This window comes from Planctomycetota bacterium (genome assembly GCA_018242585.1).
Taxonomy (GTDB): Bacteria; Planctomycetota; Planctomycetia; order Pirellulales; family PNKZ01; genus JAFEBQ01.
This window is the reverse complement of record JAFEBQ010000024.1, coordinates 1-57,671: the sequence shown is the minus strand read 5'-3', so window position 1 is coordinate 57,671 and position 57,671 is coordinate 1. Positions and strand designations below refer to the sequence as shown.

Below are 57,671 nucleotides of genomic sequence, written 5' to 3'. Positions count from 1 at the left end.
CGGTGAACTTGGAACGCCAAAGCTTGGCCCTCGGCCAGTTGAGAGTGCCATCACTCGATAGCACGCGCCGCGATTTTTGGTAGCACCGACAACTTGTTGTCGGTGTCGCGCAGCGACAAGAGGGCAATGGAATACCGGTCCTGAACCCTCTTGCGGCTGCGCCGCCCAGACAAGCAAGTTGTCTGGGCCACCCCACTAACAAGCGAAGGCTAGAGCGTTTTCCATTCGATGAAGTTTGCCTCGCCAGGCCGTCATTCCCGCGCAGGCGGGAATCTAGAGTGAAATCTTACCACTAGATTCCCGCCTGCGCGGGAATGACGGAACATGGGCTGGCGTTGTATTACTGGTTCAGAGAGCGCCCCGCGAAATTCGCTCCCTAAAAACAGTTAGCCCTCGGCAAGAATTACTTGCCGAGGGCTAACGTCTCGATACGCGGCGTGCGACGCATAGGGGCCTGGCCAGCCGCCTGTGCTTAGATGGCCGATTCCGAAGTCTCGCCCGTGCGGATGCGAATCACGTCCGCCAGGTCCGAGATGAAGATCTTGCCGTCGCCCACCTGGCCGGTGCGGGCGGTGTTGACGATGGTGTCGACCACGCTGCGGACGTCGTTGTTGCCGACGACCACTTCGACCTTGACCTTGGGAATGAAATCCACGGCGTATTCAGCGCCGCGATACGTTTCGGTGTGACCCTTCTGGCGGCCAAAGCCGCGCACTTCGGTCACGGTCATCCCCTTGACGCCCTTTTCGCTCAGCGCGTTCTTGACGGCCTCGAGCTTGAAATGGCGAATGACTGCTTCGATCTTTTTCATGGTTGCGTTCCTGGTGTGAAGAAGGCTGGTTTGGCTCGGCCGCCCAATCACATGCCGCCTGGGCTGGTTTTTTGTTGTCGAGCGTTTCGTCTTGCTCTTAAAGCAACGGGCGTGCCAGGACGAAAAAGATTTTTGAAATCGCGGCAAGCGATGTGGCGATAACGAGTTAGGTAGCTGCCAGACACTAGGCCCGCCAGCGCGTTTCGTCCGTCACACGGGGCGCGAAACGCGCTTCAATGCGCGAAGTAGATGACGCTAAGTCCTTGGCCCAAAGACCATTAGCAAGGCGCTCACAACCGCGCGACGCAATTCACAATAAAGTGACAACCTCGGGGTGGCCCAGCCGCTTGTCGGCTGGGTTGCGGCAGCGACAAGAAAAATGACTTGGCGTGCAAACGAGGCTATAGCATCGCTCGCTCTTCTCGTTGCTGCGCAACCGCGGCCGGCAAGCGGCCGGGCCACCCCGGGGCGCACGGCACACTCACTTTCGTGGCTTACCCCAGCAGCAACCGGAACGCTCGATACGTAATGTCCAGTGGCGCATTCCCCGCCGCCGCCGCCGGCAGGACGTAGCCCGAGTTCGACCAAAAGTCCTCGTCCTGAGTGAAGTGCTCGATGAGCTGCGCCGGGCTGAGGCAGTTGTCCAAGCAGAACTGCAGCAACCTGAGCGACGATTCGCGCGAGTCGGCGCGCACCGGTTCGTCGTCGCACAACTCGACCAGCAAGCGGCGCAGCAGCTCGGCGGGCCAGTCAACTTGTTCGATGTCGGGCGAATACGCTTCGACCGAATCGACCAGATTGCCAAACTGGTGCAATAGCAGTTGGCTCTCGACCCCCAGCGAACTGATCTGAATATAGAGCCGCGACGGCTCTTCGCTGGCCAGATAGTTCAGCAGCGCGGGCCGCCACTGGCCCCGATCTCCCGCCTCGGCCAGCAAGAGCAGATCGAGCAGCTCGGCGCGGACCAGCATCGTGCCGCGGGCCCCGTGCCAGGCCTGGCTGAAGGCGCGGCGTTCGTCGAGCCAGGCCAACAGATCGTAATACTGCGGGTCGGCGCCAAAGTCGGTTTCCAACTCGGTCAGGATTTCGCGCCACATCTTGCCAGCCGGCCGGTTGCGCAGCTCGGACGACGCCCCGTCGCGCGGATCGTGGGCCAGCCACAACTCGCGCACGGCCATCGACGACAACTGCCAGTGCAGCCCCCGCTCGCCGAACGTGCCGAGTCGACTACGACAGGCTGTGTAGGTGTCGATGATCCGCTCGACCTGCCCGGCCAGGCGTGCCTTGCACCAGACCACGGCCGCCAGCGTCGGCAGCCAACTCGGCACCGGTTGCACTTGGAACAGCCGTTCGGCCCGCGGCCTGAGCGCTTCGTCCGCGCTTTGTTCGAGTGCGCGGCGGTACAACTCAACCAGTTGGTTTGCCGCCGGCCCCACGCGGCACAGTCCTGTGACTAGCCAGTCGTTCGCCTCGCGCGCGGTGTCGACCTCGGGCGCGAGCAGCTTCAGCCAGTAGAGCCGGGCGTATAGCTCGGCATCGTCCGAACGCTGGTCAACGAACTTCGTGAGCCGCAGGTAGAGCTTGGTCAGGTCGCCATCGACGCCAGTTCGCCAGACGCTGGCCGGATCCTCGATTGCCGGGGCCGACGGCCAAGTGGGCGCGTCGCCATTGGTGGTTGCTGCGCTAGCCGCCTCTTCGTGGCTGGCTGTCGAGGCGTTGTCGTCAGCGTCATCGCCCCCTCGGATCGAGATGCCGTACTGCTCGCGGAACTCGACGTGGCGGAGGATCTGGTCGTACGCCTCGCGCACCAAGCGGAACTGTTCGGGGGCCTGCTCCGGCTTGAATCGCTTTAACAGCGCGTGATAGGCGCGGCGCAACTGTTTGCGGTCGACCGCCTCGGGCACACCCAGCAGCTCGTAAGAACCACGCGGCCAATCGCGCGGATCGTCAGGCAAGTGCGAACCGTCGCTCATGGAACCGATTGCCCCGCTGGCTGCTGCTGGCGACGACGCTGCATCTCCTGGAAAATCGCCATGCCCGCCGCCACATTTTCCTCATCGAGATGCTCGGGCAAGAACTGCGGACGCTGCCAGCGCGCCGCGGTCGTTTCCTCGTCTACGGGCGGCACTTGCGACGTGTCAGAAACCTTCGGTTGCCGGTCCCGTTTGCGATCGCGAGGCTTCTGTTCGATTGGCCTTGGTTGCTCGGCCTGGCGTTCGTAAGGATTAGGCTTGTCAGGGTCCAGCGCGTCGGGCGGCACGCCCATCAGCCTCAGAATCGCTTCGCCGGTGTACGGGCCTTCGACCGGCTTGTTCTTCAGTGGATGCCCGTCGGGCAGCAGCGCGCGGCGTTTACGCTCGCGCACGTTAGCCACGGCGCGCTCTAGTTCTTCCTGGCTCATTCTCAACTGCCCGCCTCCTGGGCCATTGATCGGTACTGGGGTCGGTTTTGGCGGCAAATTTGACAAACGCGGTCCTCTGCCGACGCCGACCTCGGGAGCTTTCGACTCGTATGGGTTCGGCTTGTCGGGATCGAGCACATCGCGTGGGACGCCTCGCGCCAGCAATTGTTCTTCGTTGAGCCGCGGCGCCTCCATCGGTTCGTTCTTGAGCGGATTCCCGTCGGGCAACCGCTCGCGGCGCTTCTGCTCGCGAATCAAGAACACCGAACGCTTCACAGCGTCCCGCGAATTGCTGAGATTCTGAATCTGCCGCCTTTGCGTATCGGTCAGTACATAGTTCGACGTCGGCTTCGACTTGGAATAATCGTTCAGCAAGAATCGCGCTCCCCCCAACGCCACGCCGATCACCACCCAGACCCAAGGTCCGGCATGCAGGAACGCGACCTTGGGACTCCCTTTCACCTTGGCGTCATGGTGCAGCTTCTTGGCCTGACGCTTCAGCTTGTTCAGCGGCTTGCCCGCCTCGTGGGCCTCGGCCAGCCGGCGGACAAAGACCCCGTCGAACCGCGCCACCTGCGGATAGTCCTGCGATAGCTCCGGCGCGGCCTGTTGCCACTGGCGCGGGTTGGTCGACGATTCGGTGGCCGGCAGATGACGCTGCTGGCCGCGCTCGGCGGGCGACAAGGTGAACAGTCGGGCCAGGTGCCGCGCCATGTCATGCACGGCGGGACTCTCGCTTTGCATCTGCTGGGGCGTCCAATCGAGCGCCGGCTCGAACGCGGCCAGTTGCTTGCGCAGCGCCGGGAACGGCGCACTCTCGTCCCACTGCATTCGCCAGCGCTCGCGTCGAACGTCGGGATTCAGCTCGAAGAACCCCTTGCGCAGCTCGGCAATTTGCTCGCGGAGTTTGGCCTCGACCGGACCCAGAAACGGCGCCGCCACGTGCAGCGCCGCAACCGCCTCATCCGCCCGTTCGGCCTCGACAGCCCGGACAGCTTCGTAGGCGCGAACAACCTCGACGGCCGATTGCCAGGCCTCGTTCGGCAGAAAGCCTTCAATCTCGACCTGCTTTAACAGCGCCACGCGATGGTCGACGAGCGAAGTGGCCCCGTCCAGGCGCAGCTCCTCGCGCGCCCAGGCCAGCACCTCGGTCGGTACCGCCGGCACGTCAGTAGGCACTGTCGGCACCAGTTCAGCCTTGATCGTCGTTCCAGGCTGAATCATCAGCGGCTCCGGGGTCGAAGCGATCGAGGAACATTTGCAACTCCAGCCGATACCGTTCTACCGCGTCGGCCGGACCTTCTTCCAGCACTTGTTCAAAGCCGCCGATCAATTCGTTGAGCAGGTGCCGCTCGTCGAGGGCCAATTCGCGGTAAATCCGTTCGGCCCGGCGGATCAGAAACCGGTTGACGGCTTCTTCGCGCGGGTGGCGTTTCAGATCCTCCATCTTGGCCACGGCCTCGGCAATCTGACCCGCCGACAGTCCGCGAGCGTAGCGCGTGACCACGTGGGTCACCTTGCGCTGGGTCTCGACGATCGTGGCTTCGATTTCGAGCACGCCGTTCAGATCGTAGGTAAAGCGGATGTCGAGTTCCTGGCCCGGCGGCCCTGGCGGAATGCCCTGCACCTCGAACTGGCCCAGGAACAAGTTGTCGGCCACGCGGCGGCCTTCGCCTTGGTAGATCTTGACGCTCACTTCGCGCTGGTTGGCGCGCAGCGTCGCCACGCGCTCGCAGCGACTGACCGGGATGGTGGTATTGCGATTGATGATCGGCAGGAAGTAGCCATCGCGGTGCTCGTGGCCGACTTTGCGAGTCGTTTCGATGCCCAGGGTAAACGGCGCCACGTCAGTCACCACCAGGTCTTCGACGTTCACATCTCGGGCCACCAGGCCGGCCTGGACCGCGGCCCCCAGGGCCACGACCTCGTCGGGGTTCAAGCGGCAGCGCGGCGGCTTGCTGAACATCTGCGTCACGCGCTCGATGAACATCGGCATCCGCGTAGCCCCGCCGACCAGGATCACTTCGTCGATGTCGGCCGGCTTCAGGTTCGTGTCCCCCAACGCTCGCCGGATGGGCAACTCCATCCGGGCCAGCAAAGACGCGGTGCCGGACTCGAACTGTTCGCGCGTGACCGTGATCACCTGCGAATCGTCGTGGAAGTGGCCTTCCCGATCGGGGACGCGCAGCGTGGCGTCGGCCTGGCGCGATAGTTGGCACTTGGCCAGCTCGGCTTGCTGGATCATCCGCGACACCAGATGGGGCGCTTCGACCTCGGTTCGCTCAAAGGCCAGTCCCACGCCCGTCATCACCCGGGCCGCCAGCGATCGGGTGAAGTCTTCGCCACCCAGGAAGTTTTCGCCGCTGCTGGCGCGGACTTCCAGGACGCCGCTGCACAACTCGACCACCGAGACATCGAACGTACCGCCGCCGAGATCGAGGACGACGAGAACTTTTTCTTCTTCCTGTTCGTGCAGACCATACGCCATAGCCGCCGCCGTCGGCTCGTTCAGAATACGTTCGACTTGCAGGCCGGCGATCCGCCCGGCGTTCATCGTGGCCTTGCGCTGGTTGTCGTTGAAGTAGGCGGGTACGGTGATGACCGCGCGCTCGATCGGCGTGCCCAGGTGGGCCTCGGCGTCTTCTTTCAGCGCGCGCAACACCAGCCCGGACAGTTGCTCGGGCGTGTACGTGCGACCGGCAAGCTGGACGGTCCAGTCGGAGCCCATGTACCGCTTGAACAGCGACGTGCAGCGGTCGGGATGCAACACCAGCAGCTCTTTGGCCTCGCGACCGACCAGCAGCTTCCCCTCGGGATCGATCCCCACGACCGACGGTGTCAGCCGTTCGCCGAGCGCGTTCGAGATGATTTGCGGGCCGTCCGCGGTCAAATGGGCCACGGCCGAGTTGGTGGTCCCTAGATCAATACCGACAATCGTTCCCATGACGGTTCCTGCCCTCGGGCGTTTCCTGCTGGCTTGCGGCGCACCGAATATTGTGATGCACGGCCCGGCGCGGCTCAATCGTTGACGTCGATTTTTGTCTTTTGCCCGCCGGTGCGTTATGAAGGAAGGACGATCGAAGCCGGCCCCAGGTTCCGGCCCGCGTAGTTTTTTACCCCCAGCGGAACAAAGTACCAGCAGCGTTTGGCGGGAAACCAGCCATCGTATGGCCGAATAATCAGCTCACGTTTGCGTTCCGCGAAGCGTCATTCCCGCGCAGGCGGGAATCTAGAGTGAAGTCTTACCACTAGATTCCCGCCTGCGCGGGAATGACGGATGGCCAGCAATGGTCTTGCGTACGCTACGAATCAATCGAGACTCAAACATGAAGACCAATCCAGGCGTCATATGTAGCTTGTTGTTCGTGATTCTGTTAGGCGCCGTGTCGACGGCTGCCGCCGTCGAGCGGCCAAACTTTGTCGTCGTGCTGGCTGACGACCTGGGTTATGGCGACCTGGGTTGCTTTGGCCACCCGACGGTTCGCTCGCCAAATCTCGACCGGCTGGCCGCCGAGGGGTGTCGGCTGACGCAATGCTACTCGGCCGGCGCGGTTTGTTCGCCGTCGCGCGCCGGCTTGATGACCGGGCGCACGCCCTGTCGGCTGGGAATCAACAACCACATCCCCCAGTTGTCTCCTCTGCACTTGCAGGCCAAGGAATTGACCGTGGCCAAATTGCTGCAGGGCGCAGGCTACGCGACGTGCCACGTCGGCAAGTGGCACCTGTGTGGCAAGTTCAACGAGCCTTCACAGCCGCAGCCCAAGGACCACGGCTTTGACTACTGGTTCAGCACCCAGAACAACGCCATGCCCAGCCACAAGGATCCGAGTAACTTTGTCCGCAACGGCGAGCCGTGCGGGACGATCTCGGGCTATGCGTCGCAGATCGTGGCCGACGAGGCGATCGACTGGCTGTCGAACCAGCGAGATCAGGCCAAGCCCTTCTTCCTATACGTTTGTTTTCACGAGCCGCACGAGCCGATCCGTACCGCGTCCGAGTTCGCGTTGCAATACGACGCGATCGAGGATCCGAGCACGAAGAACTATTTCGGCAACATCACCCAGATGGACCATAATCTCGGGCGGCTGCTGGCGACGCTCGACCGGTTGAACCTGCGCGACAACACGCTGGTCTGGTTCACTAGTGACAACGGCCCGGCCCGGACCAAGTATCACAATGCCGGCTCGGCCGGGGGCTTGCGCGAGTTCAAGGGGCACGTTTACGAAGGGGGCATCCGCGTGCCGGGCATCGTCCAGTGGCGCGACAAGATCAAGCCAGGCTCGACCAGCGATGAACCGGTGTGCGGTATCGACTTGCTGCCGACGGTTTGTGCCATAGCAGGTGTGGCCGCGCCGGCCGATCGGGTGATCGACGGCCAGAACGTGTGGCCCTTGCTGACCGGCGAAAAGTTCGCGCGCGAGAAACCGTTGTATTGGCAATATCCGCTGTCGCAGACGCCGCCAACGGTGGCCTTGCGCGCGGGCGATTGGAAGATCGTTGGCCAAGTAAGCGAGCGCCCGACCACGTTGCAGCCCGTCGTGACCGAGCAGAGCATGCACGCCCTGAAGACGGCCGAGTTGGCGCAGTGCGAGTTGTACAACCTACGTGACGATCGGGCCGAGACGAACGACCTGGGGACTATGCAGCCCGAGCAGTTCGCTGCCATGCGGGCGTTGCTCGAGGCGAAATACAAAGAGGTCCGCGCCGAGATGCCGGTCTGGCCGTTGTTCAACGCGCCGAATCTGGACGGCAAGCAGATCGAATGGCCGAACTACACGGCGCCTCCGCTGAAGAAGAAGTGAGGGCCGAGTAGTCAGTTCGCGGTCACAGTATAGTAGGCGTCATTCCCGCGCAGGCGGGAATCTAGTGGTAAGACTTCACTCTAGATTCCCGCCTGCGCGGGAATGACGGAACAGTTCCGCATGAACCAGTTCCCGTGGGGTACCCGGTACTTGGCCTACGGGAAGCGGCCGGCGGGAAACTACTTCCCCGCCGGTTTCTCGCTTTTCGGCGGTTCGAGTTCCAGCACGATCTTATCCCACGGGATCAACTGCCCCAGGTGGATCGGCTCGCCGGCATAGGCGTGCCATTTGGTCTGTTGTTCCGGCGTTAGGATTTGTTGCGATTCGAGGTCGGCTACCTTGCGCATCAGGAACATCCGTCCCACGGCCAGCGGCGACAGGTGCTCATGGCCCTCCTTCAAGCGATCGACCTTGTCGCGCAGCAACTTGGCCACGCCGTCCAGTTGCTTGAACTGCTCATCGGTCAGGGCGAGTTGCTTGCGCCCGTCGTCGGTGACCATCGCTTGCACGCCTTGCAGTTGCCGTTCGAGCTGTTCGAGCCGATGGCGTTGCTCGGGTCGCAGAATCGCCATGACGTGCTGGCGATACTTCGGCGCCAGGCGCTGAAACTCGCCCAGCATCAAGCGGGTCCGCTCCGACTCGGGCTTGCTGGCCAGCTCGAGCGAGAAGTTGGCCAGGTCGTGCTTCAACTCCTCGCGGTGCGCCTTGATCTTGGCCACTTGCTGGCTGTCGAGGTGCAGCACGCGGGCGACGCCGTCGAGAAACGCGTCGACCAACAGCAGGGGGATGAACAGGACGGTCGAGATCATCCCTTCGATGATGTCGCTAAAGACTTGCGCCATGGCGTTGCCGGCGATGGCGCCGAAGTCGAGGCCGAACTGCCAGGCTTTTGATCCCGCGGGCCAAAGCCAGCCAGCCGCTCCGGCAAAGGCCAGCGTTTGCAGGAACCTGCGACGAGCGGCACGCATGAGGAGCCCCCTTTTTGAAAAGCGGTGTCAGGGACGCCGTCAGCTTAACGCGCCGCCGCGTGTTTCGCGCCTTGATTGTGTCACGCAGCGGTTTCCCAACCCTCGCCCCTTGCGGGAGAGGGTGGTTCGCGTCAGCGAACCGGGTGAGGGGTAGCCCTCAGGCTGGCGCGATTCGAGGTGGAGAGTGGACCCTCATCCGGCCTTCGGCCACCTTCTCCCGGTGGGAGAAGGGTTAGTGCGCGCCCGGTGATGATGGATGCCGATTGCCGGCACCCTTTCAATTCCGAAACCGTTCGGCGTCTAGGTCGGCGTTTTTCATCAAGCGATAGAGCGTGCCGCGCGGCAGTCTCGCCTCTTCGGCCGCCAGTTTCACGTCGCCGCGGTAGCGGGCCAGCAGGTCGGTCAGGTATTGCCGCTCGAACCGTGACATGTACTCGTCACGCATGGCAAAGTAGCCGCGCCCGCTGGCCGTCGTCGGTTCGTCGGCCCGGACGATCAAACTCTCGGGCAGATCGTCGAGCCCGATCATTCGATCGCTCGACAGGGCGATGGCTCGGCGGATCACGTTCTGCAGCTCGCGCACGTTCCCCGGCCAGCGGTAATGGGACAGCACCTGGTACGCCTCGGGCGTGATCCCCATCAGGTCGCGCTGCATCTCGCGCGAATAGCGGGTGGCGAAATACTCGGCCAGCAAGCCCAGGTCGTCGCCGCGTTCGCGCAAGGGGGGCAGCTCGATTCGCACCACGTTGATCCGGTAATATAAATCCTGGCGGAACTGGCTCGACGCGATCATGGCCTCGATGTCGCGCCCCGTGGCGGCCACCACGCGAACGTCGATGTCGATTTCGGCCCGGCCGCCGACGCGGCGAATCTTGCGCTCTTGCAGCGTGCGCAGCAGCTTGGCCTGGAGCAGCAGCGGCAGCTCGCCCAATTCGTCGAGGAAGAATGTGCCGCCGTTAGAGAATTCCAACAGGCCGATGCTTCGATTGTCGGCACCGGTGAACGCCCCCCGCTCGTGACCAAAGAACTCCGACTCGAGCAGGTTCTCGGGAATAGCGCCGCAATCGACCGCCACGAACGGCCGCTGGGCCCGCCGGCTGCGGCGGTGCAACGACCGCGCGACCAACTCCTTGCCCGTGCCCGTCTCGCCGATGACCAGCACCGGCACGTCCGAGTCGGCCACACGTTCGATCGTGTCGAAGACGCGCTTCATGGCCGGGCTGGTGCCGATGATGTCGTCAAAGATGTAAGGCCGCTCGACCTGCCGGCGCAGCAATTCGTGCTCGGCCGCCAGGTGCCGCGTGGCCAGCACGCGATCGAGGCAGGCGAACACATCGTCACGCGCCGGCGGCAATCGCAGCACGTCGACCGCGCCGCGGCGCATGCAATCGATCACCTGCTCGACCGACGGCTGCTCGGCCAGGAACACCACCGGCACATCGTCCCCCGCCGCGCGCAGGCGCTCGATCAGCGCAAAGCTGTCATCCGCCAGGGCCGGCAAGCTGGCGATCACGGCGTCGAAGTCGTCGCGCTCCAGGTGCTTGAGCGCGATTTCCAGGTCCTCGGCCTGCACCGTTTCGGTGCCGGGCCGGTCGGCCAGCAGCGTTGCCAGCGCCGCGGCCGAGGCCACATGGTCGACGATCAATAGTCGGGCCGCGTTCATCCGGTCCCTTCATCCTGATTAGGTTCGTCGTCGAACTGGGGCAACTGACCCATGAATCGGTTCAGGTCGATGCCGCCGCGCTGCTCTTCTTCCAGCAGTTTGAGTCGGGCTTCGAGCCGTTCGACCCGGCGAATCAGCAAGGGGACCGCCTGCTTCGACTCGTCGACCGGTCGCGTGCGCGGCACGGTCGGATAGTTCAGGTGCCGTTCCAAGGCGGCGAACAGCCATAGAGGGTCTTTCTGCCGATGGGCCAGCGCGATCATCCCTTCCTTCTCGCCGAACAGGACCGGCGCGGCGTCCTCGGTGGTCAGTCCGCGCCGCGCCCGGGTGGTGGCATAGGCTTCGCTGCGCACATAGATCAGGTCGGCAAAGTCGGCAAAGCCAACCTGGCGGCGGACGATCAAGACCCAATCGCGCCAGGCTTCGTCGTAGAACGGATCGCGCGAGACCGCTTCGAGCCCGCGGTCGTAGCCGAGCCGATTGCGGCACAGGCTTTCAAACTGATAGATGAACAGCCCCTGCGCGGTCGGCGTGCCCGACATGTAGCGGGCCAGCTTTTCCAGGATTTCGGCAGCGACCAGAAAGTCGAACTTGCCCCGATCTTTCTCGGCCTCGGCCATGACGAAGGTCTGGAACGGCGTGAAGTAGTGTCCCAAGCTGGCCATCGCCGGCGAGAGGCGGCCCGACAGTTTCAACTCGGCCGAGAGGAATTCGAGGGCCATCGGCAGCTTGGTGACGGCCAGCACTTCCTCGCGCAGCCCGGTGATCAGGTCTTGCGTGGCGATGTTGCGCTGCATTCGCTCGGCCAAAGCGCGAAAGAAATAAGCCTGTTCGACATATTCTTCGCGATCGAGCTGCATGGTGTTAGTCGACCCGACTCAGGAACGGTTGACCAAAAAATGACGAATGACGACCAACCACGACGACACAAAGACGATTCGATTTGAACCGCTAAGGCGCAAAGGACGCAAAGATGATGAGTACGAGATTATGGCGGGGACGCAAGCAATGTCCCCACCCCCTTCTTTGCGTCCTTTGCGTCTTTGCGGTGAAAAATCTCCGTTCTGCCGTTGTGGTGCATGTCTTTGCCTTCCGGGGCTGGCAACTTATCTCGCCTCGCCTGGTCGCCTATAATGGGGCGGTCTCTAACATGATGATGGAAGACCGGTCGATCGACCAGTCCCCGTAACCTGTCGCCGGTGTTGAGCTCCAACGCGTGTCGACAGCCAGCCCCCCAGGTGCCATGAAATTTTCGACCGTCGAAGCGGCCGTGGCCGCCATTCGCGCCGGCCAAATCGTGATTGTGGTTGACGACGAAGACCGCGAAAACGAAGGCGATTTCATCTGCGCGGCCGAGAAAGTCACGCCCGAGCTGATCAACTTCATGATCACCCACGGCCGGGGCCAGGTCTGCACGCCGCTGCTGCCCGATGTCTGCGAACGGCTCAAGCTGTCGCCGATGGTCGACCGGAACACCGCTCCGCTGGGGACGGCCTTCACCGTCTCGGTCGATCACCGCAGCGCCCACACCGGCATCACGGCCCGCGAGCGCGCGGCCGGTGTCTTGGCGCTGATCGACCCGCACAGCCAGCCGGGTGACTTTATGCGCCCCGGGCACCTATTCCCGCTGGTGGCCAAGGAAGGGGGCGTGCTGCGCCGCGCGGGGCACACCGAAGCGACGATCGACCTGGCGCGCCTGGCCGAGCTGACTCCGGCCGGCGTGTTGTGCGAGATTCTGAACAGCGAAGGTGACCGGGCCAATCGCGAGCAACTGGCCGCGCTGGCCAAGGCCCACCACCTGGAAATGATCTCGATCGAGCAACTGATCAAGTACCGCCGCCAGCAAGAGAAGCTGGTCTACCGCCAGGTCGAAGTGCCGTTGCCGACCCGGCACGGCTTGTTCACCTGCATCGCCTATGGCGTGAAGTACGAGTCGCAAGAGCCGATCGTGCTGGTCATGGGGGACGTCGCGGCGGCCGAAGCGCCGTTGGTCCGCGTTCACTCGTCGTGCTTCACGGGCGATTTGCTCGACTCGTTGCGTTGCGACTGTGGCGATCAGTTGCACATGGCGCTCGAGCGAATCGCCGCCGAGGGGGCGGGAGTGCTGGTCTATCTGCCGCAAGAAGGGCGCGGCATCGGGCTGATCGACAAGCTCAAGGCCTACAAGCTGCAGGACGAAGGGCTCGACACGGTCGAGGCGAACTTGGCCCTGGGCTACAAAGCCGATATGCGCGACTACGGCATCGGCTTGCAGTTGCTCAAGGATGTCGGGCTGCGAAAGGTGCGATTGCTGACGAACAATCCCAAGAAGATCGACGCGGTGATCTCCGGCGGTTTCGACCTGGAAGTGGTCGACCAGGTGCCAATCACGTCACCGGCCAACGAGCACAACGCCCGCTACCTGGCCACCAAGCGCGAGAAGTTGGGGCACAAGTTGCCGGCCCCGGCGGCCGAGCCGAAGAAGCCGCACGCGAAATCGTCACACTCCGACGGGCCGTCGTCCGGCCCGCGCGACAAGTAACCATTCACCCTGGCACGCTTTCGCAGCGGCGGAGTATTTCAGCCATCGCCATCTTGCGACGAACCAAGGTCGACGCCGCCGCGCCGCTGCTGGCCTATTTGCTGGCCACGCTGGGCCAGAACCGCACGGCCGTCAAGAAGCTGCTCAAGCATGGCGCGATCGCCGTCAACGGCCGCACGACGCGGCAGTTCGACCAGCAGCTAGCGCCAGGTGACGAGGTGCTGGTCACCGACCTGCGCGCCGCCGCGGCGACGGCCGAGCTGGCGGCCGCCGACATCGAGATCGTTTACGAAGACGACGACCTCGTGGTCCTCGACAAGCCGGCCGGCCTGCTGACCGTGGCGACCGAAATTGACAAGATCGACACCCTGTTCTTCCGGCTCAGCGAGTATTGGAAGGGGCGCGACGGCGCCGCGGCCGCCCATCCCCAGGTGGTCCACCGGCTCGATCATGGCACCTCGGGGCTGGTGCTGTTCGCCAAGAGCGCCGAAGTCAAAGCCTTGCTTCAAGAGCGTTGGCCCACGGTCGAGAAAACGTATTTCGCCGTGGTCGAGGGGACGCCTCGGGCCGAGCAAGGGACCGTGACCAGTTATCTGGTCGAGAGCAAGTCGCTGAAGGTGTACAGCAACCACCGGCCCAGCGACGGCGCGCGGCGAGCGACTACGCACTATCGGCTGCTCGAATCGCGCGGGGGGCTGTCACTGTTGCAGGTGCGACTAGCCACCGGGCGCAAGCACCAGATTCGCGTCCACCTGGCCGAGTTGGGAACGCCCGTCACCGGCGATCACCGCTACGGGGCCAAGCAAGACCCCTGCGAGCGGTTGGCGCTGCACGCGGGCCGGCTGACGCTCGCGCATCCGAAGACGGGCGAACCGCTGTTACTGGTGTCGCCGTTGCCGCGGGCGATGGCGAAGCTCTTTCCCGAGTTCCGCTCGGTCGCCACGCCTGACGCTTAGCGCGTCCTTCAATTTGTTGTTGCGCGCCTAGACCGGCCGTCATTCCCGCCTGCGCGGGAATGACGGAGGAAGTGCGGCGCTTGACGTCTGGCTCATCAGCGCCGGCGTTGAATCGCTGACTATTGCGGCGCGTTCTGCGACGCGTTGGCGTTGGCGTCGATGTGAATCAAAGCCGGGGCCGGAGCGCCATCGGCCGCCGGTTGGTCGATGCGGGTGCGGCGACGACGGGCCGACTTGGCCGTGCTCCACTCCTTGGTCAGTGTCTCGAACACCTCCGGCGACTCGTAGCGAACGATGTTCTTCCCCTCGGGGATCGGGCCGATCAAGCCCGCGAACACCGGCAGGCCACGCAGCCCCAGGTCGGTGCTGCAATCGTCGATGCCGACTTGCGTGTGCATCTTGAGGAGCGCGTCGGGCTTGTTGTAATCGCGAATGCGGATCTTGCCGTCAGCGCCGCGGGTGACCACTCGAAAAGTGTCCTTCGCCATCGTCGGTTCCTCGAATACCGGTGCCTTGATCCATCGGCCGTGTCGGCCCGTAAGCACTAGTATCGGCGGGCGCGGCGGCGCGAGCGCCGAAACTTTTGCCGCGCCGGCAAAGGGGGAACCAGCGGCATTTTCGCCCATGACGCAGGGTCGCGATGTAGCGGTCGTGCGGCGCGTGAGGACGAGCAATGCGGCCCCTTAGCCGGCCTGTTGGCCACTTCCAGCCCGGCGGCAGAAGGGTCGCCGCGCGTCGCGTGATGAGAGGAATTGGCGTTGGCTTGCGACGCCCCACCCCTATTCCCCCACCTTCCCTTCATCCTTTCGTCTTGTACCCCAGCTTCGCCAGCAGCTCGCGCACGCGATCAAGTTGCCGGCCTTGAATCTCGATGGTGTCGTCCTTGGCGGTGCCGCCGGCGCCGCAGCCGGCTTTCAACTGGGACAACAGTTCCGCGAAGTCGTTGTCCGCGGCGCGCAAGCCGCGCACCACGGTGACCATCTTGCCCCCGCCGCGCTTTTCGACGGCCAACTTGGCCGTTTGCTGCTCGGGCGGAACGCGCGGCGGCGGCGGCGCGGGCTCGGCCGGCGGGCACGCGCACTCGGCCGTCAGCTTGCCACACCGCTCGCACCGCGGCGGCACGTCCCACGCGGTCCCCTCAAACAATCGCACTGGTCTTCACTCCGTCGCTGATCCGGTCCCACTCAATGGCCCTGCCCGGTTGTCGTTTTGACGGGGCCGGGTACATTGTAAGTCCGGCCCTCGGCGGCGGCGAACATGGATTGCCGCTGGCCAGTGGGGGCCAGGAACGCGCGGGCGGTTAGCTCAGTTGGTTAGAGCACCTCGCTTACACCGAGGGGGTCGGGGGTTCGAGTCCCTCACCGCCCACTTTTCTTTGCTGTAGTAAGCCGTCCCTTTAACACGGACTGGGAACGGCCCTATGTTAAAGCCTGCCTTGAACACAACGGCGGGTGGCCCAGGTGCTTGCACCTGGGCGGCCGAAGGCCGCAAGAAACCTCGAGCGCCGTCCCGCGCAGGTGGCGAGTTTCCATTTGGGTTGCGCCTGGCCATCGAGTTTCTTGTTGCTGCGCAACACCGATGGCCGAGCCATCGGTGCCACCCGACTTCCTGACATTGCACCGGGCAAGTGACGACCGGAGCCGAAGGCGTTATCATCGCGTCTTCACTCGTCGCCCCGCGCCCCCCCGGTCGGCCCCATGCAACGCAAGCTCTTCGAGGAACAAGAACGACTGCTCGAACGCCGCATCCGGCGGCAGCGCGCGCTGTTCATTCCTCACCTGCTGCGCAACGCTTCGAGCAGCGCCCTGCTGCGCGGCGAGCGGCAAGACGCCGCCTACAAGACCATCGAACATTGGGCCGAGCTTGAAACCCGTGGCGATCTGAAGCAGTATCGCGAAACGGCGGTCGACACCCAGTTTCTCGATCAGATTTTTGGCGTGGGACTCGGCTATCGGGTCAAGACCGCCAGCCCCGACGCCTGGGAACTGGAACACAAGTTCTCGGTCAAGGAAGTCGGCATCGCCGACGCGGCGCTGGGCGCGTTCACGCCCCAGGCGACCGAGCCGACCGTGATGGTCGAGCTCAAGGACCCGCAAACCGACCTGGACCGCGATCGCTCGAACGGGCGCACCGCCGTTCAACAATGTTGGGACTATCTGAACGCGTCGCCCAACGCGACCTGGGGCATCGTCTCGAACTTGCGGACCATTCGGCTCTATCACCGCGACAAGGGGACGCTGGCCTACGAGGAGTTCACGCTTCAGGAACTGACCGACCGGGACCGCTTCAACGATTTCTACTATCTGTTCCAGCGCGACGGGCTGCTGCCGTCGGCCATCGGCCAACAAGCCCGCGCGGTGCGGCTGCTCGAACAAACGGCGGCCCGGCAGCGTGAAGTGGGGGACGACCTGTACAAATCGTACCAGGTCCAGCGGCTCGAACTGATCGAGCATCTGAAGCTGCGCGAAGACAAATCGCTGGACGAAGCGATCCGCATCGCGCAAAAGATTCTCGACCGCATCATCTTCATCGCCTTTTGCGAGGACCGGGGGCTGTTGCCCGAGAACTCGCTCGAAAGCGCTCGGCGGGAAATCCGCACCTACAGCCGCGCCAAGAACCCGGCCTGGGAAAACTTTCTCGACTTGTTCGCCGCCGTCGACAAGGGAGCCCAAGGGCGGCGCTCGATTACGGCTTTTAACGGCGGGCTGTTCGCCGACGACCCGGCCATCAACGCGCTGGAACTCGTCGCCGAAAAATGGACCACCGGGTTCGCCGGTTTCGGCAAGTACGACTTCTCCGAGGAAGTCAACGTCGAAGTGCTGGGACACTTGTTCGAGCGCTCGGTCACCGAGCTGGAAAAGCTGCGCGTCGGCGGGCTGTTGGCCCTGAAGTCGGGTGTCGACGAGCCGGCCGAGCCAGCGCCGGCCAAGCGCGGCAAGAAGCGCGCCGCGCCGGCGACGGAGCTGCCCGAGTCGAAAATGCCCAAAAGCGCCCAGCGCAAACGCTTTGGCATTTACTACACGCCGCCGGCGTTCACTGGTCTGATTGTCGAGCGAACCATCGACGCCATCGTGGCCGAGCGCTATGCCACGCTGCAAAAACAGCACAAGGTCGATCCCGACGCGCGGAAAGACCAGAATCCCAAGAAGCTGCTCGCTTATTGGCAAGCCGCGTTCGACGCGCTGCGGTCGATCACCGTCTGTGACCCGGCCTGCGGGTCGGGGGCGTTTCTCATTCGAGCCTACGACGCGCTCGAAGCCCACTACACGGTGGCCATTCACGGGCTGGCCGGGGCGGGGCTATCCGAAGCCGACATCACCCGTCACGAAGACGAAGTTCCCGACTGGATTCTGAATCACAATCTGTTCGGCGTCGATCTGTCGGAACAGGCGGTCGAGATCACGCAACTGGCCCTCTGGATTCGCTCGGCCCGCAAGGGGCGCAAGCTGTCCGATCTGTCGCAGCACATCAAGTGCGGCAACAGCCTGGTCTCGGACCGATCGGTCGACCCGCGGGCGCTCGATTGGCGGTCAGCGTTCCCGACGATCTTCGGGCGGCAAGGGGCCGGCGGGTTCACCTGCGTGATCGGCAATCCACCTTGGGAGCGAGTGAAGCTTGAAGAGCGCGAATTCTTCTTGGCAAGCGCCCCGCAGATAGCAATGACTGCCAACGCGGCGGATCGCAAACGCCTCATCGAAGAGTTGGAAGGGTCCGATCCTGAACTCTGGGAGCTCTATCGCAAGGCCCAGGATTCGGCCTCACGAATGCTCGACTATGTGCGGTCCGAGGAGGCGGCGTTTCCCCTCACGGGAAAAGGGGATGTGAATCTTTATATGCTGTTTGCCGAGTTGGCTCAGCGGATCGTGGCGCCGGCGGGGCGAGTCGGCTTGCTCTTACCGAGTGGAATCGCGACGGATCATACCACGCAGGAGTATTTTGGCTCGCTGGTCAAGAGCAAGCGGCTGTCCGCGATCTATGACTTTGTGAATCGCCTGGGGCTGTTTCCGGATGTCGAAGGACGTCTGAAGTTTTGCGTCTTGTTGTTCGGCGGTGAAGAGGTTCAGTCCGAATCTATGGACTTCGTTTTTTGGGCAGAGCGAATGGAAGATGTCGCGATCAAGTCACGCCACATAGCGTTGACCGCTCGCGATATCGAATTGATGAACCCGAACACTCGCACATGCCCAATCTTTCGCTCCGAGCGAGACGCTGACGTAACAAAGCACGTGTATCGTAATGTCCCGATTCTAATTGACCTAAAGCGTAAAAAAGGGGGAAACCCTTGGGAAATAAGATTCCTTCGCATGTTCGACCAGACAAATGACGCGTCGCTCTTTGGTGAAGCCGCTTCGTTCGAGAAAGAGGGCTACGCACTTGAAGGCAATATTTACACGAAGGGGAAAAAGCGAGCACTGCCGCTCATCGAAGCCAAAATGACGCGCGAGTATGACCATCGCGCTAGTTGGGTGACGATGAACCGAAACAATGCTTACATGAATTATTCCGCTGAATCCGTATCACTGGTCGATCACCAAAACCCTGAGTTTCTACCTAAGGGGCGATATTGGGTTCAGGACGAACATGTTCACGAGCGCGCACCGGTATCACTGCACACGGCAGCGATCGGTTTTCACGATGTCGCACGAGCCAACGACACTCGAACGATGGTTCCGTGTCTCGTTCCTTATGCCGCATATTCAAATACAATTCCGCTGATTCTCAATGATGGAGCGCAGGACTGGCGTCGCTTCTGCTGTCTTGCGGGCAATCTAAATGCATACGTGTGTGATTATGTTGTCCGGCAAAAGATTGGCGGCGCTCACCTCAACTTCTTTATCGTCGAGCAGATTCCCGTCCTGAGCCCAAACGTTTACGACGGGAAGTGTCCGTGGAATAAGCGAGAAAGCCTGGAACACTGGATCAGTGAACGAGTGCTGAAACTCACTTGTACGGCCGAAGACATGATCCCGCTCGCCCAGGCGTGTGACTTTGCGGGTTCTCGCGGTGATGGAGTTCACATCTGGAAAGAGGATGAGCGACGCCAATTGTGCGCCGAATTGGACGCGGCTTTTTTCCACCTCTATGGCGTCGAGCAAGACGACGTCGAGTACATCCTCTCGACGTTTAACAACACTGGCCTCGTTGACGAATCGGAAAAACACCAGGAATTCCTCTGGCAGCGTGGTAGCACCGGTGAGCTTATCCTCGAAGCCTTTGACCGAATGAACGGGTAGCACCGACAACTTGCTTGTCGGTGTCGCGCAGCGACAAGAGGGACATGGTTCACGGCCCCGAGCCCTTTTGCGGCTGCGCCGCACGGACAAGCAAGTTGTCTGGGCTTCCCTGGCGGTGGTGCGTCGCGCGAGATTGAGGCGCGACCCTCATCCGGCGGCTAGCGCCGCCACCTTCTCCCGGAGGGAGAAGGGGTGTGTTCGGCTCGCACAAGATTGACGCGTTGGCACTCATAGCACGGCGAGCAGTAACCCTTCTCCCTCCGGGAGAAGGTGGCCGAAGGCCGGATGAGGGTCCCGTCTGCGCTGGAAATCGCGCGAGCCTGGGAGCTACCCCTCAGCGGGTAGCACCGACAACTTGCTTGTCGGTGTCGCGCAGCGACAAGAGGGACATGGTTCACGGCCCCGAGCCCTTTTGCGGCTGCGCCGCCCGGACAAGCAAGTTGTCTGGGCTACCCAGGTGTTGGGGCGTCGCGCGCGATTGAGGCGCGACCCTCATCCGTCGGCTAGCGCCGCCACCTTCTCCCCGGGGGAGAAGGGTTGTATTCGGCTCGCGCGAGATTGGGCGCCAACCGGCGAGCGCTAACCGTGGCCTGACGGCCACGGCTCTTGTCCGCTCGCCCCTAGCCCCTAATCCCTAACCCCTCTTCTTCCGCCTCTACCGCCACACACCCACCGTCGGCGCTACGGCTGCTTCGGCGCGGTTGATGGGGGCGTTCAGGCTGGGGTCGGTCAGGTCGACCAGGTTGGCGTTTGGATACGCCGGCAGGTCGAACAACTGGTTCGCCACCGGCACGTTGACCTGCACCGTGCGCAAGTCGAGTCGCATCGAGAACTGATGCGAGGGGACGGAAATCTCGACGCGCCGCGGCAAGACCGCGCCGCTCGACGGATCGCGCTCGTGCTGGCTGGTGGTCGAACTGGCGATCAAGCGCCCGCCGCCGTCATAAAGATTCTGCTGCAAGACCCAACCGGTCGACGCGTCGACGACCGTGACCTTGGTCTGGACGCCTTGCGGACCTTGGCGAGCCGTGCGGATTTCCAGCTTGCCATCGGCCGTGGGGAACGGCCCAGTGTGCTGGGCGTCGGGCTCGAAGACGACCAGCCCCAGCGCCTCGGGAATCCAATCGGGTTGCACCGGCAGCATCCGCGGCGCGGCGCTTTGGAAGTATTGCTCGTGGCGACAGAACAGCACGGCCGGCGGGTCCATGCGACGAACCCAGAACCAGAAAATCTGATCGTTGCTGCCGACGTCGAGTTCCGGCCCGGAGAGCGAAGTCTCGGCCCGCAATCGCAAGTTGCGGGCTCGTTGCCAGTTCAAGTTAGCGCGCAGGGCCGGCGTCATGGGCACCCGGATCGACGCGTCGTTCGCGGCCAGCGACTGGACCCGGCCGGTGTTCTCGTTGACCACGCGCGTCACATCGTCGAGCGTCGGACTGACGGGCAACACGCGGGGCGGGGGAGCGACGGCTTGCTTGTTCAACCAGCGCGGGCAGCCAGCGCCGCAGCAACTCGTCAACAGCGCGACCAGCAACCACGCATGCGCGCAAGTGCGCAGTCGGCGGTGGGGCGTGGTCGATGGTCGATGATCGCCGGAGAGCGTCATGCTCGGCTCAGCTAGTGCGGAAAGGTAACGTGTGACGAGTGGCGGGCGGGCAGGAGGGACGAGGTCGTGGCGGGCTGCGTGCGTCGTGATCAATCTATTTGTCAATCGGCCGGCCGATCAGTTCGGACCAGCGCTGTTGCAGGGCGGCTACTTGGGCGGCGTCGGGGACGGCGACGTCGACCTGGTAGGTCGCTTCGCGCCGTCCGCAGTACACGGTGAGCTGTTCGCGCTCGGGCGGGTCGCCCTGACTCTTGCCTAGCTCCACGGATTCTTCCAGGCGAAACACGCGGCGACGCAACAGCAACAAGGTCAGGACATAGCGCAGCGGGCGTTGATCGGGTTGACTTTCCAAGTCGTCGAACAGTTGCAGCAGCAGATCGCTCGGCGCCATCCGCTGGGCGCGCGCCTCGCGGCTGGGGACGTGCGAGCGCCACCAGCTAACCATCTCGGGCGTCGGGCCGGGCCAGGCGCTGGCGGCGTAGTCCACGCGCTTCAGGTCGCCCGCTTCGCGCACCAGGGCCGAGACAATCGCCTCGCCGTCGGCCAACGCGCGGCCCGTGACCGCGCAGACGCGCGAACAGCGCTGGATTTCAAAGTCCATGCCTAACACCGCAAGCCTCTGCCAATGGCACTTGTGCCGCTCACGCCCCGTGCCGCTAACGTCCCAGGGGTCCGTCGACAAGCGGCGGGATAGTAAGCCTTTGCGCCGGCGGCGCGAAGAGCAGCAAGCGGGGCCAGAAGAGCGACGACTTAGCCGGCGGACGTGCTACCGCAAATCGGCGACCAAGTCGCCGGCTTGGAAATGCAGCTAGCGGTGCTGGCGTGGGGCGCGTGAAGTGTTACCTGCGGCGTTCGATTTCGTCGTGGGCCAGCTTGTGAATCTTGGCACAGGAGATTTTCTCGACGTGCTCGAACTGGTCGTCCTGGGCGGCCGCGGTGTATTGCGACCAGTCCTGTTCGGCGTCGGGCAGGGTCGCCAGCCTTTGCAACATTTCGTCCGAAGCCTTGGCCGCCACGCGCGGCAGCAAGCGTTCCAACGAACGAATGACGGTGCCGGCGCAGTACCGGTCGCCGGCCAGCGCCGCCAGCGGTTCGAGCGCCGCGGCTGTCCCGACGCGCCCCAGGGCGTCGATCGCCGCCAGCCGCACCATGCGATCGGTGTCGTCAAGCGCCGCGAGTAAGGCCGGTTCGATCCGCGGGTCGCGCTGACGTGCCAGCGCGTCAATCGCTTCGCGCCGCATTCGCCAGTCGCTGTCCTTCAGCGCTTTCAGGACCGGCTCGACCGATTCCTCGCTTTGCAGTTTTTCCAAGGTCTCGAGCGCGGCCAGCCGGACGTCCAACTCGCCGGTCTCAAGCGCCTCGACCACGTCGGTAACCGAGATTTGGGCGAGGGCCGACTGGCTCCAATTGGGGTCAATTCGATCGAGCGCTTCCGAAGCGCCGCGCTGCACCACGCGGTCGGCGTCGGTTAGCGCCTCGACCAACAGTGGCACCGCCGATTGGCCCACCTCGACCAGGGCCTGCATGGCCATTCGACGAACTTCCGGCGCTGGATCGGCCAGCGCGTTGATCAACGGCGCGACGGCCAGCGCGTCCTTGAGTTGGCCCAGCGAGTCAGCCGCCGCCCCCCTCACGTTGGCGTCCTGATCGGCCAAGGCGTGGCTCAACGGTTCGACCGCCGCCGCGTCGGCCAGCGCGCCCAGGGCCACGGCCGCCGCCTCGCGCACGTGGCGTTCCGGATCGCTAAGTAACTTCGTCAACGGTGTAACAGCCCGGGCGTCGTGGATGCCCCCCAAGCTGGTCGCCACCGAGGCCCGTTGTAGCCAGCCTTCGTCGGTGGTGGCATCGATCAGCGATGGAAGCGCGGCGGGGTCGCCGATTTTGCCCAGCGCCTCGGCCGCCGCGGCGCGGACCAGGCCGCGCTGATGCTCGACCGCTTGGACCAGCGCTGGCACGCCGCGGCGGCTGCCGATGGCGCCGAGCGCCTGGACCGCGGCCAGCACGACCAGCGAGTTGTCATCGGCAAGCAGCGCGACGAGCGGCTCGACGGCGGCTTCGTCTTTCAGCGCGCCGAGCGCTTCGATACAAGCCGAGCGGACGGTGTAGTCATCGTCATTCAGGCGCGCGATCAGCGCCGGCACGGCGCGGCGATCGTTCAATTGCGCCAGCGTGTTGGCGGCCGACCAGCGAACGTCGCCGTCGAGGTTGTCCAGCGTTTCGATCAGCGCCGGCACGGCCGGCGGGCCGATCTTCAACAGGGCGCGCGAGGCGGCCGAACGGAGCGTGGTCGAACCGCCGCGCACCGCGGCAATCAAGGGCTCGACGGCCGGAGCGCCGATTCGGGCCAAGAGGTTGACCGCGATGTCGCGCTGTTCTTGCCCCCGGTCGGCCAGCACTTCCTTGAGGGGTTCGACGGCGGGACGGCCCAGCTTGACGAGCAGATCGCCGACGCGTTGCCGCATGGCCCAGCGCTCGTCGCGCAGCGCGCCGACCAGCGACGTGGCGGCCCCCTGGCCCATCCGCTCGAGCGCGTCGGCGGCGGTGTTCCAAGTTAATGGATCGTCAGACGCCAATTGGCGTAATTGCCACCAGGCTCGAATGGACATGGCGTCAAAATCAGGGTGAGAGCGAACCGCCGGCAGATTGCCGTTCTAATGTACGCCGCCGAGCGGGCGATTGCATCTGTCAGCCCGGTCAGCCCAACCGTCCGGCACAACTTGGGCCGATTTTGCCGCTTCTAACGCGCCGAAAACTTGCCGGACAAAGCCGAAATCACCGCGAACCTTGTCCCTGGCAAGACATTCCTGAGGGGGCCCGCAAGGCATAGAATACGATTGGATGGATGGTCCCGGGTCCGCGGCCCGGACATCGAAGCGCCCCGAGTTGAGGAAGGCTGCAAGCTATGGCCGAGCCACGCAACATCAAGATTTTCGATACCACGCTGCGCGACGGCGAGCAATCGCCGGGTTGCAGCATGAACACCAACGAAAAGCTCGAACTGGCTCACGCCTTGGTCGAGTTGGGGGTTGATATCATCGAGGCCGGCTTCCCGATCGCCTCGCCGGGCGACTTTGAAGCGGTCAAGACCATTGCCGGCGAAGTTCGCGGCGCGACGGTCTGTGGCTTGGCTCGTTGCAATTCGCAGGACATCGACCGCGCCTGGGCCGCCCTGCAAGGGGCCGAGAAGCCGCGCATCCACGTTTTTCTGGCGACCAGCGCCATCCATCGCGAATTCAAGCTCAAGATGGACAAGGCCGAGATCATTCGCCGCGCGGTGGCCGGCGTCGAGTTGGCCCGCGGCTATTGCCCCGACGTCGAGTTCTCGCCCGAGGACGCCGCGCGAACCGAGATTGATTTTCTCTGTGAAGTGGTCGAAGCCGCCATTGCCGCTGGGGCCACCACCGTCAACATTCCCGACACGGTCGGCTACGCCACGCCGACCCACATGGGGAACGTCATCCGCACGCTGCGCGAGCGTGTGCCGAACATCAATCAGGCGGTGATCAGCATTCACTGTCACAACGACCTGGGGCTGGCCACGGCCAACAGTCTGGCCGCCGTCGAAAACGGCGCCGGCCAGATCGAATGCACGATCAACGGCATTGGCGAACGGGCCGGCAACACCGCCCTGGAAGAAGTCGTGATGGCGCTCCGCACGCGCTCGGACTACTATCGGGCCACGACCCGCATCAATACCCAGCGCCTGGTACCGACCAGCAGGCTGTTGTCATCGATCACCGGGATGCTGGTGCAGCGCAACAAGGCGATCGTCGGCCGCAACGCATTTGCTCACGAAGCCGGCATTCACCAGGACGGTATGCTGAAGGAGCGCTCGACCTATGAGATCATGCGTCCGGAAGATGTGGGCCTGGCCAAGACCGACCTGGTGCTGGGCAAGCACAGCGGCCGGGCCGCGATTGCCGATCGGGCCAAGGCGCTGGGCTATGAGCTGACGTCCGAGCAGTTGCAAACCGTTTGCGACCAGTTCAAACAACTGGCCGACAAGAAAAAGGAACTCTACGACGCCGACCTGGTGGCGCTGATCGAGCAGGACACTCGCGACAGTGGAGACGTCTGGACCTTGACCGATTACCGGCTGCTGATCCACAGCCACGAGGTGCCCAGCGTCCGACTGACCCTCGAACGGGGTCAGCAACGCGCGGTGCGCGACGTGAACGCCGGCGACGGGCCGTTCGACGCGCTGTTCTGGGCCATCGAGGAGATCACCGGCATCTCGGTCGACTGCAAGGACTTCAACGTCCACAGCGTCTCGGTCGGCAAGGACGCCCAGGGCGAGGTGACCGTCGAGGTGCAATACCAGGGCCAGCTTTACCGGGGCCGCGGCGTTTCAACCGACAGCGTCGAAGCGGCGGTGAAAGCGTTCTTGAACGCGATCAATCGCATTCTCGCCGCCGGCGGCCGTCCGACCGAGCGGCTGAGCCCGTTCACCACCGAAACGCCCAAGCCGCGCATTGCGGCGACGTAGGGCAAGTCAGCAACGGCTCTACTCGAACAAGTTTCCATACTTGCGAGCGCCATGCAGGACGCGAATCACGAGCGCGCCATCGGCCAGAGGGCGATAGAAGATGACGTAGTTCTGCACGACAAAGGACCGCATTTCCATCGCGTGTCGTGCCTGTGAGACGCCCATCTCTGGCTGTTCAGACAACAGCTTCAGCACGTCGTTGATTCTTGCCAACAGCCGATCCGCTGCGCTCTGACTGTGGTTTTCAACGGCAATGTACGTCCAGATCTCGTGCAGATCGTGAACGGCCGCTGGCGATAGCTCAACCCTGGGCATGATCGCCTTGGCGTGCTTCGAAACGACGGTGAGCTTCCGCCAAGAACTCTTCCAAATTCCATTCGACGCACGGGCCGCTATCTAAGCTATCGAGCCCGACTTGTAACCATTCCTGGAATTTGCGTTCCAGCAGCAGTTGATAGTCCTGCTTGCTGACAATCACGTACGAGGTTTGGCCTAGCTCGTCCTGAACTTCGAGCGGCCCCCCTTGCTGCTGCTTGAGGGTCGCCGAAAGCTCGCTGTTAAGTCGCGGTGTCATGCCACCCATTATAGCCATCGCCAGGCGCCTTTGTAGATTCCTTTCGCCGACTCACTTGGGCGGCCGACTTTTGGCTTCTTCCCGCTCGCGCATTTGCTGGCCGCGCAGGCGCACCAACTCGGCCCCCAGAAACAGCGCGGCACTCGAATAATAGAGCCAGACCAGAATGCCCATGAACGCGCCGACCACGCCGTAGGCGCTGTAGTGATCGCCGACCAGCACCCATTGCAGCCCCAGTTGTCCCAACCACCAAGCCACGGCCGCCAGAATCGCCCCTTGCCAGGCGTGCCACCACAGCACTTTGGCCTTGGGCATGAAGCGGTAGATCAGCAAAAAGACCAGCATGTAAATCAGCGGCGTCAGCGCGCGCTGCAGCGCCTGCCACAGGAACAACGCCGCCGAAGAGTCGCCCAAGTATTGCTCGAAGCTGCTCAGCGAGAGATTCGCGATCAGCACGACCGCCAACACCACCCCGAGTCCCAGCATCAACAGGAACGCGACCAGCCGATTGACCAGCAGGTTGCGCACCGAGCGCCAGAAGCCACCCGACGGCTGAGCCGGCCCGTGCCAGATGCGATCGAGCGTGGCGTCGATCTGCAGGAAGATGCCGATGGCGGCGATCAGCAGCGCGCCAATCCCGACGGGGCCGCCGATGCCGGCGTCGCTGCGGATTTGCGACAACACTTGGCCGACTTGCTGGGCCATCCAGGGGCTGCTGCTCTCTTCGATCAGTTCGATCAACTGGGCCTGTCCCGATTGGACGGCGTCGGAATGCCGGGCCACGATCCCCAGCCCCGCCAGCGTCATCAGGCAAACCGGAAACAGCGAGAACGCCCCATAGAACGCCACCGCGGCGCTCCGCCAGGAACATTCGTCCTCGTTCCAGTGACCGATCAGCGTGGTGATGTTCCACCACAAACGCGACATCGCCCAACGAAGCATCGATCAACTCTCCACGTGCCGAGGAGCGCCAGGCGCGCTCGCTGGCCCACGTGGTCAACGTGGGGCGATCAGCGCGCCGCGGCGGCGGCCGCGCCGGGCGGCCCCGCGCTTTGAATATAGCTGATCAGGTCGCGGACTTGCTGGGCTGAGAGCGGATCGAGCAGTTTTTCCGGCATCATCGACAACGGCGCCGGCTCCAACTGGTCGATATCGGCCTGGTCAACCGTGGTCCGCTGGTTCTTCGCGTCGAGCAAGGTCACCGTGGCCGGCGTGTTTTCGACCAGCAACCCGCTCAGCGAGCGGCCATCGTTCAACAGCGCCTGGTACAACAGATAATCCTTGCGGATGACCGCGCTGGGGTCGACCAGGCTGGTCAGCAGGAAGTCCAGGTTCTTGCGATCGGCGCCGGTCAACTCGGGCCCAATCTTGTTCCCTTCGCCAAACAGATTGTGGCACGTGGCGCAAACCTTGGTGAACACCTCCTTGCCCGCCACGGGATTTCCCGGCGCGAGCTTGAGCGAAGTCTTCACCCCGTGAATAAAGGCCCGCTTTTCATCGGGCGTGGCTTGTCCCATCTTGCCCCAATGCTTCTCGACCAGCCTGGTCAGGTCGGCGACGTTCAAGCCGACAATCTGGCGCAACTCTTCGGTGCCGATCTCCTTGGGGTCCATCCGCCCGCCGTCGACTTCGGCCAACAGCAATTGCGCGCCTGCCGCCCGCGCGCACAACAGGCTGCGCGTCACGCTGCGCAAGTCGGCCGGCAGCGCCGGGTACAACTTGACGAGCGCCGTGGCGATCTTGGGATCGTTGAATCGTTGCAGAGCCAACAGCGCCTCTTTCCGCACCTTGCCCGACGCCTTAGGCTGCTCGACCACACCCAACAGCACCGGCACGCATTCCGTCCCGGCCACCTGTCCGACCAGATTGATCAGCACCAGTCGTTCCTTCTCGGGCGTCCCGGCGTCGGCGACCCGGGCCAAGGCCAGATCGTGCGCCGGTTGATAATTGACGCGCAGCGCCAACTTCAACAGCGGCAACGTGTGATGCCCCTTGGACCAGACTTCGGCAATCGGCGCGGCCAACTGCTTTGGCGGCGATTCGAAGCGGCGACCTTGCAACCCTTCGGTCATGCCGGCAAAGACCAGCTCGGCGTCTTGCGCGCTGGGGGCCAGCGACAACAGCCGGGCCGCCGAATCGAAATCGGCCGGCGTGCCAGCGGCGCAATAGCGCCGCGCCAGGCGTTCGATCATCGCTTGCCGCGCCAGGGGCAACTGCCACGCGGCCGGGTCAGTGAACAGGCTGAGCACCGCTTCCCGATCGCTGGTCGCTTTGTCCTCGATCGCCCACCACAAGAGTAGTGGAATGAACGGATCCTTCACGTCGTCGGCGTGGCGCAGCATGGCCGCCACGATCGGCAGCCCGTCGCTGGCATTCAGCCGCTTGGCGGTGCAAGCCAACTGCGAGCGCACTGTGGGATGCTGCTCGCTGGCGGCGAGCGCGATCAGCCGGTCCCGTTCGTCGGGTGTCAATGTCCGATCGTCCCCCAGGAAGCGCACGCCCCAGGTCCGCACGTCCGCGGCGCCGTGCCCCAAGGCCTGTAGCGCCAGCTTCTCGTCCCACGCCCCGGTGACGTACAACGTCCAGAGCGATTCCAGCGCCCGGTGCTCGTCGATGCCACGCAGATCGCGCTCGAGCGCCGGCCAAATCTCGCTCGGCTTGCGCTCGGCCAGCACTTGCCGCGCCTGGCGAACGTACCAGTCGTTCTTGTGCCCGAGCATCTTCACGAGCGCTTCGGTCGGCGTCTTGTCCAAGTCGAACGGTGCGGCCGGCGGTACGCCCTTGTACTTTAAGCGATAGATGCGTCCGTTTGATTTGTCCCAGTCGTCGCGCGGGTCGACGTGGTTGGCGCGCTGATCGTACCAGTCGGCGATGTACAACTGTCCGTCCGGCCCGACGGTGCAATCGACCGGGCGGAACCATTGATCGTCGGTCGTTACCAACTGGTCGCCGTGGCTGTTCTTGAACGTCGAACCATCGACCTCGATGCGGTGCCAGTTGATCGCGTTCGACAACACGTTCGCGGCCAGATACTGATTGCGCAGGTAATACGGATAGGCGTCGGCCTGGTAGACAATGCCGCCGATCGTCACATGCCCGCCGACAAAATCCTTGTACGGAGCGTGCGTGAAATAGCCGAAGGCATAGGGGTTTTGCAACTCGCCGTGCTTGCCGAAGTTCTTTTCGTAGTAGGCGCCCTGCACCTGGTGCAACATGGCCCGCTGGCCGTAGTTGGTGCCGGCAATGATGTTGCCGTGCCGATCGAAATCGACGCCCCAGGTATTGCCGCCCCCCTCGGCGAACAGCTCGAACTTCTTGGTCACTGGGTGATAGCGCCAGATGCCTTGCTGAAAGGTGAGGTCGCCAATGTGCGCCGTCACGGTGCTTCCTTGCGCGCCGTACAGCCAGCCGTCGGGCCCCCACTGCAGCGAGTTGAGCACCGCGTGCGAGTCCTCCATGCCGAAGCCTGACAACAGCACTTCGGGATCGCCGTCGGGAACATCGTCGCGGTTTCGGTCGGGATAGAACAGCAAGTAAGGCGTCTGGGCGACGAACACGCCGCCGTAGCCAATCGCCAGCCCAGTGGCCAGATTCAAATCGCTGATGAAATCCTTGGTCTTGTCCGCGCGGCCATCGCCGTCGGTGTCTTCGAGGATCGTGATCCGATCGACTCCCTTGGGCCCCTTCGGCGGCGGCTCGGGCACGCGGTCGTAAATGGTCCGCAGGTAGTTGTCGACCTTCACCGCCTTGAGCCCGGCGGGGTTCGGATACTGCAGGTATTGAATCACCCACATCCGTCCGCGGCGGTCGAACTGCATGGCCACCGGCTGGCGGATCATCGGCTCGGCCGCCACTAGTTCCATGCTGAAGCCCGCGGCGGTGTTGAACTTGCGCAGAGCTTCCTCGGGGGACAAGCCCTCGGCCCGGGCCGAGACGGCGAGGCTGCCCCAGAACACAAACGCGATTGCACCAGCTAGAACGCGGGCGCAGCCAGTGACGGCAAATAATCGCAACATGGAAACCACTCCAGGCGGGGCGTGAACCAAGATGGGGAGTCAAGGCGGGCAGGCGGCCATTTTAACCTGGGGCGCGCCAAGATTAAAGTGAATTCACTTTCCCCCGCCCAGAGGTTGCCAAGGTGCGGCCAGGAACGGGATTCCCTTGGTCCGTGGGAAAAACTCGGCGGGAATGAGGAAGCCCGCAACCCGAATGACAAAGGCTCGACGGCGTGATGCTGGCCACGCTCATCCCTTGGCGGAAGAATTCTTTCAGGAACAGCGCGCGACTCGCGGCGCGGCGATATCCCCGCACCGGCATGGCAGCCTCCTTGCGGCAAGCGAAGGGAATTGGACCCAGGCGCGGTCGTTATAGAAACCGCGCGGCCAGGGCGTCAACGCATTCACCAAGGTCTAACCAATTGCAATTGCGTCGCGAGCAATTGGGGCAAGTTCGACGCAGTGATAGCGTCAGGTAGCCCGGACAACTTGTTGTCCGGGTCGCGTTAGCGACAAGAGGCCCAAGTACAACAGCGATGAATCTTGCGCGACGCCCACACTGCTCCCTCTTGTTGCTGCGCAACCCCGACAACAAGTTGTCAGGGCTACCCTCAACTTGAGGTCGCGCGACGAATCTCAACGCGACGCGGCTCCACGGATGCCCAACAGGGCCAGCGCCGGCGAGGTGGCGATCGTCGTTACCAGCGCCATCAGCACCATCATCGCGAACAGCGTCGGTGAAATGACGTTCATATCGAGGCCGATGTTGAGCACGATCAACTCCATCAGCCCGCGGGTGTTCATCAACACGCCGAGCGCCGTGGCGTCGCGCCAGTTCAACCCGGTAAGCCGCGCCGCGGCGGCCGAGCCGCCGAACTTGCCGAGCGTGGCCACCACGATGATCGCCGCGACCCACAGCCATTGCTCGGCCCCCGCGACCAGGCCGATTTGCGTGCGCATGCCCGTAAAGGCGAAAAACGCCGGCAGCAGGGCCGCGGCCACCAGGTCTTCGAGTTTTCCGATCATCTCGCGGGCGATGGCGCTGTCGTGCGGAATGACCGCGCCGAGCAAGAACGCGCCGAAGATCGCGTGAACACCAATCCATTCGGTGACCAGCGCCGACAGGAACACTGCCGCCAGCACGCTGGCGACGACGACTCGCGAGATCGCTTGCCCGCGGTCGGGGGGAATCAAACGAACCAATAGCGGCCGCACCACCAGAAACATCAGCGCGATGAACGCCACGGCCAGCAGAATGGTCGCCAGCGCCGAACCAAAGGTTGCCCCGGCCAAACCGACGACCAGCGCCAACAAGCACCAGGCCGTCACGTCGTCGGTCGCGGCACAGGTCAGGGCCAGCACGCCGAGTTCGGTCTTGGTCATTTGCCGGTCGCCGAGAATTCGGGCCAACACGGGAAACGCCGTGACCGACATGGAAATACCCATGAACAGCGCGAACGACGTGAACGGCACGCCGGCCGGCGCCAGTTGCGTGAAGATCAACAACGCCAGCGCCGAACCGAGCACGAACGGCAAGACAATACTGGCGTGCGAGATCGCCACGGTGGCATGTCCACGCTCGCGCAGCAGGTCGGCGTTCAGCTCGAGCCCGACGGTGAACATGTAGAGGATCACGCCCAGTTGCGCGATCACACCCAGGTAAGGCGCGACCGACGGCGGCAGGACGTACGCCGCCACGTCCGGTGAAATCCGTCCGAGCAACGACGGCCCCAGCAAGATGCCGGCCACGACTTCGCCGATGACCGGCGGCTGGTGCAAGTATTTGAAGACGAAGCCCAGCACTTGTCCCGTGGCCATCACCGCCGCCAAAGCCAGCAGGACGTGGAACAGGACTTCCCCTTTGCTCAGCGCCTTTGCGGCCGGAGTACCGGCGCTCTTGGCCGTCGCGGTCGATGCCGCCTCGACCGTCGTCGCGGCCACGGGCGGAGCAAGCTGCTCGCCGAAGTGGCGAATCACCAGGAACGCCACGACCGCGCCGGCCAGCATCAACAGATAGCCGCCGGTCAGGGCGACACTGCGACCGCGGACGCTGATGACGGAATCGGTCATGATGTGCTGGCGAGCCAGGAACGAAGCGGTGAGGTGAACCGTTCCACTCTATTCCAAACCGGCCGCCAAGCAAAACCCCCGCGGGGATAGGTAGTGGGTTAGTTTGCTGAAGCGGGGTGGCGGGGTCAGAACGAAGTGATGGCCCCGAACCGTCATCACAGGGCCATCGCTGCGCTCTGACCCTGCCACCCAACGTCTTAGATTCAAACTGACCCACTGCCCAAGCGGACGGCGAGCAAATGCGTGCGAAACGGCGCGCACCTTAGGCCGACTGTGCCAAGAGTGCCCGGGCGTTCTTCTCGGCCACGGCGGCCCAAGCCTCGTGGGCCAGCGCCGACTCCTGCAACTTTAGCACCGCTGATTCGTAATAGAAAAACGGGAAATGCGAGCCGAACACGATCCGATCGAGCCCGACCGCGGCGATTAGTTTCGACACTCCCTCAACGCTCTCCAACATGGCGATGTCGAACCAGACCTGGCCGGCCGTGGCCAGCTTTGACGCCTGTTCGATTCGCATGGCGCGAAAGCCGTTCAAGATCACCACCCGCAGCTTCGGCGTCGCCGCCAGCAGCTTGCCGAGTCCCGTCGCGTCGACGTGCGGCGCTCGGGCCAGCGCCGGCTGAGTGCGCTCGTCTTCCATGCTGAGCGCGATCTGCACGATCAGGCCGCGGCGCTCGGCCTCGGCCAATAATTCGGCGAACTCCGGCGCGTCGAGCTTGTAGCCGTGGTAATTAGGATTGAGCCGAATGCCCGGCATCTTGTGCAATTCGTGGCAGCGGCGGACGTCGTCTTGCCAGTTGGGCAACGTCGGGTTCACCGCGCCGAACGGCACCAGCAACTTGTCGGCCACGCCGGCGCAGGTCTTGGCCAACTGTTCATTGACGTCCGCCAGGTCGCGCTGCCACAGCCCGTCGTAGCTGCCGGCCCAGGCTTGGACCGTGCCCGAGGCGCGCAACTTCTCGAGCAACTCATCAAGCCGGCTGCCGTACAAGCGGCGGAACGGCCACGAGCCCAGGTACACGTTCGTATCGATGATCGGCTTCATGCCTTGACCCCCTTGTCGCGCAGGATTGGCAACATCAGGTTTCGCAAGTTGTCGCGGAAGATGGCGCGTTTGGCCGCGTCCGAAACACGCGCGCCGCGGACCTTGGCCAGTTGCGAGGCAAAGCTGCGGCCGGCGGCGTCGCTGCCGTAAATGACCCGCTCGTGCCCCAATTCGCGGACGGCCATTTCGGTAAGGCCATTCGTCGGGTCGGACCCAGCCAGATCGACCAGCACGTTCTTTTCGTCACGTACGGTGCGAACGCCAATCTCCCACGTGCCGCCGGTGTGGCCACAGATAAACTTCACGTCGGGATGCCGCCGGGCCATCGCCACCAATTCTGCTGGCGTCGATTCGCCCGCGTATTGGGTGCCGTCGGTCTTGGCCCAGGTGTGTTGAAAGATGACGGCCTTCAACTCGGCCGCGCGGCGGATGATCGGATCGATCTCGACTTCGTTGCAGTGACGCGCCACCCACAGCTTGATGCCGACCATCGGGCCATTGGCCACGCAACGGTCGATCTCGGCCAGGCTGGTTTCGACGTGCTTGGCGCTGACATAGACGAATCCGAACGCCCGATCGTGCCAGTGTTCGAGCGCCGTGAGCACCATGTCGTTCTCTTCGCGCAGCCGGGCCGGGCTGGGATCCTGGCTGAACGGCCAGCCCATGTAGACGCACATTCGCTCGATGCCCATCCGGTCGGCAATCTCGACCAGCCTGGCCATTCGCTCGCCCGGCGTGCGCCCGTCCAGCCCGTTCAAGTGGCAATGCAGATCCCAGATCATTGGATGTCCTCGGTTCTTAGTCAGTTGTCAGTTGCGAATTGTTAGTGGTCCGTTGTCCGTCGTCAGTTGCACTTTGCTTCGCGCTCAGTGAAGATCGCATGCCATCAAACGCTTCCCCCACAACTGACTACTGACAACGGACAACTGACGAAATCACCTCCCCCGCAACAACGCAATCACATCCGCCACGTCCTGCGGCGTCAACTTGTTCTCGAGTCCCTCGGGCATTAGCGACGCGCCGGTGCTTCCCAACTCGTCGATGTCCTGCCGCAGCACCGTCTCTTGCTGGTTCTCTTGACGCTTCAAGGTGATGCTCGTCGGCGTCTCGCTGGCGATCAACCCCGTGACCGCGCGGCCGTCGTCCAACTGGGCGATGTATTGCACGAAGTTCGGGCCGACTTCCCGGTTCGGGTCCAACATCGCGACGAGCAGTTCGCTCGGGCTGCGATGCTGGATCGTGGCCAGGTTCGGACCAACGTCAAACCCGCGCTCGCGCCAGCGGTGACACTGGGCGCACTCGCGCTGATAGACCGTCAATCCGCGGGTCGCGTCCCCCGACAGCTTCAGCGCTGGTTCGTATTTGGCGATGATCGGCTGTCGACCGCCCGCGCGCGCGGCATCGAACAGCTTCTCGGCTCGGCTGCGCACGGCCGGATCCTTGTGCTCGCGCAGAAGTTTTTGGCGCGGGGCGCTGACATAGCTGCGCGGCACGCCGCCACTTTCAATGGCCGACAACAACGGGTCCAAAAAGCCAGGCCGCGTTAACAATGCCTCGACGATCTCGCTCCGCATCGTTGGCGTGTAACTGGCCCAATTGGCCATCAACAGCGGCGGCACTTCCGGACTGTCGAAGCCGGCCAGGGTCTTCACAGCAGCCAATTGCACGGCAGCGGTCTGACGCGAGCCGAGCAACTCGGCATAGACGTCTCGGTACTCGGCCAGGGGCGCGAGCGCCAGGGCCGCGAGCGCCAACTCGCGCGTCTCGGCGCTGGCTTGTGCGTTGCGCGCCAAGGCTGCCGCCGCAGCCAGCGTCTCGCTCACGGCCTGCTGCGCGCCGGATTCTTTGGTCCAAGTGGTCAGCGCCACGCGACTGCGTTTCGCCCCTTGTCCCAAGCCGACCAGGGCCGCAATCCGCAATGTCTGCTGATCGCCCGAAAGTTCGACCTTGCCGAGCATTGCCAGGAACTCGCGGGCGTGCGATTCGTCGCGCATGGCCCCGACCACGAACGCCAGGTCGCGGGCCACGGCCGCCGCCGCCGGGTGACGCCGCCACGCGGCATCGTCCCACAATTCGGTCAGCAACGTGCCGGCCATCGCGGGACGCGAGCTGAGGACTGCTGAGCGAATCCACACGTCTCCCATGTCGATTTGCATGATGTCGACCAGCGCTTCGGCGACCCCGGGTGCTTCGACTCCCCCCAGCGACAGGGCGACCTGAAAACGAACGCATGCGCTTTCGTCGTCGGTCAGCGTCAACACCTTCTCGAGCAGGCGCGGGTCGTTGCGCAATCGTGGCTCGGCCAGGCGCACCGCATGTTCGCGCACGCCAGGAGCTGGATCCTTGAGCGTCCGGACCAAATCATCACGTTCGAGCGCATTCAACCCGACCAGGGTGTATAGCGCGTGCAATCGAGCCAGCGGCGACGACGATTCTTGCAGTAATTGACGCAACAGCGGCACGGCGGTCATGTCCTGCCGCTCGAACAACAACCGCTGGGCCGTCTCGCGCCACCAACTGTTCGGGTTGGCCAACTGATCTACTAGCTCGGCCACGCGAGCCTTGCCCAGCTTCGGCGGCGGCGGGGCCTTGAACCCCGGCGGGCTCAACCGATAGAGCCGGCCACGATCGGCGCCGCTGCGCAGGTCGAGCTGATCCTTCAAGTCATCCGGGATCGACCAAGGATGCTCGATCGTCTCGCGATACATGTCCAGCACGTGCAGGGTGCCGTCCGGCGCGTTGATGAAATTGACCGGGCGGAACCAGTTGTCGGTCGAGGCGACGAACTCGACTTCCTGTTCGCGCGGCGCGCGATGCGACACGAACGTCGGCCCGACCGGCGCGAGGATTTCGCGATGGATCAAGTTGCCGGCCACTTCGCCGATAAACAAATTGCCATAGTATTGCGGCGGGTAAGCGGTCCCCCGATAGACCGTCACACCGGCCGCCGAGGTCACGTAGCCGACCGCGGCGCTCTCGCTGCGCGGCGTGCGCACATTGCCCGCCGCGGCCAACCGCTCGGCATTGATCACCCGCCACGGTTCCGGCGGGCTGCGGCGATAAACCTTCACCGTGTCGCCACCGGCGGCCACGTCCTGCACCGCCGAAGCCAGCGGCAAATACGGGTTGCGGGCCAGATATCGGGCCGGCAGGACGACATGTTGCGCCGGATTGCGAATGTTGCAGATGAACCGATTGCCATCGTCGTCGAAGGCGTTGCCAAACCGCGCGCCGCCGCTGAGCAGGCCGATTTCGAGTTGCCGCGGGTCGAAGGCAAAGTCATTGCGGGCGAGGGTGGCAGGCTTCGCCCCTTTGCCGCCGCTCGAAGCGGCCAGGTTTTCGATCACGCCGCCGTTGCTCGCCCCGGCGCCGTAAATGCGATTGTCGAGCCCCCACTGCAGGTTGTTGATAATCGCCTGGACGTTCAGCTTGCGAAAACCGGTGAACACCTTGCGGCGAATGTCGGCCCGGCCGTCCCCATTGGTGTCCTTCACGTACCACAGGTCGGGCGTGGCCGCCACGAACGCGCCCCCGTCGTACAGGGCGATGCCCGAGGCCCAGGAAAGCTCTTCGGCCAGGACGTGACTCTTGTCGAACCGGCCGTCGCCGTCGGTGTCTTCGAGGATGCGCACGCGACCGAGCGGCGGGTCGTGCGAATGGTCCTGGTAGGGGCGATCGTTTTTCTTGTCGGCGTACGGGTAGTCGTTCATCTCGACGACCCAGGCGCGACCATTTTCGTCATAAGCCATCGCCACCGGATCGGTCAGCAGCGGCTCGGCCGCGATCAGGTCCATTGTAAAGCCGTCGCGAGTGAGCATTGTCTTGGGCGCATCGGCCGGCGCGGTGGCCGGCAAGCGTAGCTCGTTCGAGCCGGCGGGCGTGGACGTGGGCTGCTGCGCCATGAGCGCGACCGCGCCGGCGACGACGATCGCGACACTGACGCCGCACAATAAGCGATTGTTCGGCATCATCGCGACGCTCCTGTTGCCGGTTCGGTGGCGGGCCACCAGGCGTCGAGCGATTCGCGCAGTTCCGCCACTCGTTTCGGCTCGATGTGCGCCAGGTTGGTCGTCTCGCCGGGATCCTTGGTCAGATCGTACAGTTCGATAGGGCCTTCTTCGTTCGACGGTTGCGGAACGATCAGCTTCAGGTTGTTCGCAATGCACCACCGCCAGCGCAGATTCCGGCTGGGCACATTGACGTCGACCGCATTGTGGGTGAAGCATTCGCCGTAGATCGTGCGCCGCTCGTCACGGGCCGAGGCGTCGAGCAAGTCGACTCCTTGCATGGTCGGCATGCGGTCGAGGCCGACGATCTTGAGCACGGTCGGCGCGATGTCGATCGTCAACACCCGCTGGTCGCTCTTCGCGGGCTTGATGTGCCCCGGCCAGCGCAGCATCAACGGCGTGCGCAAGCCGCCGTCGTATTGCGATTGCTTGGAGCGAGCGGCGTACTTATTCACCGTGGGCGATTGAATCCAGCCATTGTCGGTGACGTAGATCACCAGAGTGTTGTCGCTTAGCTTGCGCTGGTCCAGAAAGTCGAGCAACTCGCCGCAGGTCGTGTCGAAGCGCTCGACGTTGGCCCAATACTTGGCCACCGCTTCGTTCGGTGCCAGCGGCAAATACTTGGCCAACAGTTCGGCCGGCGGGTCGTGCGGCGTGTGGGGCAACATCGGCGCGTACCAGAGGAAGAACGGTTGCCGGGCGGCGACGCTCGCGTCGATGAAATCGTACATCGGTTGCATGGTCTTGCGGCCGATGTCGAGGCCGGCGTCGCCATGCCGGCCACCCAGGCTCATGCCGGCGGTGAAACGCCCGCGGCGGAAGTCGCCTTCCCACCACTTGCCGGTCTGAAAGCTCGCGTAGTTCAGCTTGCCCAGCAACCCCGGCAGCGTGGCACAGGCGTCGAGCTTGGCGATCATTTGCTGACGCTGAGCCAGGAAGGTGGGGTCTTTCTCGGCGTTGCGTTTTTTATCACCAGGTAAGGGAGGGTCGTTGCTGGTGATGGCGTGCTGATGGGGGTATAGCCCGGTGAGCATCGTCACCAGACTGGGTCGACAGAGGCTGCACGGCGAGTAGGCGTTGCGAAAGGTCAGGCTCTCGCTGGCCAACCGATCGAGCCGCGGTGTGCGAATGTGTGGGTGGCCCAGAAAGCTGTAGTCGTCACTCCCTTGATCGTCCGAGACGATCAGCACGACGTTGGGCGTCTCGGCGGCCGGGGTCACGCGCGCGACGAGCAGCATTGCCGCCAGGCCGAGCAACACTCGCCAAGTGAATCCACTTTGTCGGCGCGGCGCGGCGGGACGACGGGCGAGAACCGGTGACATGCGAGCTTCCTTCCCAGAGTAGCGACGAACCTTTGGGGGGAACGGGGCGGGACTGATAATGTCACCCGCCGCCCGGCGAATTGCAACCAGAAAGCTTGCCCACTCGCCCAGCGTCGGGGGCTAGAAACCGGGGCCGCGAACGCCTATTTTCAAGGGCCACGCGCCGCGCTGGCCCGCGACTGGCTAGCAACCTGCCGCGCCACACCGAACATTGGACACGCTCGCAACTTCTGACATCCCGCATCTCACGAGGTCCGCAATGAAGAAGCCGTTGAACATCGGCATGGTCGGCTATGGGTTCATGGGGCGCACCCACTCGAACGCCTATAGCCAGGTGGGGCACTTTTTCGACCTCGAATACCAGCCGGTCCTCAAGGCGGTCTGTGCGCGCGACCCGGAAAAGGTTCGCGCGTTCGCCGACAACTGGGGCTACCAGTCGGTCGAAACCGACTGGCGCAAGCTGCTCGAGCGGAAGGATATCGACGCGGTCGACATTTGCACGCCGAACAACTTGCACAAAGAGATCGCCATCGCCGCCGCCAAGGCCGGCAAGATGATCCTTTGTGAAAAGCCGCTGGCCATGAACACCGCCGAAGGCGAAGAGATGTGTCGCGCGGTCGAAGCGGCCAAGGTGCCGAACATGGTCTGGTACAACTACCGCCGCGTGCCGGCCGTGACCATGGCCAAGCAGTTGATCGACTCGGGCAAGCTGGGACGCATCTTCCACTACCGGGCGTTGTTCTTGCAGGACTGGACGATCTCGGCCGATCTGCCGCAGGGTGGCGCGGCACTGTGGCGCTTGGATGCCGCCGCCGCCGGCAGCGGCGTGACCGGCGACTTGCTGGCCCACTGCATCGACACCGCGCTGTGGCTGAACGGCTCGATCGACACCGTCACCGCCATGACCGAGACGTTCGTCAAAGAACGGAAGCACAATCTGACGGGCAAGGTGGAAAAGGTTGGCATCGACGACGCCTGCGCCTTCTTATGCCGGTTCCATAACGGCTCGCTGGGGACGTTTGAAAGCACGCGCTACGCCCGCGGTCACAAGGCGCTGTACACCTTGGAAGTCAACGGCGAGAAGGCATCGCTCCGGTGGGATCTGCACGATCTGCATCGACTGCAATGGTTCGATCACCGCGACGAGGGCGCGCTCCGCGGCTGGCGCAGCATTCACCTTTCGGACGGCGACCAGCCGTACATGAAGCACTGGTGGGTGCCGGGCCTGCAGATCGGCTACGAGCACACGTTCATTCACCAGGTGGCCGACTTCCTGGAAGGATTGAGCAAGGGTGTGCCAGCGTCGCCGACGTTCCGCGACGCGCTCGAATCGCAAAAGGTCTGCGACGCGGTCCTCGACAGCGCCAAGAGCGGCCAATGGGCCAAGATCGGGTAAATTTTACCTTGTTTGACTAGTAGTTATAATGAAATCAGAGCCGGTCACCGCTGGAGACGTGCCGTGAGCAGTGCAAACGTAAGAGCAAGACGTCAGAATATCCTACGAGTTGATGCCACGGCGAGGTCGGCAAGACGTGAAATAGTAAGAGCGTTTGCAATTCCAGAGAACTGCGTCAGGCTCGTTCGTCCCAATGGCATGCCCACTAGGTCGGACAAGCGAATTGGTCAACTTATCAAGGAGCACGAATAGTCGTCTCTGGCATGTGAGGTTTTTAATGGTAGACGTCATTCTGAGTAGTGAACAATTCAAACTCGTGCAAGACGCTGACGGGTGCGTTGCGATTCGTCAGCCCGATGGAGCATTGATCGGGTACGTCCAAATCGCGAACGCTGACCCATTGACGCCCGAGGAAATTGCCGCCGCTCGGCGATCACTGAGCGCTCCCGGGGCCTGGTTGACAACGCCGCAATTGCTTGACCATCTCAAATCATTAGGCGCGTAGTGATACGTTACACCGTAGTTTGGAGCCAAGACGCGCTGACAGCACTGGCAACCATTTGGCTAGAAGCGGCAGACAAGAATCAGTTGGCCAGTGCAGCTTCAGACATCGACCATCAACTATCTTCGCTTGATTTACGTGCCGCACTGCCTGTGCATGAAGGTTTGTGGAAACTGAGCAGCGGCCCACTGATTGTCGTGTTTTTTATCAGTGAGCCAGACCGAACGGTCATGGTCTCGTTCGTACGGCGAAGCAAAGTATAGACGCGTCTGTCGATGAACTACTTTGCTCATGGTCGGCGGTTTGTTGACGATCCTTACTTGCTGGCCGGGACGGCGGTGCCCGACTGGTTGTGCGTCAGCGATCGCCGGACCAAAGTCCGCGCCGCGCAGGCGCAGGCCGCGTGTACACATGACGATCCGCGCCTGGCGGCGCTGGCGCGCGGCATTGTCCAGCACCACCACGACGACGCTTGGTTTCACGGGACCGAGGCCTTCAACACGCTGCAATGGCAGCTCGCTCGTCAGGTCCGCGAGGTGGTCGGCACGGACGACTCGCTGCGCCCCAGCTTCCTGGGTCACATCCTGGTCGAAATCCTGCTCGACGCCACGCTGATTGCCCAGTCGCCCCCGGCGATCGACGATTACTACGCGGCCATGCGTCAGGTCGACCCGGCCTTCGTCCAATGGGGCGTGCAGCAGTTGACGCCCCGGCCGGTCGAGCGGCTGGCCTTGATGGTCGAGGGATTTTGCCGCGAACGATTCTTGATCGATTACGGCGACGATGAGAGACTGACCTATCGACTGAACCAGGTGATGCGCCGCGTCGGGCTTGGCGAACTGCCCGCCGCGTTCAGCGGCATGTTGCCGGCGGCCCGAGCGCAAATTACCGCCGCGGCCGAGGCGCTGCTGGCCGAAGCGTCGACAGCGGCCGCGATCCTCAATCCTTAACCCACATCGCGACACGCCCCAGGAAACCTGCGAGGAATCGGCCCATGAAATTTGGCATGAACATGCTGCTGTGGACCGATCACCTGACCGAGGCGCATCGACCGATCCTCGAGAACCTCAAGCAACTCGGCTACGACGGCGTCGAGTTGCCGGTGTTCGATCTGAACCCCGACAAGTTCGCCGCGATGGGGCTGTGGCTCGACGACCTGGGGCTGAAGCGGACGGCCGTCACGGTGCGTGGCCCGGACGACAATCCCATCAGTCCCGACGCCAAGATTCGCCAGCAAGGGGTCGAGAAGAACAAGCTGACGCTCGAATGTTGCCAGGCCGTCGGGGCCGAAGTGTTGTGCGGGCCTTATCATTCGACCCTCGGTCAGTTTTCGGGGGCCGGCCCCACGGCCGACGAGTGGCGATGGGGCGTCGAGAGCATGCGGCAAACGGCCGAGCACGCTAGCACCTGCGGCGTGACGCTGGCGGTCGAATACCTGAACCGGTTCGAGTGCTATCTGCTCACCTCGGCTGCCAGCACGGCGAAGTTCGTCCGTGAAGTAGAACATCCGAGCTGTCGCATGATGTATGACACGTTCCACGCCAATATCGAGGAAAAGAACATTGCCGAGGCGATCCGCGCGTGCGCGCCGTACACCGTGCATGTGCATATCTCCGAGAACGACCGCAGCACGCCGGGGCAAGGGCACGTCGATTGGGACACCACGTTCGACACGTTGAAAGCGGTCGACTACGACGGCTGGATGACGGTCGAAGCCTTTGGATTGGCATTGCCCTCGCTGGTCGCAGCCACGAAAATCTGGCGGCGGATGTACGACAGCGAAGAACAACTCGCCCGCGAGGCCTTGAAGTTTATGAAGGCGGAGTGGGCGAAGCGGAATTAGTCAGTTGTCCGTTGTCAGTAGTCAGTTGTTGGGGAAGCGTTTGATTGCGTGCGTTCTTCACGGAGCGCGAAGCAACATGCAACTGACAACGGACCACTGACAACGGACAGAGTCGTGGCGGATACGAGTTCTTCCCTAGTCTCTAGCCCCTCGTCCCTCTTCCATGCCCAACGACAACACGCCAGATCGATCGCCACTCAGCGGCTTGCGCTCCGCGCCGAGCGATGGCGGGCTGTCGCTCGATAGCTTGAATCAGGCGTTTCAGGCGATGTTGTCCGGCGGCAGCGACCCGTACGAAGCGGCCCCCGCTGACGAGCCGGCCGGCGATGCGACCGACGCGGCAACCACCGCCGAAGCGTCCGCAATCGCGCCGCACGACGCCGACGAAGACGATCGCCAGCTTACGCCACGTTCGATTCTCGAAGCGATGCTGTTCGTCGGGCTACCCGACCATGCGCCGCTCGAACCGGCGGCGGTCTCGGGCATGATGCGGGGTGTGCGTCCCGAGGAGATCGACGAGTTCGTGGCCGAACTCAACGCCGAGTACGCGACGAACGGCTCGCCGTACACGATTGTCAGCGTCGGCCAGGGCTATCGGCTGGAACTGCTCGCCGAGTTCCACAGCCTGCGCGACAAGGTGCTTGGGCGCGAGCGGCAGGCCCGGCTCTCGTCGGCCGCGATTGAGGTGTTATCGCTGGTGGCGTATCACGGCCCGCAGACCGTCGAGCAACTGAACAAGCTGCGTGGCATTCCCAGCAATCACGTGATCTCGCAATTGGTCCGCCGGCAGCTTCTGGCGGTCGAGCGCGAAAGCGAAAAGCCGCGCAAGCTCAAGTACCGAACGACCGACCGGTTCCTGCAACTCTACGGCCTGAAGAGCCTCGACGAACTCCCGCGGCCGCAGGATCCAGAGCCGCGCTGAGCGCTCTGTTCGCCACGGAGGCACGGAGACGCGGAGGTTTGCACGGAGGGATGAGAAGTCATAAGCACCAATGTCCAAATCCCAATGACCAAGAAGTCAGAGCGAAGGATGCCGTCGTATTCCTTGGACATTGGTCATTGGTGCTTGGTCATTAGCTTGTCCGCGGCCGGTCCTCCGTGTTGAACTCCGTGCCTCTGTGTCTCCGTGGCAAGTATTGATCTAAGTGCTCAGCGCCTTGCGTACCGCGGCGCGGGTCTTTTCGAGCCCGGTCTTGACCACCGTGGCGGCGTCCTGCGCCCAGTACTCTTTGTTGAACAGTTCCAGCGACAAGTAGCCAGTGAAGCCGATGTCGCGCAGTGTCCGGAAAATGTAGTCGAGAGGCGCGACGCCATCGCCCGGGTAAACGCGATGCGCGTCGGTCAACTCGGCCCGCGGCGCGTCGGGATAGTCGTTCACATGAAACACCTGGATCGTGTCGCTGCTCAGGTGCTGCAAGCCCAGGAAGTCCGAGCCACCTTTGTGCAGGTGATAGACGTCGGGCAGCAGACACGCCGCCGGGTGCCGGCTTTCGAGCACCACGTACATCGACTCGCCCAAGCGTCCCAGCGTTGACGAGTGCCCCCAGACTTCGACTTGCGGCTTGACGCCGAACGACATTCCCAACTCGCATAGCGCGTGGTAGCGATCGGCGATCTTCTGCAAGCTCATGCCGGTCTCTTTGGTCGCGCCGGCCGGCGGCGCGGCCAGTCGCTTGCCGCCGATCTCGGCGATCAGACCGAAGTCGCGCTTGGCTTGCTCCAGACCTTTGGCCCGGCGGGCGTCATCGTCGACGATCCACTCGGCAAAGCCGATCGCGCTTTCGACCGTGATCCCCTGATCGCTCAGCCGCTTGCGCAAGTCGGCGAGTTGGCCCCCGTTGGTGATGTATTGTTCGATCTCGCGCAGCCAGGGCTCGATGGCCGTGTAGCCGGCCTCGGCCGCCAGATCGATTTCGTCGACCAGCGGCAACTTCTGTTCGCGGATGGTGCTGGTGTTCAGGCAGTAGCCGAACGGTTCTTTGGGATCACGCGCGGCGGTTGCGGCGCCGGCGGCAGGCAGAGCGGAACTTCCCATGGCGGCTCCCATCAAGGCCCCCGCAGCCGACAGGACGGTGCGACGATCGATCAACGGAGTGGCCTCGCGATTGGTGATTGGACGGTGGGGTAAAACGGCGGCAGTCGCGTCGGCTTCAGCCGAACTCGACACGCCCGGCAGGCGGCAGCCGCCAGCTTATGTCGCACCAGGGCAAAAAGAAACCCGCGAGCGCATCTCTCAAGCGACGGTAGCGGGGGTGGCACGTCCCAAGCGCAGCGCAGGGCGTGGGGAATCGCCAATCCAATATCGGGGTCGGTGCGTGCTTCCCCACGCCCGAAGGACGGGCGTGCCACCCAGACGTTAGAACGTGGCGAGAAGCGTTCAAGCAGTAGTCGCCGCGAACCTACCCCTTGCGCCCCGCGGGCGGCCGGACGTCCGCCCTGCCCGAACAAACGCCCGTGGCGTAACCAGCGTCCAGGTATCGACATATCGCGGCTCGACAAACCGCGGCAAATCATCCGAATTGCTCCGATCAACGGCGGCCGATATATTAAAGGTTGCCCTAAATGGATCGACGGTCGCCCCGACCGCTCGATCAACTGCCCGGTAAGTTCCCCCCCCATCTGCCCCGCCCACGGTTCGTAGTTTTCCTCACAACGAGGACTTTCGCGATGCTCACGGTCCTTGGCCCGATCAACTCGGGTGCAAAGCGATTCTGCGATGGCGTTTCGCGCCGCAGCTTTCTGCGAATTGGCGCGTTGGGCATGGGAGCCGGTGCGCTGACGCTAGGCGATTTGCTGCGCCTCGAGGCGCAGGCCGCCACCAACGCGGCCGCGCCGGTGCGCAAGCTGCGTCACAAGGCGGTGATCAATATCTGTCTCGATGGCGGGCCGCCGCATCAGGACATGTGGGACATCAAGACCGAAGCGCCGTCGGAAATCCGCGGCGAGTTCCGTCCGATCGATACCAAGGTGTCAGGCATTCAAATCGGCGAAGTCTTTCCGCAAATCGCCGCCCGCATGGACAAGTTCGCCGTCATCCGCTCGATCGTCGGCGCCAACGGGCGTCACGATCTGGTGCAGTGCACCTCGGGCTGGACGTTGAACGACATGCGCTCGCTCGGCGGACGACCGAGCCTTGGCTCGGCGTTGTCCAAGCTGCGCGGGCCGGTCGATCCCGCGATTCCGCCGTTCATTGGCCTGGCCGCCAAGACCGGCCACATTGAATGGTCCGATCCTGGCACGGCCGGCTTCCTGGGACCGATCCACTCGGCGTTTCGTCCCGACGGCGAAGGTCTGGCCAACATGCGCCGCAACGAAACGGTCAGCATCTCGCGCCTGGGCGACCGCCGCGAGTTGCTCACGAAGTTCGACCGGCTGCGCCGCGAGCTGGACAGCTCGGGCACCATGCAGGCCAAGGACAACTACGACCGGGCCGCGTTCGAAATCCTGGCCAGCAGCAAGCTCGTCGACGCCCTCGATCTGTCGAAAGAAGACGCCGCCGTTCGCGAGCGCTATGGCACCGGCAAGCCGTTCAACTATCAATACGACGGCGCGCCGACCGAGAATGAACACCTGCTGTTGGCGCGTCGGCTGGTCGAAGCCGGCGCGCGCTGTGTCACCCTGAGCTATGGCCGCTGGGACAGCCACGGCAAGAACTTCGACCTGGTCCGCGACCACGGCGGCAAGCTTGACCAGTGCCTATCGGCGCTGATCGACGACTTGGACCAGCGCGGCATGTTGAACGATGTGGCGATTGTGGTCTGGGGCGAGTTCGGCCGCACGCCGCGGATCAACGCCCAGGCCGGCCGCGACCACTGGCCGCAGGTGAGCTGCGCGTTGCTGGCCGGCGGCGGATTGCGCACCGGGCAAGTGATCGGCGCGACGAACCGATTGGGCGAAGTCCCCAAGGATCGGCCGGTCCATTTCCAAGAGGTCTTCTCGACCCTCTATCACACGCTGGGCATCGACGCGGCCACGACGACGATCGCCGACCCCTCCGGCCGCCCGCAATACCTGAGCGAAAAGCCAGCCATGCGCGAGTTGGTGTAAAGACACCAGTTGCATTCGCCGCAAATGTTGCGGCGATCTTTGTAGGGTGCATTACATGCACCTTATCTGTGGTATGCTTCGTCCTGTTTTCTCAGCAGCGAACAATCGCCAAAATCGGAGTCGCTAACTCCATTGCGACAAATCGCTCTTAGGCGTCAAATTGCGTCATCATGCCCAATTACCGTCGCAACTTCGTTCCGGGCGGCACGTATTTCTTCACGGTCGTCACCTATCGACGCCGGCGCATTCTCCTGGACAAAACTGCCCGAACGATCCTCGGCTCGGTGATGCGCGAATGCAAGGGCCAATGGACGTTCAAAACGGAAGCAATCGTTTTACTCCCGGATCATTTGCACACGATCTGGACCTTGCCGCCGCAAGATTTGGACTATTCGCGCCGTTGGGCGTGGATCAAGAAGGAGTTCACCAAACGCTGGCTACAAGCCGGCGGGTTAGTCGCAGAAGTGAGCGAGTCATGGCAACAGCGACGACAACGAGGCGTGTGGCAAAAGCGTTTTTGGGAGCACACGATCGTGGATGAGGAGGATTTCGAGCGGCACGCCGATTACATCCACTTCAATCCGGTCAAGCACCGACTTGCGACGAACCCGCGTGATTGGCCTCATTCATCGTTTCACAAATGGGTCAAACAAGGCGCGTATTCTCTCAATTGGGGCGCGAATGTTGCGATAGGAGACATGCAAGCGACGACTGGGGAACGGTAGCCGCTTGGAAGTCGATTCTTGTTGCCGCGCACAAATAAGGTGCATGGAATGCACCCTACTAAGAATCATCACGCCGCGGGGCGGATGGCGGCCGGCGTTGGCGTGACGTCATTCGCCAAATGCGGCTGGGCGGTGTGCAGGTACTGCTGCACGTAATCCTCGACCGCCGCTTCCAGCGTGTGGAACTTCACCGGGCAACCGGTGGCCGCGAGCTTTCGCATGTCGGCTTGCGTGAAATACTGATACCGGCCGCGGAGCGCCTCGGGCATGTCGATGTACTCGATCGCCGCCGCGCGGCCGAGCGCCGCGAACACCGCCCGGGCCAGATCGTTCCAAGTCTGGGCCTGACCCGTCCCCAGGTTGAACAGCCCGCCGAACTTTTGCTCGAGCAACCAGTCGATCACGTCGACACAGTCCTTCACGTAGACAAAGTCGCGCATCTGCCCGCCGTCGGCGTAGTTGGCCTCGTACGAGCGGAACAGCTTCACCTGGCCGGTGGCGACGATCTGGTGATAGGCCTTGAACACCACGCTCGACATATCTTGCTTGTGGTATTCGTTGGGCCCGAAGACGTTGAAGAACTTCAGGCCGACAATCTTCTTGAGCGCGCCGGTTCGCCGGGCCCACAGATCGAACCGCTGCTTCGAGTAGCCGTATTGATTCAACGGCCGCAGCGCGTCGATGGCCGATTCGTCGTCAACGTAGCCTTGCGCGCCGTCGCCATAGGTGGCGGCGCTACTGGCGTAGACCATCCGCACGCCGCGCTCCAGGCACCAGGTCGCCAGAGCCTGGGAGTAGGCGACGTTGTTCTTCATCAGATAGTCGCTGTCGCGCTCGGTCGTGCTGCTGCACGCCCCCAGGTGGACCACGGCCTCGATCCGCGGCATGGTGTTCTGCTCGACACGGCGTAGCAGTTCGTCCTTGTGCCAATAGTCGGCAAACGCCAGCGGGTTCAAGTTCTTCCACTTGTCGCTGGTGGCCAGTTCATCGACGACCAGAATATCGTCATAGCCGCGCTGGTTCAGACGCCAGACCATGGCGCTGCCAATGAACCCGGCTCCGCCGGTAACGAGAATCATGGTTTTGGCATCCTTGCCGTGAGGGTCCGTTGTCCGTGGTCAGTTGTCCGTTGCCTATTGCTGCGGGCCGATCGCCGATGGTTCATCGCTAGCTATTCCCCAGCAACTGACCACGGACGACGGACAACTGACAAACTGGCGGCCGATTGTACCGGTATCGGCAGATGGCCCAAAGAGCAGCCGCCGGCGTTGAAACCGTGCGATTTCCCGCCAGTCTGCGCGAACGGCGTTCTGAGGCTAGAATGTGCTAGCGTCGTTGATCCATTTGTCGGCCGCCACCTTTGAATCATGCACCCTAGCTTGCGCAGCGCTGTCGATGATCTGGAGCGTGGCGGGCATTTGCGGCGGGTCGCGGCTGAGATCGATCCGCGGCTCGAAGCCGCCTATCTGCAACGCCGCGTCTATGCCGCCGGCGGGCCGGCCTTGCTGCTCGAAAACGTCCGCGGCTGCCAGTTCCCCATGGTCTGCAATTTGTTCGGCAGCCTGGCGCGTCTGCGCTATCTGTTTCGCCACACGCTGGCTGGCGTGCAACAACTGGTCGCGATGAAAGTCGACCCCGGCGCCGCGCTACGCAGCCCGACCAAGGCCCTCAGCGCGCTGCCGGCCGCGTGGCGGATGTTGCCGCGCTATGTGTCGCGCGGGCCGGTCCTGAAGCACGCGACCACGATCAGCAAGCTGCCGCAGCTTGTCTCGTGGCCGCGCGACGGCGGGCCGTTCGTCACCTTGCCCGAGGTTTATACCGAAGACCCCGACGCGCCGGGCTGGCGACGGTCGAACCTGGGGATGTATCGCGTGCAACTGGCCGGCAATCAGTACGCGCCCGATCGGCACATCGGCCTGCACTATCAGATTCATCGCGGCATCGGCGTTCATCACACCGCAGCGCGGCGGCGCGGCCAGCCGCTGCGCGTGAACGTCCTGGTCGGCGGCCCGCCGGCCTTGGCCATTGCCGCGGTCATGCCGCTGCCCGAGGGTTTAAGCGAACTCAGCTTTGCCGGCGCGCTGGCCGGCGCGCGCGTGCGATTGGTGAAACAGGCCAACGGACCCGCCGTCGTGGCCGACGCCGACTTTTGTATCTCGGGCACGGTTGAAGAGACGCTCTTGCCCGAGGGACCGTTCGGCGATCACTTGGGCTACTATTCGCTGGCTCACGACTTCCCCGTGCTGCGCGTCGATCGGGTGACGCACCGCTCGGGGGCGATCTGGCCTTTCACGTCGGTCGGCCGGCCGCCGCAAGAGGACACCACCTTCGGCGAGTTCATTCACGAGCTGACCGGCCCGGTCGTGCCGACACTGGTGCCGGGCGTGCGCGCGATTCATGCCGTCGACGCCGCCGGCGTCCATCCGCTGCTGCTGGTGATCGGCAGCGAACGCTACACGCCCTATTTGCCGACCGCGCGGCCGCAGGAGTTGTTGACCCAGGCCAATGCGCTGCTGGGGCAGGGGCAACTGTCGCTGGCCAAGTACCTGCTGATTGTCAACGGCGACGACGACCCGACGCTCGACTTGCACGATCCGGCCCGGTTCTTGCGACACCTGCTGGCGCGCGTCGACTGGACGCACGATCTGCATTTTCAGACCTGCACCACGATCGACACGCTCGACTACAGCGGCTCGTCACTGAACGCCGGTTCCAAGGTTGTGATCGCCGCCGCCGGCCCGCCGCGGCGCGAGCTGCCCGAGCGGATCGACGGCGAGCTTTCCCTGCCGGCCGGCTTTGCCGACGCGCGGTTGGCGCTCCCCGGTGTGCTGTGCATTGCGGCGCCGGCGTACACGGCCGAGGGGGGGCACGCCCAGGCCGAAGCGTTCTGCGCGGCATTCCACGCCGGCTCGGCGATCAACCGGTTCCCACTCGTCGTGTTGGTGGACAATGCCGAGTTCGCGGCGCGGAACCTGTCGAACTGGTTGTGGGTGGTGTTCACGCGCTCGAACCCGGCGGTCGACATCCACGGCATCGAGTCGTTCACCGAGCACAAGCACTGGGGTTGCCGCGGGGCATTGGTGATCGACGCGCGGATCAAGCCGCACCACGCTCCGCCGCTCGAAGACGATCCGGCGGTGGTCGGGCGGATCGAGTCGCTGGCCGTCCACGGCGGTCCCCTGCACGGGATCATTTGATCCAGCGGCGCGGCGCGTTTAGAGTGAAGGGCCGCTCGTCGCCCCGTGTCGTCGCTTGCCAATTCGCTGGGTGGCCCGGACAACTTGCTTGTCCGGGCGGCGCAGCCGCAAGAGGGTTCAGAGCCTTGCCCGATCCCTCTTGTCGCTGGCGCGACACCGACAACCAGTTGTCGGTGCTACCCGTCACTTTACCGCTTGCAAACTCGCCGGCCTTATCAACCTCGCATGCTCTATTCGCTCGCCCAGTTGCCTTGGTCGTTCTGGTTGCCGCTCTTGTTCCTGCAAGGAGCGATCATCGGCAGCTTCCTGAACGTGGTGGTGTACCGGATGCCGGCCGGGCTGAGCATTGCCTGGCCTCCGTCGGCTTGCCCGCGCTGCGGCACCCGGATCAAGACGCGGGACAATCTGCCGATCATTGGCTGGCTCTTGCTGCGCGGGCGGTGTCGCGCCTGTGGCCAGTCGATTGCCTGGCGCTACCCGGCCGTCGAGTTGGCGTGTGCCGTCGCGTTCGCCGCGCTCGGCTGGGCCGAGCCATTACAGCTTGGTCGATTCTTGCCTGGTGAAGTGTGGACAATACCGGCCGCGTGGCAAATCTATGGCAATCACCTGCTGCTGGTGTGTGGCCTGCTGGTCGTGATGCTGGTCGAGCGCGACGGCTTTGCGCTGCCGTGGCGAATGGTGCTGGTGTGGCTGGCAATTGCGGTGCCGCTCGGCGCGTTCTGGCCGGCGATTCACCCGATCACGCCACCGATTCATAACGCCAGGGTCGCACTCGAGGCCGGCACGCCGATGGTCGGCATGCTCGATGGCGTGGCCGGCTTGCTGGTCGGCGCGACGCTTGGGGCGCTAGCCGGCTTGGGGACAGGCCAGGGGCCCAGCCGACTGGCCGGACGCAACACGATGGTCGTCGCGCTGGCGGCCGTGGGGGCGCAACTCGGCTGGCAAGCAGCCTGTCCGCTGGCCGCGGTGACGATGGCGCTCGTCATGCTGACGGCGATGTTCCGCGCCGGGGTGCGGACGCTGAAGTTCATGCCCAACACCGGCTGGCTGTTCCTGGCCACGGTCATCTGGCTGTTCAACTGGAAAACGATCGTCGAGCGCTGGCCCTGGCTGGGGGGCGAGGCGAATTACCGCACGCTGGCCGCCGGCGCGGTGGCCGTCTTCACGTGCGGCATCGTCGCCTGGATTCTCAGGCCGCGAAGGGGAAGCGGAGAGGAGAACTGAGTCGTCCGTTGTCGGTAGTCAGTTGTCCGTTGCAGGAGAAATTGCTCGCGATTCACACTCATCACGTAGCGCGAAGCAGGGTGCAACTGACAACGGACCACTGACAAGCAAGGCGACTAACCGCTGGCTACCTTTCCTAGCAACCAGCAACTCGCAACTTTTCTCCCCGCCTCACTGCACCGTCGTCGGTTCTTCGGCCACCAGCGGCTGGGCCATGTTCTGGCTGGTGATTTGCGCCTGCAATCGCGCCACGCCCGCCTTGGCGGCCCGGGCTTGAATGCGATAGACGACCGTTTGCTGCGGGGCCAGTTGCGCCAGCGGCTCGAACTGGACGGTCTGATTGGCGATCTGGCCATTCGTCGGACCCGACGTGCCGAGCGGCGCAGGGATCAACTCGGGGGACAAGGTCACGGCCAGTTGCACCCGAGCATCGGCCACCTGGCTGACATTGGTGACGCGGACGGTGTAGCCGATGCTGCTGCCGACGGCGCGCGGGTCGCCGCCATCGTCGATCGTCACGCTCAGCGGCGTTTGCGACGGTTGAATCGAGACACAAGCCTGCGTGTCGGCCCGAACCCCTTCGGTGCAAACGACCGTATTGCGCGAACAGGCGTTATCAGCCGGCGCGGTGCAGCGATAGGTGACCGACAGCTTCATCCCCTTGCCCGGCGGCAGCTCGTCGATGGTCCATTGCAGATCGCGGCCGACGTCAACGTGGCCATTCGACGCTTCGACCGCCATCAGCGACAGGTCGCTGTTGTCGGTGATCTTCAGGTTCGTCGCCTTCGCGCGCCCCGTGTTTGAGACCAGGATGTCAAACTGCGCTTGGTCGCCGACGTTGCGGCGCGTGGGGCCGACCTTCTTGATGTCGAGCACCGGCTTCAGGCTGGGATCGGTCGGCGTCGTCGGCACCGGCGCAATCGGCGCTGGACTTGCCGACGGCACACCGGTGACGCAGCCGCGCCCTTGAGCGCGCAGTCCGTTGCCGCTGATCACGTCAACCGTGTTGCACAGTTGGCCGGGGGCCATGACGATGAACTTGGCTGAAATCGTCTTCGACTCGCCCGGCTGCAAGGTGCCGACGGGGGCTTCGATGGGGTTGGCCGCCGTCTGGTTGTGACGCAGGCCGCTGTCGTATAGCTCGACAATGCGCACGTCGGTGGCGGCCGCGGTGCCGCGGTTGGTGACCGTGGCGGTGAACGTGACCACGGTGCCGACCGGCGCTTGTTCGGGATCGGCCGTCACCACCACGGCCAGGGCCGGGGCAACAACGGTCGTGGTGGCGCAATCCTGCGCATTCTTTCCTTCGCCGGTCTGGACCGTGACACAGGCGTTGACCGTGCCGAAGCGATCGGCCCGCAGGCTCACCTCCAGCGGACGAATCTGGCCGGGGGCCAAGTCGCCCAGCGCCCAGGTCAGGTTCGAGCCGGTGACACTGGCCACGGGGTTCGTGCTCAACAGCGACGTGCCCTGCGGCAAGGGCAACGATGCGACCGCCTGGCGAATGGTGTGGCTGCCCGCGTTGCGGACTTCGACTTTATAGTTCAGCGTCGCGCCGACGGCGGCTTGGGTCGGCCCGCTGGTGCGAACGTAAAGCTCGGAAGCGCCCCAGATTTTTTGCGTGGTGGCGTTGGCGACGATCAAGCGAGTGCCGTCGCGGCTCAGCTCAGGCGAGCGGATGACCTGGACGTTGACCCGATTGGTCCCTTCGGCGGGCTGGACTTGGAACATTTCGATGCTCGCCTGGCCCAGCGCGTCGGTCGGCACCTCGACAATCTGGGCCCCGTCCGGAGCAAAGCCCGCCGCCGGGCCATCGAGAATCTCGTAGCGCACGCGCCAGCCGGCCAGGGGCGCGCCGTTCGTATGACGGACGATGCTGGTGGTGAACGTGTGCCGCGCGCCGACCGGATTGACGCTTGGCGGCGGGAAGTCCCACTTGGCGTCGAGCCATTCGATGACCGACGAGCGTTGCCGCTGGTCCCAGCCATACACCTTCGGCGCGACGGCCGTGACGATGCTTTGACCTTCGACGGGCGAGGTGACCGTGATCCAGGCCTGGCCCGCCAGCACCGGCACATCGTCGTCCTTGGTCGGCGTGCCGCGATTCAAACAGTAATCGCCGGTCGACGTCGAGTTGACCGCGTAGTTGCTCGAGACTTTATTGGCCGAGGTGCCGCCGGTCAGGTAGCCGCACAACTGGTCGACGGTGCCGTGGTAATCGCCGACGGTGACGATGTAGCCGACGCTGCCCGGCGCGACCGTCCATTCGACGCGCTGGTTGCGCGTGGTCCGGCCATCGGGCCCGCAGACGGCGGCTTTCAAGACGACTTCGGAACCAACCGGCGCGACGACGCGATTGGGCGTGACGGCCACACCGGCTTGATTGGACAGGGTGCTGGGCGGCCCGGGGTCGGGCTTGAACTTCGGCGGCTTGGGATCGTGAGCCAGAAAGAGGCGATTGCCGCTCGGATCGATCTTGGGGGGCGAGCAATCAAACGTCTGACAGCCCGTCAATGCCGGCGCCCAGAGGGCCAGCACGGCGAGTGAGCGCCAGATTTGCTTCCTGCAACCAACCATGGTCGTGAATCCTTCGCGGGGCCAGGGTTTCCGTCCCGGCCGGACGTACACGCGGGCAAGTCGTTTGGTGCGCGGCTGGCGGTGTAGGTCCAGCGGCGCAACACAGAGTTGCTCGTCATGGGAAACGTAGCACGCGCGAAAGGTCCGCGCCGGGCGGAAGCGGGCGAAGGAGAGGAAAAAGTAGCCCGCTGAGGTCAGGTGGTAGGGAAGGTAGCGATTGCGCTAGGGGTAACCGGCGCACTCACGGATTCTCGAATGGTGGCGGCGGGGGCATTGGCCTATCCAGCGGCGAGAATGCGTCCGGCGCTTCTTTGGTGTTCGCGCCAGAGTCCGCCGCGCAGAACTTCTTCCATCCGGTGTACGCGTCTCCCAAGCGTACCATCGTCTCCTCGTCGGCCTTGATGATCGCGCCCGAGTACTTGTCGGGATCGTAGCCTTCCCAGAACACGTCGGGCTCGTCGGTCGCATAGGAGTACGGCTCTTCCGTCGCTGGGTTCGTCGGCGCGGCGTCGATGAACTCGGGCACAAGGGCGGCGAACGACTTGGGATAGGCGCCGTGGCGCAGTTTGTACGCCACCGTCGCTACCGACAAATCGCCGACGATTGCCCGTGACTTTTCGTTGATCGCCAATTGGATGATATGCACCATCGAGTATCCCTGGTTGGCGACAAAAACACTCCCCGCGCCTTGGGGCCAATCGATGCTCCATTGGCGGAAACCATTCACGTCGGCGGGCTCCTTCGTCACGATTCCCTTTAAGCGTTCGACAAACGCTGGCCAGGCCGGAACATCATCGGCCAATTTGGTAACCCGAATTGTCGCGAACGACAACCGCCAGGCCCAGCGATGGTGCTGGTATTGCTCGCGCATTTCATCGTCATACAGCGTGGAATCGGTCAATCCACCCAGGTGCAGCTTGTAGTTTGTCCGTGGCTCGACGGCAGCTTCGCATTCCAGGTTTGGCCAAAGCTTCGCGAACTCGATTGGCCGGTTGATCGCCAGTGGAAACTGAAATTCGAATGCAACTTTGGGATTCTCGTTCAGTAGTTGGCCGAGCAGTTCCATTCGCGCGCGTTCGCGCAGGGTCACTATCCCGGCGACAAGCGTGCGCGGGTAAACGGCAATGCGATTCAAGTCTCGCATCGCCTGCAGGCATTCATAGGCCCCGGCCAGATCGCCCCGCCCGGCACGTTCGCTCGCCGCACGTTCCAACAATTGACCCGCGACAGACAAGCCGGCGAGATCGTCGAAATTGGGGTGCGGCAAAACGTCGGCGTCATCACAGCGGAAGTTGGCGGCAGGCAGCTTCGCGAGCGCAATCGCTTGCCGCACCTGATCTTCATGGGCGCGAAAGAATTCCACTATCTCGGGGGATTTGGGATCGAACACCGCATCCCTTTCTCGCAGCCACTCGGGGCAACCTTCGTGGCCGCCGAGCGTGTCGAGCAGTTTTAGCAACCCTGGGCCGGCGTCCTGGTCGGCGGGGGCGCGCTCGGCCAGGTACTTGGCGACGATCTGTTCGTTCGCAGCCACGGCGCGTTCGAGTTCGCGGCAGATGGTCCAATCGTAAAGCCACAGCGTCGCGACGAACGCCACCAACGAGCCCAAGCCCGCGAGCAGCAACTTGCGCAGCCGCCATTGCCGCGCGCGGGGAATGCGTGGCTCAACTGCAGGAACGCGCCGAAACGCAAACCAAGGCAAACAGAGCAGTGCAACGTAGAACACGACGACGCATACCACGACGAACCGCGCAGGAGTTGGTGTCAGATACCAATAGTGACCCCAACCGCGAGGGTTGCGCTGGTAACTATCTAGGAACGCCAGTGCCGCGATCAGGGCCGGCAGCCACGCCAAGACCGCGATCAACGTCCAACGCACCCAACGCAAAGAAATGCGCCCCACGACGGCCAGGCCGAAGGCCACCAGCGCAAGGATAAAGATCACGGCTTCGATGGTAAGCAAGATGGGAATCATGGCGGCGGGCGATCCGGGCGCGGCTTGGGGCGTTCAAGACCCATCAAAGTCTCCCCCGCGGCCGAGCGCCGGGCAATGCGGCGTTCGCTCTAGTTGGCGTGGTTTGTCCTTCCACGAATGCCCCGCCGGACTTCACCGTCGTCATGTCGCCTATCAGGAGGATTCTCTATGCTGCCAAAACGGCAGGGGAGTTTGGGCTTGGGGGGCTGTTCAGTCGGTTGTGGCAGGAAGGGGCCAATCGAGCGCCGGCGGGGCGAGTAAAACAACTGGCGACTGAATAAGCACTTACGGCGAGCGAGACTCTTTGGCGCGCCAGTTGCCTAAAGCATGCCCTGCCGATGGTTTTCGGCCCTTAAATGGCAGTCTGCGCCCACGGGACGGACGCCGGGCGCGCAGGCCTATGGCCTAGCGGCTAAACGGGCGGGAACTGACGTTACAGTCGAACGCCGTTCTCGACCGAAAAGCATCGTTCCATCAAAACACCGTCCTCGAACTAACACCGTTCTCGATTCCGTCTGGAGGCGAACTAACTATGGCCGTGGCTACCAAGGATCGTAAGGCAAGCAAGGGCGCGATGAAGCTGCAACCGTTGGGTGACCGCGTGGTCGTCGAACGCGAAGCGTCCGAAGAGCGGACCGCCGGCGGGATCGTGCTGCCCGACTCGGCTCAGAACAAGCCGGCCCGGGGCAAGATCATCAGCGTCGGCGAAGGCAAGCTGTTGGACGACGGCTCGCGCGGCGCGCTGCAGGTCAAGGTCGGCGACCGCGTGTTGTTCAGCTCGTACGCCGGCGACGAGTTCAAGATCGGCGATCAAGAGTTGTTGCTGATGCGCGAAGACGACATCCTGGCCGTCATCGAAGGCTAATACAACGCGGACCCACCAAGCCGACGGCTCTGCCGTCGTAATCACGGCGACCGAGTCGCCGGCTTGGTCGTTGCGAACCATTCATCTACCAAATCGGAGATTCACAGAACATGGCAAAGACGATTGCTTTCGATCAGGAAGCCCGCGAGGCGATTCGCCGCGGCGTTTCGAAGCTGGCCCGGGCCGTCAAGGTCACGCTCGGTCCCAAGGGTCGCAACGTGATTTTGCAGAAGAGCTTTGGCTCGCCCACGGTCACCAAGGACGGCGTCACCGTCGCCAAGGAAATCGACCTGGAAGACGTCTATGAGAACATGGGCGCTCGGATGGTCCGCGAAGTGGCCAGCAAGACCAGCGACGTGGCCGGCGACGGCACCACCACCGCGACGGTCCTGGCCGAAGCGATCTTCAACGAGGGTCTGAAGGCCGTCGTGGCCGGCGTGAACCCGCTGGCGCTGAAGCAGGGCATGGAACGGGCCGTGGCCGACATCACCGAAAAGCTGAAGTCCGCCTCGATCACCATCAAGACCAAGAAGGAAATGTCGCAAGTGGCCACCGTGGCCGCCAACAACGACAGCGAAATCGGCGACCTGCTGGCCGACGCCATGGACCGCGTGGGCAAGGACGGCGTGATCACCGTCGAGGAAGGCAAGACTTCCGACACCGTACTCGAGTTCGTCGAAGGCATGCAGTTCGATAAGGGCTACGTCTCGCCGTACTTCGTCACCAACCCGACGGAGATGAAGGCGGAACTCGAAGACGCCTACATCCTGATCCACGAAAAGAAGATCAACAACGTCCGCGACCTGCTCCCGCTGCTCGAGAAGATCGCCGCGGCCTCCAAGCCGCTGCTCATCATCGCCGA

General features: G+C 63.6%; 39 protein-coding genes, 1 tRNA gene and 2 pseudogenes (1 of these 42 running past the window's edge). 17 read left to right on the top strand and 25 right to left on the bottom strand.

Annotated features, from left to right (window positions below):
• A protein-coding gene (locus JSS27_12105; GenBank protein ID MBS0209683.1) for a hypothetical protein crosses the window boundary here: on the top strand, window positions 1-61 show its final stretch. It extends 803 nt beyond the left edge of the window; the window shows 61 of its 864 coding nt (coding positions 804-864); its start codon lies off the left edge, out of view; it ends in the stop codon at window positions 59-61.
• Window positions 62-472: 411 nt separating this feature from the next.
• Here JSS27_12105 and JSS27_12100 read toward each other — a convergent pair whose 3' ends face one another.
• The 4 genes from JSS27_12100 to JSS27_12085 form a co-directional block, all read right to left on the bottom strand.
• Window positions 473-811 (bottom strand): P-II family nitrogen regulator, encoded by a 339-nt coding sequence (locus JSS27_12100; GenBank protein ID MBS0209682.1) that lies wholly within the window; start codon window positions 809-811, stop codon window positions 473-475.
• A gap of 494 nt (window positions 812-1,305) precedes the next feature.
• A complete protein-coding gene (locus JSS27_12095) occupies window positions 1,306-2,784 on the bottom strand; it encodes a J domain-containing protein (protein ID MBS0209681.1) in 1,479 nt (492 codons plus the stop codon).
• The gene (locus JSS27_12090; protein MBS0209680.1) at window positions 2,781-4,436 is read right to left on the bottom strand and encodes a hypothetical protein; all 1,656 of its coding nucleotides are present in this window, start codon (window positions 4,434-4,436) and stop codon (window positions 2,781-2,783) included. Before JSS27_12090 ends, JSS27_12095 begins: the two co-directional genes overlap by 4 nt.
• Window positions 4,405-6,156, bottom strand: coding sequence for an Hsp70 family protein (locus JSS27_12085; GenBank protein ID MBS0209679.1), 1,752 nt, complete (start codon window positions 6,154-6,156; stop codon window positions 4,405-4,407). The genes JSS27_12090 and JSS27_12085 overlap by 32 nt, the downstream gene beginning before the upstream one ends.
• 382 nt (window positions 6,157-6,538) lie before the next feature.
• Here JSS27_12085 and JSS27_12080 point away from each other — a divergent pair, with 382 nt between their 5' ends.
• A complete protein-coding gene (locus JSS27_12080; protein ID MBS0209678.1) occupies window positions 6,539-8,014 on the top strand; it encodes a sulfatase-like hydrolase/transferase in 1,476 nt (491 codons plus the stop codon).
• Between the two features lie 179 nt (window positions 8,015-8,193).
• Here the strand turns inward: JSS27_12080 and JSS27_12075 are convergent, their stop codons facing one another.
• The 3 genes from JSS27_12075 to JSS27_12065 all read right to left on the bottom strand — a co-directional run bounded on the left by JSS27_12075 (window position 8,194) and on the right by JSS27_12065 (window position 11,505).
• Window positions 8,194-8,982 carry a hypothetical protein gene (locus JSS27_12075; GenBank protein MBS0209677.1) on the bottom strand — a complete coding sequence of 263 codons (789 nt, stop codon included), beginning with the start codon at window positions 8,980-8,982 and terminating at the stop codon, window positions 8,194-8,196.
• Window positions 8,983-9,259: 277 nt separating this feature from the next.
• Window positions 9,260-10,645, bottom strand: coding sequence for a sigma-54-dependent Fis family transcriptional regulator (locus JSS27_12070; GenBank protein ID MBS0209676.1), 1,386 nt, complete (start codon window positions 10,643-10,645; stop codon window positions 9,260-9,262).
• A complete protein-coding gene (locus tag JSS27_12065) occupies window positions 10,642-11,505 on the bottom strand; it encodes a hypothetical protein (GenBank protein MBS0209675.1) in 864 nt (287 codons plus the stop codon). Before JSS27_12065 ends, JSS27_12070 begins: the two co-directional genes overlap by 4 nt.
• A gap of 383 nt (window positions 11,506-11,888) precedes the next feature.
• Here JSS27_12065 and JSS27_12060 point away from each other — a divergent pair, with 383 nt between their 5' ends.
• Complete coding sequence (locus tag JSS27_12060; protein MBS0209674.1) at window positions 11,889-13,166, top strand: bifunctional 3,4-dihydroxy-2-butanone-4-phosphate synthase/GTP cyclohydrolase II; 1,278 nt, start codon at window positions 11,889-11,891, stop codon at window positions 13,164-13,166.
• 86 nt (window positions 13,167-13,252) lie between these two features.
• On the top strand, window positions 13,253-14,122 hold the full coding sequence (locus tag JSS27_12055) for an RluA family pseudouridine synthase (GenBank protein MBS0209673.1): 870 nt from the start codon (window positions 13,253-13,255) through the stop codon (window positions 14,120-14,122).
• Between the two features lie 245 nt (window positions 14,123-14,367).
• Here the strand turns inward: JSS27_12055 and JSS27_12050 are convergent.
• Both JSS27_12050 and JSS27_12045 read right to left on the bottom strand, forming a co-directional pair.
• Window positions 14,368-14,610: pseudogene (locus tag JSS27_12050) on the bottom strand (hypothetical protein).
• A gap of 310 nt (window positions 14,611-14,920) precedes the next feature.
• Window positions 14,921-15,274, bottom strand: a complete 354-nt coding sequence (locus tag JSS27_12045; GenBank protein ID MBS0209672.1) for a translation initiation factor — start codon at window positions 15,272-15,274, stop codon at window positions 14,921-14,923.
• Between the two features lie 142 nt (window positions 15,275-15,416).
• Between JSS27_12045 and JSS27_12040 the strand changes: the two genes are divergently transcribed.
• Window positions 15,417-15,490, top strand: a tRNA-Val gene (locus JSS27_12040).
• A 329-nt stretch (window positions 15,491-15,819) separates the two neighbouring features.
• Window positions 15,820-19,356, top strand: coding sequence for an N-6 DNA methylase (locus JSS27_12035; protein MBS0209671.1), 3,537 nt, complete (start codon window positions 15,820-15,822; stop codon window positions 19,354-19,356).
• A gap of 655 nt (window positions 19,357-20,011) precedes the next feature.
• Here the strand turns inward: JSS27_12035 and JSS27_12030 are convergent.
• The 3 genes from JSS27_12030 to JSS27_12020 form a co-directional block, all read right to left on the bottom strand.
• Window positions 20,012-20,959 (bottom strand): hypothetical protein, encoded by a 948-nt coding sequence (locus tag JSS27_12030; protein MBS0209670.1) that lies wholly within the window; start codon window positions 20,957-20,959, stop codon window positions 20,012-20,014.
• 94 nt (window positions 20,960-21,053) lie between these two features.
• Window positions 21,054-21,560: a hypothetical protein gene (locus JSS27_12025; GenBank protein MBS0209669.1), complete on the bottom strand. Its 507-nt coding sequence runs from the start codon at window positions 21,558-21,560 to the stop codon at window positions 21,054-21,056.
• A 238-nt stretch (window positions 21,561-21,798) separates the two neighbouring features.
• Window positions 21,799-23,565: a HEAT repeat domain-containing protein gene (locus JSS27_12020; GenBank protein ID MBS0209668.1), complete on the bottom strand. Its 1,767-nt coding sequence runs from the start codon at window positions 23,563-23,565 to the stop codon at window positions 21,799-21,801.
• A 296-nt stretch (window positions 23,566-23,861) separates the two neighbouring features.
• Between JSS27_12020 and JSS27_12015 the strand changes: the two genes are divergently transcribed.
• Window positions 23,862-25,445, top strand: a complete 1,584-nt coding sequence (locus JSS27_12015) for a 2-isopropylmalate synthase (protein MBS0209667.1) — start codon at window positions 23,862-23,864, stop codon at window positions 25,443-25,445.
• 18 nt (window positions 25,446-25,463) lie between these two features.
• On the opposite strand, the gene JSS27_12010 is transcribed toward JSS27_12015, so the two are convergent.
• The 9 genes from JSS27_12010 to JSS27_11970 all read right to left on the bottom strand — a co-directional run bounded on the left by JSS27_12010 (window position 25,464) and on the right by JSS27_11970 (window position 38,458).
• Complete coding sequence (locus JSS27_12010; GenBank protein ID MBS0209666.1) at window positions 25,464-25,760, bottom strand: type II toxin-antitoxin system RelE/ParE family toxin; 297 nt, start codon at window positions 25,758-25,760, stop codon at window positions 25,464-25,466.
• Window positions 25,747-26,037, bottom strand: coding sequence for a hypothetical protein (locus JSS27_12005; GenBank protein MBS0209665.1), 291 nt, complete (start codon window positions 26,035-26,037; stop codon window positions 25,747-25,749). The genes JSS27_12010 and JSS27_12005 overlap by 14 nt, the downstream gene beginning before the upstream one ends.
• Window positions 26,038-26,070: 33 nt before the next feature.
• Window positions 26,071-26,961, bottom strand: coding sequence for a YihY/virulence factor BrkB family protein (locus JSS27_12000; GenBank protein ID MBS0209664.1), 891 nt, complete (start codon window positions 26,959-26,961; stop codon window positions 26,071-26,073).
• A 68-nt stretch (window positions 26,962-27,029) separates the two neighbouring features.
• Complete coding sequence (locus JSS27_11995; GenBank protein MBS0209663.1) at window positions 27,030-30,035, bottom strand: c-type cytochrome; 3,006 nt, start codon at window positions 30,033-30,035, stop codon at window positions 27,030-27,032.
• 615 nt (window positions 30,036-30,650) lie between these two features.
• A complete protein-coding gene (locus tag JSS27_11990) occupies window positions 30,651-32,021 on the bottom strand; it encodes a cation:proton antiporter (protein ID MBS0209662.1) in 1,371 nt (456 codons plus the stop codon).
• A 325-nt stretch (window positions 32,022-32,346) separates the two neighbouring features.
• Window positions 32,347-33,129 (bottom strand): amidohydrolase family protein, encoded by a 783-nt coding sequence (locus tag JSS27_11985; GenBank protein MBS0209661.1) that lies wholly within the window; start codon window positions 33,127-33,129, stop codon window positions 32,347-32,349.
• A complete protein-coding gene (locus JSS27_11980; GenBank protein MBS0209660.1) occupies window positions 33,126-33,911 on the bottom strand; it encodes an amidohydrolase family protein in 786 nt (261 codons plus the stop codon). Before JSS27_11980 ends, JSS27_11985 begins: the two co-directional genes overlap by 4 nt.
• A 153-nt stretch (window positions 33,912-34,064) precedes the next feature.
• Entirely contained in the window at window positions 34,065-37,100 is a 3,036-nt protein-coding gene (locus JSS27_11975) for a c-type cytochrome (GenBank protein ID MBS0209659.1), read from the bottom strand.
• Window positions 37,097-38,458: a sulfatase gene (locus JSS27_11970; GenBank protein ID MBS0209658.1), complete on the bottom strand. Its 1,362-nt coding sequence runs from the start codon at window positions 38,456-38,458 to the stop codon at window positions 37,097-37,099. The genes JSS27_11975 and JSS27_11970 overlap by 4 nt, the downstream gene beginning before the upstream one ends.
• Before the next feature lie 259 nt (window positions 38,459-38,717).
• On the opposite strand from JSS27_11970, the gene JSS27_11965 reads away from it, so the two are divergent.
• The 4 genes from JSS27_11965 (at window position 38,718) to JSS27_11950 (ending at window position 43,121) form a co-directional block, all read left to right on the top strand.
• Window positions 38,718-39,854, top strand: coding sequence for a Gfo/Idh/MocA family oxidoreductase (locus tag JSS27_11965; protein MBS0209657.1), 1,137 nt, complete (start codon window positions 38,718-38,720; stop codon window positions 39,852-39,854).
• A 777-nt stretch (window positions 39,855-40,631) separates the two neighbouring features.
• Window positions 40,632-41,306: a hypothetical protein gene (locus JSS27_11960; protein MBS0209656.1), complete on the top strand. Its 675-nt coding sequence runs from the start codon at window positions 40,632-40,634 to the stop codon at window positions 41,304-41,306.
• Window positions 41,307-41,350: 44 nt separating this feature from the next.
• Window positions 41,351-42,199, top strand: coding sequence for a sugar phosphate isomerase/epimerase (locus JSS27_11955; GenBank protein MBS0209655.1), 849 nt, complete (start codon window positions 41,351-41,353; stop codon window positions 42,197-42,199).
• Window positions 42,200-42,362: 163 nt separating this feature from the next.
• Window positions 42,363-43,121 (top strand): SMC-Scp complex subunit ScpB, encoded by a 759-nt coding sequence (locus tag JSS27_11950; protein ID MBS0209654.1) that lies wholly within the window; start codon window positions 42,363-42,365, stop codon window positions 43,119-43,121.
• A 219-nt stretch (window positions 43,122-43,340) separates the two neighbouring features.
• On the opposite strand, the gene JSS27_11945 is transcribed toward JSS27_11950, so the two are convergent.
• On the bottom strand, window positions 43,341-44,246 hold the full coding sequence (locus JSS27_11945; protein ID MBS0209653.1) for a sugar phosphate isomerase/epimerase: 906 nt from the start codon (window positions 44,244-44,246) through the stop codon (window positions 43,341-43,343).
• 620 nt (window positions 44,247-44,866) lie between these two features.
• Here JSS27_11945 and JSS27_11940 point away from each other — a divergent pair.
• Window positions 44,867-46,246, top strand: coding sequence for a DUF1501 domain-containing protein (locus JSS27_11940; GenBank protein MBS0209652.1), 1,380 nt, complete (start codon window positions 44,867-44,869; stop codon window positions 46,244-46,246).
• A gap of 170 nt (window positions 46,247-46,416) precedes the next feature.
• Complete coding sequence (locus JSS27_11935; protein MBS0209651.1) at window positions 46,417-46,971, top strand: transposase; 555 nt, start codon at window positions 46,417-46,419, stop codon at window positions 46,969-46,971.
• Between the two features lie 68 nt (window positions 46,972-47,039).
• On the opposite strand, the gene rfaD is transcribed toward JSS27_11935, so the two are convergent.
• On the bottom strand, window positions 47,040-48,050 hold the full coding sequence (gene rfaD / locus JSS27_11930; protein ID MBS0209650.1) for an ADP-glyceromanno-heptose 6-epimerase: 1,011 nt from the start codon (window positions 48,048-48,050) through the stop codon (window positions 47,040-47,042).
• Window positions 48,051-48,335: 285 nt separating this feature from the next.
• Between rfaD and JSS27_11925 the strand changes: the two genes are divergently transcribed.
• Window positions 48,336-50,168, top strand: a complete 1,833-nt coding sequence (locus JSS27_11925; protein ID MBS0209649.1) for a UbiD family decarboxylase — start codon at window positions 48,336-48,338, stop codon at window positions 50,166-50,168.
• A gap of 225 nt (window positions 50,169-50,393) precedes the next feature.
• Window positions 50,394-50,660 (top strand): annotated as a pseudogene (locus JSS27_11920) (prepilin peptidase).
• Window positions 50,661-51,563: 903 nt separating this feature from the next.
• Here JSS27_11920 and JSS27_11915 read toward each other — a convergent pair.
• Window positions 51,564-53,969, bottom strand: a complete 2,406-nt coding sequence (locus JSS27_11915; GenBank protein MBS0209648.1) for a DUF11 domain-containing protein — start codon at window positions 53,967-53,969, stop codon at window positions 51,564-51,566.
• A gap of 241 nt (window positions 53,970-54,210) precedes the next feature.
• Complete coding sequence (locus JSS27_11910) at window positions 54,211-55,944, bottom strand: hypothetical protein (GenBank protein MBS0209647.1); 1,734 nt, start codon at window positions 55,942-55,944, stop codon at window positions 54,211-54,213.
• A gap of 532 nt (window positions 55,945-56,476) precedes the next feature.
• Here JSS27_11910 and groES point away from each other — a divergent pair.
• Window positions 56,477-56,809 carry a co-chaperone GroES gene (groES, locus tag JSS27_11905; protein ID MBS0209646.1) on the top strand — a complete coding sequence of 111 codons (333 nt, stop codon included), beginning with the start codon at window positions 56,477-56,479 and terminating at the stop codon, window positions 56,807-56,809.
• A 110-nt stretch (window positions 56,810-56,919) separates the two neighbouring features.
• A partial coding sequence (gene groEL, locus JSS27_11900) for a chaperonin GroEL (GenBank protein MBS0209645.1) occupies window positions 56,920-57,671 on the top strand: 752 nt, incomplete at its 3' end.

Coding starts and splice junctions, on each gene's coding strand:
- JSS27_12070 (MBS0209676.1), bottom strand. CDS start 10,645: ATGAACGCGGCCCGACTATTGATCGTCGACCATGTGGCCTCGGCCGCG.
- JSS27_12080 (MBS0209678.1), top strand. CDS start 6,539: ATGAAGACCAATCCAGGCGTCATATGTAGCTTGTTGTTCGTGATTCTG.
- JSS27_11995 (MBS0209663.1), bottom strand. CDS start 30,035: ATGTTGCGATTATTTGCCGTCACTGGCTGCGCCCGCGTTCTAGCTGGT.
- JSS27_11950 (MBS0209654.1), top strand. CDS start 42,363: ATGCCCAACGACAACACGCCAGATCGATCGCCACTCAGCGGCTTGCGC.
- JSS27_12090 (MBS0209680.1), bottom strand. CDS start 4,436: ATGATTCAGCCTGGAACGACGATCAAGGCTGAACTGGTGCCGACAGTG.
- JSS27_11945 (MBS0209653.1), bottom strand. CDS start 44,246: ATGGGAGCCGCCATGGGAAGTTCCGCTCTGCCTGCCGCCGGCGCCGCA.
- JSS27_12000 (MBS0209664.1), bottom strand. CDS start 26,961: ATGCTTCGTTGGGCGATGTCGCGTTTGTGGTGGAACATCACCACGCTG.
- JSS27_11965 (MBS0209657.1), top strand. CDS start 38,718: ATGAAGAAGCCGTTGAACATCGGCATGGTCGGCTATGGGTTCATGGGG.
- JSS27_11980 (MBS0209660.1), bottom strand. CDS start 33,911: ATGATCTGGGATCTGCATTGCCACTTGAACGGGCTGGACGGGCGCACG.
- JSS27_12100 (MBS0209682.1), bottom strand. CDS start 811: ATGAAAAAGATCGAAGCAGTCATTCGCCATTTCAAGCTCGAGGCCGTC.
- JSS27_12005 (MBS0209665.1), bottom strand. CDS start 26,037: ATGGCTATAATGGGTGGCATGACACCGCGACTTAACAGCGAGCTTTCG.
- JSS27_11990 (MBS0209662.1), bottom strand. CDS start 32,021: ATGCTGGCCGGCGCGGTCGTGGCGTTCCTGGTGATTCGCCACTTCGGC.
- JSS27_11970 (MBS0209658.1), bottom strand. CDS start 38,458: ATGTCACCGGTTCTCGCCCGTCGTCCCGCCGCGCCGCGCCGACAAAGT.
- JSS27_12085 (MBS0209679.1), bottom strand. CDS start 6,156: ATGGGAACGATTGTCGGTATTGATCTAGGGACCACCAACTCGGCCGTG.
- JSS27_11910 (MBS0209647.1), bottom strand. CDS start 55,944: ATGATTCCCATCTTGCTTACCATCGAAGCCGTGATCTTTATCCTTGCG.
- JSS27_12015 (MBS0209667.1), top strand. CDS start 23,862: ATGGCCGAGCCACGCAACATCAAGATTTTCGATACCACGCTGCGCGAC.
- JSS27_11915 (MBS0209648.1), bottom strand. CDS start 53,969: ATGGTTGGTTGCAGGAAGCAAATCTGGCGCTCACTCGCCGTGCTGGCC.
- JSS27_12020 (MBS0209668.1), bottom strand. CDS start 23,565: ATGTCCATTCGAGCCTGGTGGCAATTACGCCAATTGGCGTCTGACGAT.
- JSS27_12075 (MBS0209677.1), bottom strand. CDS start 8,982: ATGCGTGCCGCTCGTCGCAGGTTCCTGCAAACGCTGGCCTTTGCCGGA.
- JSS27_12035 (MBS0209671.1), top strand. CDS start 15,820: ATGCAACGCAAGCTCTTCGAGGAACAAGAACGACTGCTCGAACGCCGC.
- JSS27_11935 (MBS0209651.1), top strand. CDS start 46,417: ATGCCCAATTACCGTCGCAACTTCGTTCCGGGCGGCACGTATTTCTTC.
- JSS27_12010 (MBS0209666.1), bottom strand. CDS start 25,760: ATGCCCAGGGTTGAGCTATCGCCAGCGGCCGTTCACGATCTGCACGAG.
- JSS27_11985 (MBS0209661.1), bottom strand. CDS start 33,129: ATGAAGCCGATCATCGATACGAACGTGTACCTGGGCTCGTGGCCGTTC.
- JSS27_12025 (MBS0209669.1), bottom strand. CDS start 21,560: ATGGACTTTGAAATCCAGCGCTGTTCGCGCGTCTGCGCGGTCACGGGC.
- JSS27_12060 (MBS0209674.1), top strand. CDS start 11,889: ATGAAATTTTCGACCGTCGAAGCGGCCGTGGCCGCCATTCGCGCCGGC.
- groES (MBS0209646.1), top strand. CDS start 56,477: ATGGCCGTGGCTACCAAGGATCGTAAGGCAAGCAAGGGCGCGATGAAG.
- JSS27_11955 (MBS0209655.1), top strand. CDS start 41,351: ATGAAATTTGGCATGAACATGCTGCTGTGGACCGATCACCTGACCGAG.
- JSS27_11960 (MBS0209656.1), top strand. CDS start 40,632: ATGAACTACTTTGCTCATGGTCGGCGGTTTGTTGACGATCCTTACTTG.
- JSS27_11940 (MBS0209652.1), top strand. CDS start 44,867: ATGCTCACGGTCCTTGGCCCGATCAACTCGGGTGCAAAGCGATTCTGC.
- JSS27_12065 (MBS0209675.1), bottom strand. CDS start 11,505: ATGCAGCTCGATCGCGAAGAATATGTCGAACAGGCTTATTTCTTTCGC.
- JSS27_12030 (MBS0209670.1), bottom strand. CDS start 20,959: ATGACGCTCTCCGGCGATCATCGACCATCGACCACGCCCCACCGCCGA.
- JSS27_12095 (MBS0209681.1), bottom strand. CDS start 2,784: ATGAGCGACGGTTCGCACTTGCCTGACGATCCGCGCGATTGGCCGCGT.
- JSS27_11975 (MBS0209659.1), bottom strand. CDS start 37,100: ATGATGCCGAACAATCGCTTATTGTGCGGCGTCAGTGTCGCGATCGTC.
- rfaD (MBS0209650.1), bottom strand. CDS start 48,050: ATGATTCTCGTTACCGGCGGAGCCGGGTTCATTGGCAGCGCCATGGTC.